Genomic DNA, 55,817 nt, shown 5'->3' with positions numbered 1-55,817 from the left:
GCTGTTTGCCGAGGCACAGGGCGCCCGCATCGTCTTTTACGGCCACACCCACGTGCCGGGGTGGACCGTCGACGGCGGCGTGCTCCTCTTGAACCCCGGCAGCCTCGCCCGGCCGCGGGGATACCCGCACCCGACGTACGCCGTCGTCCGCCTGCACCGGTCCGAAGCCGGCGTCGAGGTGGAGATCTCGTACTATGATCTGGCCGGCCGAAAGCAGGAAGGGCTGTCCGGCCGGACGGTCCTCTCCGGGACGCGCCCGACCGGCGGCGCTTCGCCTTGATTTTCATCAAATCTTTACACCGTCTTTACCGTCCGTCAACCGTCATCCGATACAATGGCGTCGGAGAGCTGCGTGCGGATGCCGGCAGAGACGGGCGCCGAACCGGCGCCGCGGGCGGAGGAGGGACGGGGATGCGCATCGCCATTTTGGGCGACCTTCATTACAGCGCCCGGCTATTGACCCGTTATCCGGCGCACCGGGCGGCGCGGGATCGGGCGTTTGACGCCCTGGTCCGGCGCTTTTTTGCGGTGGAGGCGGACTGGTACGTTTCGATCGGCGACCTCGTCAACGAAGGGCGATCCGCCGATTACGACGGCATCTACCGGCTGATCCGCCGGTACGCCCCGGCGTCGTCGCCGGAGAAGGGGGCGCTTCAGGTCGGCCCGTCGTCCATCGCTCGGCCGAAGCTCGAGCGCCGTTTTATCCACGTCCTCGGCAATCACGACGTCCTCCTCCTGCGGAAGGAGGACGTGGAGGCGCGCATCGATCAGCCGCGCAACTTTTCAATCGATGTGCCGGAAGCGCGGCTTATCTTTTTGGACACGACGAAGGCGCGAAAATGGTACGACTGGGGCGGAACGCTCGATCGCGAGACGCTGGCGTGGCTTTCCGCGGAGCTCCGAGCGGCGGGCGATCGCCCCGCTCTTGTCTTCGCCCACCATCCGGTTCACAACACGACGGCCCGTTCGGCCGGCGACCGCCGTTCGATCGATGCGGCGGTGCCGATCGAACCGGTGCTCGCGGAAAAGCGAGGGCTGAACCTGTTTTTCTCCGGGCACAATCACGTCGATTCCATCGCCCGCCGGCCCCACTGGCTGCACGTGCAGACGGCCGCGGTTTTGGACACGTTGACGATCCGGCTCGTGGAACTGTCCGGCGGGCGGATCCGGCTCCGGCTCGTTCCGATCGGCACGCCGGAGATGATGTGGGACGTCGGCCGCTTCGCCCGGCACATGCGGGGATTTCGGCCGGGGGAAGGCAGGGCGTTCGGGCCCCTCGACGAGGCGTACGTCAGCGTCGAACGGCCGATGGTCGTGCCGGCGCCGGAGCCGGCTTGGGCGCCGGTACGGGCAGCCGAGGCGTAACGCTGAGGCGCAAAGTCAAAGTCGATCGATATCAATCCGCCCGAAATCAAGGGCCGTCCTCCGAAGAACGAAAAGCCGCCCGTCCGGGCGGCTTTTCGCTTCCGGTGGCTTTCGTCGTTTTCAGCATCCGGTCGAGGGCGGTCGGATCGGGAGGGGTCGGGCGAGGGGGGACGATCGGGTGACGGGACGATCGAATCGTGGACGGGTGCGTCGAGAGGAATGATTTCGGGCGACGGCGATCAATTTTTTTCCGTCTGCTGGCTGCTTTTCGGCCGGCGGGGAAAGTCCCGGCTTTTCAGGACCCGGAACTGGCTCCGGCGGTGGTGCGGGCCGAAGAGTTCCGCCTCCCGGGCCTTTGGGAAGAGGACTTCAAAGTGGACGAAGAAGTACATCGTCCACATGTACGCCATCGCGTGGAGCCGTTCGCTGTAGTCGGTGTACCGAGAGAGGCCTTCTTCGCCGTATTGCTCGACGAAGGCGTCAACCGGCGTTTTGAGGGGCGTCCGGAAGGTGAAGTGCCGGAGAATCGTGTTTTTCGCCCCTTCGTCCATCTTCTCGATCGGCTCGGCGATCACCTGTTCGAGGGCCGCGAGAGCAGCGAGGAAAAATTCATTTTTGGCGTTTTCCCAGAAGCCGTCGTCCTGCGCCGGGTGAATCCGCTCCCACCAGGCGTCTTCGTGGTTGTCGAAGACGGCGTCGAGCAGGTAGTTTTCGATCTGCTCCTGCTCGGTTTTCCCGTATTCTTGTGGCGCCTTTTCGATATCGTCGTAGACGTCCTGCCAGATGCGGTACTGGACGCGGAGGTCGTCCATCATCTGCCAGAACGCCTCGACGATCCAGTCTTCAAAGAATGTCTCCCAGATCATCGCGCCTCACCTCCGGGTCCGGGGATGGCCCGCAGAAATACGAGCGCCTTTGCCGTCCGCACGGTGTAGCGGGGGATGTCCGCCGGGACGAGGATCGTGTCACCGGGCCTTAGGGCGAGAACGGTGACGTCGTCCGTCCGCCCGGGCGGTCCGTCGGCCGTCCCCTCTCGGGGGGGCTCTTCCCGGCCGTCGAGGACGAGCACCCCTTCCCCGTCGGCGACGACGATGACCTCCGGACGGTGGGCGACGACCGGCGCGAAGCGCCGGCGTTCGCCCGCGGCCAGCGCGTGTTTTTCCAGCGTAAAAAACGGCGTCCGGAGGACGGTCGTGCTCTTTTCGGCGACGGAGGCATCGCCGTAGCGGATGACGTCCGCCGCCTTGTCCACGTGAAGCGGCCGGGGCCGGCCGCTCACCGGATCGATGCGATCCCAGTCGTAAATCCGGTAAGTGACGTCGGACGGCTGCTGGATTTCGATCACCGTCGTGCCGCCGAGGAGGGCGTGCACGCGGCCGGCCGGAATATAGACGAGCTCGCCGGCGGCGATCGGCTGTTCGAGGAGGTACTCCCGGATCCGGCCTTCGGCAACCGCCCGCCGGTACGTGTCCGGGGAATCGAACCGGTGCCCGGCGATGATCCGGCCGCCTTCAGGCGCTTTCAGGATGTACCACGCTTCGCTCTTGCCCCAGTCGTTTTCGTGCCGGCGGGCGTAGGCGTCGTCGGGATGAACCTGAACCGAGAGGTCCTGGGCGGCATCGATGAACTTGACGAGGAGCGGAAAGCGGTCGGCCGGCGCCAGCGCCCCGAGCATCCGTTCCGGCGCTTCGGCAATGAGCTCGGTAAGCGTCCGGCCGCGGTGCGGTCCGTTCGCCACCCGGCTGGCGTGGGTCGGGTGCGTCACGAGCGTCCACACTTCGCCGATCGGATGCCGGCCGTCGCCGGAGCGTTCGGCGTCGGGAAAGAGCGGCTCGAGCGCCGTTCCACCCCACAGCCGCTCGACGGCCAGCGGGATGAAGCGAAGCGGATAGAGCGTGACGAGCGATGCGTCCATCGACCACATCGCCTCCTTATCCACCCCAATCATACGCGATTTTGTCAGAGGCCGCAATGGTCGCGGGCCGGGGAACGGGCCGGCTCCCTCGGCGGAAATGGACGGCGTACCGCCGCTTCCGCCGGGTCGAGCGAGGGGGCGACGGGCGTCGGCAGTCCGGAGGTTGCCGCAAACATATGTGCACAATATACATCTTGACTGGTCGGCAGGGGCGGCGTATAGTATATCTTGTCGCCGTTCAAAACGGCACAACGACGGGGGCGTAGCTCAGTGGGAGAGCGCTTGAATCGCACTCAAGAGGTCGTGGGTTCGACTCCCATCGCCTCCACCAGTACATAACGCCGGAAGCCTTTGAAAATCAAGGGCTTCCGGTTTTTTTCTCCCCTTCAAAAAGGCCTCCGGGGAAAGCACGGAATCGAAATCCAACATGATGGGCTCCAGATCGGCGGCGGGCGTCCGGTGCGTGCAGATGAGCGGTGCGACCCGCTCATGGACGGCGGAGCAGTCTAAGACGCGATCGATCGTTCTGGCGCGGCTTCGGGCTCGGCGAGCGGACCTGCGGCGCCGTCGCCGAAAGGCGGCGGATCGATGGCGGCGGATCGAACGCGTCGGTCCGGGCAGGGAAGACGCATGCCGCATTGCGACGATACCGCATTCCGGCCATGAAAGCGAACAACTTCACGACAGGAGCTCTTCAGGTGGATGCGCCACGATTCCCGTGAAACCGAATTCCGAGGGATTTCATCTGGGCAACGAGCCAAGCGTCAAAAACCTCTCCGCCGTGACTGTTTGGACGTTCTGAGATCATCCTCGCAAACCATTCCAGCGCATCCTCCTGCGCTTCTAGGACCGGAAGGGAAAGCCTGAACGCTTTGATCTGCTCCAGCGCCGTTTCAGGGGAGAGAGGGGTCAAAACACGTTTGCCGGTGACCACCGCATAAAATTCAAACAAGACTTGGGGGACAAGGACCGCCTTTGATATGGCCTTGACGAGCGTTTTCGATCAACTTGCGGCTTGGTGCGTGTTGAGGAGCCAGCTCGTCGATGGCGTAGACGAGCACATTGGTATCAATCAGAATCATGTCCTGTCTACCCTTTCGGCGTAAAGGTCGGCGCGCCGAAGGGACGGGTGGGCCCCGATCTTAAAACGCCCCAACGGCAGTTGATCTGCACTCAAAAGGTATTTTTCCAGAGCCTCGATCACGATTTCGGATTTGCTCTTTTTGGATTTCAGAGCGGCTTCTTCCAACATTTCAAAGATCCACTTTTTGGAATCGGGAACATAAATGTTGAGCTGCATCGTTCAAAGCACCTCCTCAGATCTATATATTAGTAGGGTCATAAAGACGGCAAAAGTCAATCCGTGCGGTGCACGTCCGTATGCCCGCCGCATCGTTGCTCATCTTGACTAAGAAGGGCGAAGCGATGCCGGCCGACCGGTGAGACGAAATGGGGAGGCCGGCGCGAAGGCCCCGGAATGCTTTTTGGGAAGAAGCGATGGTCCTCGTGGCGGGAGGCCTCTTCCGGTGCCGGAAGATCCGTCAGCCGGAAAACCCTGGGTGAAGTTCGCATTGCGCGAGCCGGCGGAGGCTTTCTGGCCCTGAGCTGACCTTAGATTTTCATTCGGTGGGATCTAAGCCTGCCGAACCTTGATGCGGCCCGAGAGCCGAGCTTTTTTCGCTGTCCGAATCCCTTTTATTCGGCGCATGTTCACCTTCACAAAAATTTCAATCCCCCACCGCAAGGTGGGGGAAAACGCTTTCTAATCCGTTTGGGGTCATGTCGAAAAAGTTGTCTAACCATACTTACCCCACAAAGGAAGAACTCAAAATTTCGTCATAAAAAAGCTGGTTGCCCCCTTTTGGTAAACTCAAAAGGAGGAGAACCTGCCCAAAGGAGAAGATCCGTATGGCCATTCTACCACAAGGCTCCCTGTTTTCGTGGAACGAAATTGCCGGACTCGGTGATCTCGAACGCCTGAAGCGGGATTTGGAGTGGTTGGGCGGCCGCGTGGCTTTTGTGCCTCCGGAATAAACGAACCAGACATGTCCCATGTGCGGTTGGGTGGAAAAGGAGAACCGCCAGGGACGTGATTTCTGCTGCCGGCGTTGCGGTTTTACCGCAGACGCTGACGTGGTGGGAGCGGTAAACATCGGGGAACGTTTCTTCGATGTGGAGCTCTTAGCACTGGCGGAAAAGTACTGGTACAGTCGGAATCTGCGCCGTGAAAAGATACGTGAAAAGATAAAAGAACTCCTCCTTGTACGTGCCGCAAGTGCGGTGTAGGTATCTTTCCATGAAGCCATAAGGTCGCCTCCAGCCGGGATGAAGGAAACGGACCGTAGCGAAGGCGCCTCGCCCTGAAGGAACGGGAAGCCCCGTCCTTCAGGACGGGGAGGCTTCACGCAGGAGATCCAGCTTTTCGTCAAAAAGGGGGTCGTAGTCGTTCAGATCGTAGCCGAACAGGGGAAAGGACTCGATGAACGAACCGCGGCCGACCATGATTTCCGCGCGGCCTTCCTGGAGGAGATCCAAGGTGGCAAACTGCTGGAAGACGCGCACCGGATCGTCGGAACCGAGCACGGTCACCGCACTCGTCAGCCGGATGCGTCTCGTCCGCGCCGCCGCGGCGGAGAGGACGACGGCCGGGGCGGAGACGGTGAAATCCGGGCGATGGTGTTCGCCGACGCCGAAAACGTCCGGCCCCCCTTGATCGGCGAGTTCGATCTCTTCCATCAGGCGACGCAACCGCTCGGCGGGGTGGATCAGCCGACCGGTCTCCGGGTCCGCGGTGCGCTCACCAAAGGTATAAATCCCGATTTCCATGGGGGCTGAAGTCTCCTCGGGATGGATTCCCGGTTCACTTGGTGTTCCCGTTTTATTCACAACGGCCCGTTTCAAAGTCACAGACCGGACCGGCCTCCTCGTCGGAAAGCTCCACCATGAGGCCGCCGGCAGCCGGATGTTCCGCGTCCCCCGCCATCGCGCCTGCGTCCCAAAGCGACGGCAGATGGGCGATGCGCGCCCAGCCTTCGCCTTTCTTCACCGGCTGGACCGTCAGGCCGGTAAAATAATGATCCAGGACGGCTTCCCGCTCCTGGGCGAGGGGAGGCACGCAGTAATCTTCTTCTTCCCACACCGCTTCGCCCGTCGCATGATCGAAGCGGGCCCGCTCCAGGGAGGCGCTGAGTGCCATGCCGAAGGGCCTCCAGCCTTCAAAGGCGCCGGCGACGAGTTTTTCGCGGAGCTCGGCAAGTCGCTTGGGGTCGGGACGACCGCGCACCAGGTAAAAGGCCATGGTTTTTCCCCTTTCTTTAACGTCAGTCGATGCGAGAGGTCCCATGCTGCGCCAGGAGGCGCTCGATCCAGCTTTTCAGCCGTTCATAACTTTGCGCCCCGCTTAGGGCGTACTTGCGCTCCGCCACGAGGGTGGGCACGCCCCGGATCCCGTACAGGCGGGCCCGCGCCAGGTCCCGCTCGACGGCCTCCCGGGTCTCCGGCGAGCGAACGTCGGCTTCCCATCGGGCCACGTCGAGGCCGACGTCTTCGGCGCACCGACGGAGCACCGCGAAATCGGCGATGTTGAGGCATTCTGTGAGATGGGCGCGCTGGATCCGGTCGTACAGGGCCCAGTGCGCTTCCTGCCCGCCCTGGCGCTCGGCCGCCTTACAGGCCAAAAGCCCCGGCATGGAGTACGGGTAGTCAAAAGGGCGCGTGGCCATAAGCGCGGCGTCGATGCGGTGGTCATCGTCGTTCTGGTTGGCCGCTCGCCAGTGGGAAAGGATCTCCCGCTTGGCCTGCTCCTTTGAACCGAACATGGCCTCCAGGGATTCCGGCGTCGGCGCCAGGGCAAACGCGCGGTGGACGATCCGGATTTCGGGGTACTCGGCGGCAAGCCGCCGCACCCGCGGAGAAAATGCGTAGCACCACGCGCACAGGACGTCGTGGAAAAACTCCAGCTCGATCCCCGGACGGGCGGTCTTGGCAAGACCTTGCATCGGCGGGACGCCTCCGTTTCGGCTGAGGATGGCGCTTGCTCGGGCTCAACGGGCGATGAAACCGGTCAGGTGGCTTACTCAGGTAGAGTTACTTATTATTTTAACACAGGTTGACCCGGCGGCGTCAACGCCGGGCGATATGCCTTCGGGCCGCGTTCTTTCCCGACCCGCTCGGTCGAGAGTCGGTTTTCGCGGGAGCGGGAAGGGGCGGCGGGTAGCCAGTCGGGACCGTGCGGGGCGCGAACGGCAGCTCCGGACCGCCGGCGTCGCCCATGGTTCGGAGGACGGTTCCTGATGCGAAGCTTCTCGGCGGGAGGAAGCGAATGAAATAGGCGGGAAACCGGCGGGCGGCGCCGATCGTCTTTGATGACGAGGCGCTTCTCGGGCGGTACGGCGTCTAGGGGTTGCGTTCCAGAGATCGTTCCGAAGCCTGGGATCGTACCTGGAGGGGGACGAAAGCGGGGAGATCCGGTTCAAAAACAAGCGGAAATGACTTGAGCACAAGATCAAAGAGGAAGTCCTGCCCCATCGGTGCTCTTGCAGCGGCGGCAGGGCACGGCTTTCCAAGCTCGCTGGCGGCGTCAGGATGGGAAACGGGGCATGGCTCCGTGCCGCATGGCCCTCATCGCTGAAACAGGCGAGAGAAAAAGGCCCAGATCCGCTCCAGGAAGGGACGCTGTTTTTCTTGCGGTTGAGCGGCGGGCGTCGATGGTGGCGCTTGGGCATCCTGAGCGGGTTTCTCTTTCGGATGTTGAATCGCTTCGCTCTTCAGGATGAAGCGCACGTCGCCTTTGGCTCCGACGGGTTTGCCGATGAAGGTGTCATAGGCGGCGGCTAAGGATTTGAGGGCCTCCATCCTGGCCTGGGCTTCGTTCCATTGTCCCAAGCCCGCCCGAAGTTCGCGGCCCATCGTCGCCGTCTCGGCGGAGAGCGTATGGACGGCCGCCGCGAGTTGATCCGCACCGCTTGCCGCTTGATCGGCGGCCCCTGTCAGTTGGGTTACGCCTTCCCGAGAGGCGCGGAGGCCATCCTGAAGCGCTTTGAGGCTCGGAAACGGCCGCCCTTGCCACGTTCCTCCCTGCTTCAGAAGCGTCAGGGCCTCTTTTTCTCCTTGCAATCCCTGAAGGAGCGCGTCCAAAGACGCCTGGAGCTCGGGATTTTCCAACGACGCCGTTTTGGCTTTAAGCCCCTGCGCCAGCGCGATGAGCTGCTCGTGGGAGGAGAGAAGCTGACCGAGCACGGCGGCGTGCGCGTCGCTCACTTGCTCCAGCTGTTTCAATCCTTCCGCGAGCTCAGTCAAACCGGATTTCATTTGCCGGATGCCGGCGGGAAGCTGCGCGGCTCCCCGATCCAGTTCGGCGAGGGCCGAGGCGAGATCTTCGATCCCTTCCGCGAGTTTTTCCATCTGCGCCGGGTCCACCGGCATCGTCGGCATCGGCGGGATCCCGGGGATTAAGGTGATGGTGATCGGATCGAGTTCGATGTTGTTCCCGGTCATCTCCACGGTGACGGTCGCCTCGGGGTCGGGCACGACCATCCAGGTGGCGCTCATCGTTTTCCCCGTCACGACCGTCATCGCCTCTCCGGCTTGCACGTCCCGAAAACGATCCACCGGGATATTGACATTCACCAAGGCGAGAAACGGCGTATACCGTTCTTTTTCCGCGGTGCGCGTCCCGCCTTTTTCATCGACGGAGGGGTTGGACCGGGCCTGTTTGAGCTTGTTTTGAAGATGCACTTCGATTTTGACCCGGCCGTCTTTTCCGGCGAGTTCCTTTGCCTCGACCGGTTGGCCGTTCAAGGTATAGACGATGGCTACCTCGACCGGCAACGCTTTGGACGTCTCCCCGGAATAAAAGAGGTCATGTTCGCCGTCCACGTCGAGCGTCCAGACGATCGCGTCGCCCTGGACGGTCGGCATCTCCCGGCCGCTTAAGTTCGTAATGTTCTCGAGCGGACCGGCGTCTCGGACGGTGATCCGGCCGTGACCCTTGACGTGCAGCCAATCGACGACGATCGTCTTTTGGACGCCGCCGGCGGCGTCGAGGAGCGCATAGACCGTTTCGTGATCGGTGACCGTCGTTTGACCTTCTTGTCCTTCGGCAAAGACGCCGGAGCCGGAAAGCATCCCCAGGGAGGTGGCGAGCAGGATCGATACCCCGCGGGTCCACGCGCTGCGGAGTACTTTTTTCATCGTGTTTCGCTCCTTTCTTTCTTGGGTCGGTGCATTCGGACGTCGGGGCCTGTGCTTCAGGACGGTTGCTTTGGCCAACCGATGGTCGTCCGGGCGATGAAACCGCTCAGGGTGAGCAGCACGGCCGGGAGCAAGAAAACGATCACGGTGAGCGAGATGAGGGCGCCGCGGGCGATCATGAAGGTGAGATCGCCGAGGAGCGAAATGTCGGTCACCATCCAGATGCCGATGACCGCGGCGAACAGGGCCAGCGCGCTGCTCAGGATGGCGCCGCCGCTGGCCGATACGGCGCGCGCCATCGCCGCTTTCGGGTCTTTCGTCTCCTGGCGGGCCAGTTCTTCCTTAAAGCGGGTGACGAGTAAGATGGCGTAGTTGATCGTGCTCCCCAGCTGGATGGCGCCGATGGCAAACGTGCCGATGAAGGGCATGGAACGGCCGAGGTAAAAGTCGAGGCCCAGGTTGAACAAAATGGCCAGCTCGATGCTTCCGACCAGGACGATGGGCAAAGCGAGGGAACGAAAGGCGATGAGGATGATCCAAAAGATCGCGGCGATGGAGATCAGGTCGACCCGCCGGCTGTCGTCTTGGACCGTCGTCACGAGATCGTTTTGGAGCACCGCTTGGCCCGTCAAGTAGGCGTGCCCCGCATAAGGGCGGATGATGGCTTCCGCCGCTTCGATCATCCGGGTCGTGCGCTCGTCGTACGCCCCGTACGTCAGTTGGATCATGGACAGGTTGTAACGGTCTTGGGCGAACATCGCTTTGACGTTTTCCGGTACGAACGCTTCCGGCACGGTGGGGTCGATCAGCGTGTCGAGGCCGATCACGCGCCTCACGCCGTCCAAGGTTTCGATCTGTTTCACGATGTGCGTGCGCTCCGAAGCGGAGAGCGTATCGTCCGTGATCAGAAAAGCCGATTCGGTCGAGGGAAAGACCCGGCGGATCGCCTCCAGATTTTGGATGGCCGGAAGATTCTTCGGCATGAGCCGATCGATGTCGTAGACGACGTCCACCGAGGCATAACCGATCCAGGCGGGGATGAACAGAAGTAAAAAGAGTCCAAAGATCGGCTTGTGGTGGCGGACGATCCGCCGGGCGAGGGCGTCGAAATCGGGGACGAAGGTGCGGTGCTGAAAGCGTTCGATCCACGGTTCGAAGATCAGGATCAACGACGGCAGCAAGGTCAAAATCATCAGCACGCTGATGAACACGCCGCGGGCCATCGTCATTCCGAGATCGCCGCCGATCCCGAGCGCCATCGCCGTCATGGCCAAAAAACCGGCGATCGCCGTCGCCGCGCTGGTCAAGATCGCCTGCGCCGTGTGGCGGATGGCGTCGGCCATGGCGCTTTCTTTGTCTTTGGTGCGCCGCTCTTCGGCGTAGCGGTGGACGAGAAAGATGGAAAAATCCATGGTTACGCCCAGTTGCAGCGCGCCGGCGACGGCGGCGGTGATGTAGGACATCGAGCCGCCCAGGTAGTACGAGAGGCCGAGATTGTACACGATGGCGACGCCGATGGACAGGAGAATCAAAACGGGAAGGAGAAACGACGGCAGGGTGAGTCCGAGAAGCACGAGCGTGAGAACGACGGCCGCCAGCGAATAGAGGGGCATTTCGCTTTCCAGCTGCGCCCTCAGCTCGGCAAGCATCGGCGGCGTACCGGCAAAGTAGGCGTCGGGCCCTAAGACGGCTTTGATTTCCCGAACCGCCCGATCGGTTTTGAGGGAGGCGGCTTCTTCTTGAAACTGGATTTGCATCAAGGTGCCGTCATCGGCATAGAACTGGTCGATGAGTTCCGCCGGCAAGAATTCCCGGGGGACGGCCAAATCGGCCAGGTCGCTGATCCAGGTGACGGCTTCGACGCCGTCGATCTGTTCGAGGCGCTCCTTGAGCGCTTCCGCTTCGACGTCGCTTTTGTTTTTGAGCATGAGGATGCCTGTGGCGCCGTAACCGAAGGCCTGGTTCAGGATGTTCTGCCCTTGGACCGAAGGGAGGCGCTCCGGAAGATAGGCCAAGATGTCGTAGTTGATGCGCGTATGGTTCATCCCGTACCCGGCCGGGAAGAGAAGGAGCAAGGAGAGCATGACGATGAGGACTCTTTTTTTGACGACCCATCGGGCCATCGCGTCCAGCATGTTCGACACCTGCCCGTTTGGTTCCTGGTTGTTCTCTCAAGCACCCAAAAAACCCAAAAATACGGCGGAGAAACGTCCGCCTCCATGTTTCCCTTTAGAGGCATGCTTCCCGCAGAAAGTCGTCCAGTAAGCGGACCTCCTGCTCGGTCAGTTCGACCATCGACTGCACATACCGGCCGATGAGTTCGGCCATGGTGAGGTCCAGATCGCGTCCTTCCGCTTGCGCGACGAGGCCGAAAACCGTGCCGATGAAAAGCGCAAGGCGCGTTCTTCCGGCCGGCACATGGGAGAGGAGGTTTTGGATCAGCGCTTCGGTTTTCCGGTCGAGCTGGCGCAGATAGGCGAGCAGGAGCCCGAAGAACCGCGCTCCGAAAGCGGCCCGCGATCCGGCGTGCACGAGCTCGTGCAGAAACGGTTGGACGATTTCGCGAAGGCCTGGCTTTTGACCCGATTCAGCGTCTCGAGGATTTTGGCCTTGACCTCGGGCCACTCGTTCTCCCAGGCCTTTTCTTTTTCGACCCTGTTCGAAAAGCCGGATCGCCTTCAGGCTTGGGATAAAGACGACCTGGGAGCGGCCGGCGGTTCCGGGAGTCAGAACGTAGTCGCGGATCAGGTAGCCGAGTTTTTCCAGTTCCTTCACCATGTCGTACGCCGTCCACTTGCTCACGCCGATCGCCTTGGCCAGGGTTTCGTCGTGGACGGGGAGCTGCGTTTTGTGATAAAGTTCAATCAAGTGGCGCAGGAATTCTTTGCGGCATTCGGTTAAGAGCATCCCTTCCGCCTCCCGCTCCGTTTATGCTCATCATGCCCAAAAAACCCAAAAAGCCAGCGCAAAGAGGACGGGATGAGGCGCAAAGCGGCCTCCGCTGCGGCCCGTGCGGCCTTTTTGGGGCGGTGCGGCTTGGCCCGGGCGAGCCACGCCTCATGAAACGCGGGATCGGCGAGCTTTTCCGCCCAGCGGACGAGCGCTTTCTCGTCGCCCGTTTCGGCCGGGCCGAGGGAGACAAAGAGGCGGGCATTTTTTTTCCGGTCCCGGGAGCGCGTGAACCAGAAACATCGGCACGCCGACCGCCAGGGCCTCGGCGAGGGTGTCGCCGCCCGGCTTCAAGTCTTTCAGGGCTTGGGCGAGCGCCAAGGCGGCCTGTCGATGCCCGGCGCCGAAATCGCTGGTTCAGAGGAGGAAAGCGCGGTTGGGGAGCGATGGCACATTCTGATCCTCCTGCGGGGGATGAGAGTTTGGAGGCTGCCTGAAGTTCGGTTATCCTATTAAGCGGCATATCACAAAAACGGCTGCCGGGAATTCTTGAGCCCAAGAGGAGCTGGAAGTCTGTTTTCGCGGAGGGAGGCACACGTGCGACCTCGAATCGGTCTGGCCCTGGGCGCAGGCGGCGTTCGCGGGCTGGCTCACCTCGGCGTGATCGAAACGTTGGAAAAGGCTGACATTCCGATCGACGCGATTGCCGGAAGCAGTGTCGGGGCGCTTATCGGCGTGCTGTATGCGAGCGGTCTACCGGTCGGGCGGCTGCAGGAACTGTCCCAGACGCTGGAGTGGCGCCGCTTTGTCGACGTGTCGGCACCGCGCTACGGACTGCTTAAGGGCGAACGGTTCAAAGCGCTCGTTCGGGATTTAACGCGGGGCAAGAGACTTGAAGACCTCGCCATTCCGACCGCCGTCGTCGCCACCGATCTTAAAAGCGGTGAAATGGTCGTTTTCACGGAAGGGCCGGCCGATGTGGCCGTTCGGGCCAGCATCGCGATTCCGGGAATCTTTACGCCGGTGTTTGTCGAGGACAAGGTCCTCGTCGACGGGGGGCTCGTCGCGCGCGTCCCGGCCGGCGTGCTCAGGCAAATGGGAGTGGACGTGGTGATCGGTGTGGATGTTTCCCCGGCGCCCCGCGTCGCCGAAATTCGTCACATTTACGATGTGCTCATGCGCAGCCTGGAAATCGCCGGACATCACCTCATTCAATGCCGAAACCGGGAGGCGGACATTCTCATGACGCCGGATATGGACGGCTATCGGGCGACGGTGTGGGTCGACGATCCTGAAGGGCTCATTGAAACGGGGCGCCGGGCGGCTTTGGCGCACGTGGAGGTCATCCGGGGCAAGATCAGGCGGCTTGAATCCGTGACGTCGGATGCGAAGGCATGATCGGCCCTCGACGCACGCTCCGCTGCCGGGGGAGTCTAACGCTCGAGCAGGCCGGAGGAAAACGGGACGGCGCTTCCGGCGCCGTGCGCCGGCGCCGTTTGTAGCCGGTGGTCGGGCGACGACGACACGGGATGTTGATGGGCTTTCAATCCCGCTTGGTGAGGAGGTTCGTAGCAGTTATAAATAACCAGCCTGTTCTCGACTGAAACTTCCTGTCTTGATACTATAGAGACATGGAACTTCTATCCATCCGCGAAGCGGCGAAAAAGCTCGGCGTGCACCCCAACCGTCTCCGGGAGTGGGAGAAAAAAGGACTCATCCGACCGATTCGGCTTCCGAGCGGCCACCGAAGATACCCAATAGGAGAAATCGACCGCATCCTGAAGGCAGGAGGGATGAACGAAACAGAAGCCGATGCGGTTGCTCTCTATGCCCGGGTATCGACGAAAAAACAGGCCGACGCGGGAAACCTCGAACGGCAGCTGGAAAGGCTTCGGGCTTACGCCGGGGAGAAAGGATACCGGGTGGCCGCCGAGTACACGGACGTGGCCTCCGGCCTGAATCAGAAGCGCCGCGGATTGGACCGAATGCTTAAGGCGGCCGAACAGGGCGAGTTCAAAAGGCTTCTCATCGAATATCCCGACCGCCTGACGCGGTTTGGTTTTGATTACCTCAAACGGCACCTGAAGTTCTGCGGCGTAGAAATCGAAGTGATCTCACAGAAAGAACCGGAAGAGGCTCACGCGGAGCTCGTTCAGGATCTTCTGGCCATCGTCACGTCTTTTTCCGCCCGGATTGACGGCGCCCGAGGGGGAAGGAAAATCCGCCGGGGCTTTCAGGAGCTGATGCGGCGTGTCCGTGAAGAATCGTTTTACGATCGTCGGGGAATTTTTCCCCGAGGTTTATCCGGCCTTTCGATCGCGGAAGTGGGCCCGGGGCGAAGAAGATCCCCTGACCACCGAGATGCGGCTTTTCTCCGCTTGCCTGCGGTGGTCTTACAGGCGGATTTTGAAGGGAGTTTCCCGCACGGAAATCAAAAAGCAAGGCCAGGATCTTTTTGGCCTCAACTCCCGCTACGTCGACGATGCCCGCCTGAAGGCGCAAGGCATGATCGATGCGCAGAAAGAACTTCTGGAGCTTGAGATCGACACGACCGAAGCGAAGCTTCGAAGGGCGAGAAAGAAACTCGGCCGGGCCATGGAGAAACGGAGCCGGGCCGAAAAGAACGGCCTTCCGAAAGACGAACTCCGGACGCTCGATCGGACCGTCCAAGGAAAGCAGGCCCGCGTCTCGGCGCTGGAAAAGAAGTTAAGGGAGTTAAAAGAACACAAAGAAAACGGAACCGTCCCCACGGCGATCTTTGGAGGAAGAAAGCTCTGGCGGAGCGTCTGCAAGGGAAAGGCCACCCGGGACGAGTGGCGGGCGGCCCGGAAGAACCGGCTCTACGCCCGCGGGGACCGCACCAAAGGCGGCAACCCCAACCTGAAGATCACCTTCGACGGGCATGCATTCCGCATGGCCGTCACGATTTCCCATCTGTCGGAGGCGACCGGCGTGGATGCTCTGGGTCGACCGATCATGCGCCGGGCCCCCCGCGTCCTTGGCCGGCTCTGGATTCCCGAGAAGCACCGGGCGCGCCTTCTCGGGTGGCTTGCCGAAAAGCGGCCGTACACCGTGGAACTGATCCGGGGCCCGGACGGACGCTTTCGCGTTCACATCGCGCTGGAACTGGACGAACGTCCCGAGCCGGATCTTTCCCGCGGCGTTCTTTCCGTCGACACCAATCCCGACGGCCTCGGAATTGCCAACGTCTCTTCCTGCGGCCTCCCCGAACCGTGGCCGAAAGGATTCCGGATTCCCCATCCGAAGAACCTGGGCAAATACGACGGGGAGTTTCAAATCATCCTGTATCCGTCGGGCTTTCTGTATCTCCGGGTCCCCGAACTCGCGTACGCTTCCGGGTTCCGGCGCCGGTATCTCATCGGCGTCCTGGCCAGGGTGGTCGTGGACGTCGCCAAAGCGTTGGGGAAGCCTCTGGCGATGGAAACGCTGAGTTTCGATCAGGGGAGGCTGGACTGGGGAAAAACGTTCAACCGGATGGCCGCCCAGTTTCCCTATGCGATGGTCCTTCAGGCGTTGATGCGGCGGGCGAGCAAAGAAAATGTCGGGTACAAACCCGCCTCGCCGCAGCACACCTCCACCATTGGACGGCTCAAGTACGAAAAGAAATACGGCGTTCCCGTTCACGGTGCCGCGGCCCTGGTCATCGGCAGGCGGGCCATGGGTTTCCGGGAGCGTATCACGCGCGAGGTTCGGGACTTCGTGCTTCGGGTGAAAGAACGGCGGAAACCGACGGGGAATCTCTTGCCGAGGGAAGGAATCGGGATGACCCGGAAGGTCGAAGCCGCGCTTCAGGCGTTGGAGACGAAGCTTCTTCTGCACAACGGGCTTGCCCGCCGGCAGCAGGAAAGCTTCTTCTCCTGCTGGCGCGAACTCAAGATCCTCGCTTTGGCTTTCCGGTAACCCCGTTTGGCCGGGAGTTCGGACAAACCCGGTAGGGCGAATCTGACAGATCGGTGCTTGCGGTGGCGGCTTTCGCCACCTCTCCCCCGGCGCCCTCCGTTCTGCGGGTGCAGCGCGCACCCTGTAAGTCCGTGCAGACGAGACCGGGGGACGGGGAAGGATGACCTTCCCGTGAGCACACCGGGTGGGACGCCCGGGCCCAGACCCCGATTTCCGAAAGGAGGTGAACGCCTGGTTCGGCGGGGTCCCTGCCTGAAATTCAATTCAGGTAGGTTTTCCGAACCAGGCAGCGATGAGCAAAGCGTTTTTGAAAGACGACCTTCCGAACGAGCTGTTTATCGTGCCGCCCCTTGCCGACCTCCCGCCGGGCACGCCGAACCGGGTGACGCCGCGGGGACTCAAACTTCTGGAGGAAAAACGCGCCGCGCTCGAAGCGGAGATCGAGCGATGGCGCGCCGAACACGCCGAAAGCGATCCGGCGGTGCCGGTCCCGGCCGTGCTCTATGAACGCCTGAACGAAGTGCAAAAGCGAATCGCCGAGGCGGAAGTCGCCCCGCCTCCGGCGGCCCCGACGGACGTCGTCCAGTTCGGAGCGACGGTCGTTGTCGAGGGGATCGGCGGTGAATTTGCCGGCGAGCGGTGGCGCTTTACGATCGTCGGCGTCGACGAGGCGGCGGAGTTTTGGGAGGACGACCTCGTCGCTTTTACCGCGCCGATCGCGCAGGCCGTGCTCGGGCGAAAGCGGGGCGACGAGGTGTGGTTTTCGATCGAGGGGCGGAAGCAGCACCTCCGGATCGTCGGCGTCGCTTACGGCTCGGATGACGGTTCATGATGAAAAGCTTGCTCGGGTCTGAAAGGGGGACGGCATGATGCGACCATCGATGCGACCCGTGAACAAAAGTGAGGCCGGGCGGCGTTTTGTCGGCAAAGTGGCCGTCGTCACCGGCGCGGCCCGGGGCATCGGCCGGGAAGTCGCCGTGCGGCTGGCGGCGGAAGGCGCGCGGGCGGTGTTTTTGCTCGACGTCCGCGAAGCGGAAGGGCGGGAGGCCGAGCGGGCGGTGGGCGAAGCCGGACGGGCGTTCGGCACCGTGGCGCGGTGGCTTCGCGTCGACGTCGCCGAACCGGGCGAGGTCGAACAGGCGGCGGCCGCCGTTCGGGCGGCGTTTCCTTCGATCGATGTGCTCATCAACAACGCGGGCACAAGCGGCCGGCCGCTCGGCGACGGACCGGTCCATCGGGTGGCGGTCGAGACGTGGGCGAGGGTGCTCGCGGTGAACCTGACCGGCGTTTTTCTCGTCTCCCGGGCGTTCATCCCCCTCATGCTGGAGCGGGGCGGAAGCATCGTGAACGTCGCCTCCGACGATGCCCTCGTCGGCCAGGCGGCGCCGAACGACACCCACGCCTACACCGCGAGCAAAGGCGGCGTGCTCGCCCTGACGCGGGCGATGGCCGTAAGCTACGCCCCTGGGATTCGCGTCAACGCCGTGGCCCCCGGCTGGGTGCGGAGCCCGATGACGGAAGACCTCTTTGCCCGGCCTGACGTCGGCGAGCGGCTGGCGGCGGCCTCGCCCCTCGGCCGGGCGGCCGAACCGGGGGAGATCGCCGAAGCGATCCTTTTTCTCGCCTCCGACGCGGCGTCGTTCATCACCGGGACGACGCTCGTCGTCGACGGCGGCGCGACGATCTGGTGACCGGCGGCGCCGGTCGGGAGGCGGTCGATGCAGCCGGAGCGCTTCGGCGCGCCGATCGGGGGGACGGTCAGTGCGGCCGGGCCTCCTGGGGACGCAGGCGCCGGACGGTGACGCCAACGGCCGAAAGCGCCCCGGGAAAGGGCGGGTCGAGCTTCCGCACGGTGCACTCCGCCGCCGCGACCCGCGGATCGAAACGGAAGCACGCCTCGACGATGTCCCGGGCGACCGCCTCGAGGAGGTTTTTGGGCGGTCCCTCGACGATGTCCCGGACGAGGGTGTATATTTTTTCATAATCGATCGTTTCGGCGAGGGCGTCCGTCTCCCCGGCTCGGGCGAGGTCGACCGTCAGGCGAAGGTCGACGGTAAAGCGCCCGCCTTTTTCTTTTTCCGCCGGAAAGACGCCGTGCCGGCCGAAAAAGAGCATCCCTTCGAGAAACACCGTATCCACCGGTCCGTGTCCGTCCATGGGCGGCGAACCTCCTTGGTCCTCGACGGTGATAAAAAGGCGGCCGTCAAATGCGGCGATGAACGGCGGCCATAAAAATGCCGCCCGGCGAAACCGGCCTCCGTGCGCCGGGCGGATGGATCGGCCCTCCTCGAACGATCCCGACGGCGTCGCCATGCGCTCCGTCGGCCGGGCGGACGGATCGGGTCCTCGGCCGCTTGACCTCAGACGTGCGGCAAAAAGAGAAGCTGCACCAGAAACAACGCGGCAAACAGCCAGAGAAGCGGATGGACCGTCCGCCCTCGACCGGAAAAGAGCATCAAGAGCGGGTGGGCGATGAAGCCGAGGGCGATGCCGGTGGCGATGCTCGACGTAAGCGGCATCGTGAGGGCGATGAGAAAGGCCGGGAACGCCTCTTCGAACCGGTCCCAGCGGATGTGCCGCAGACTTTGCAGCATGAGGCTCCCGACGACGATGAGCGCCGGCGCCGTGATCGCCGCCAGGCCGGCAACGGCGGAGACCGCCGGGGCGAAAAAGGCGCTCAGGATGAAGAGCGCCGCCACGACGACGGCCGTAAGTCCCGTCCGGCCGCCGGCGGCGACGCCGGTGGACGACTCGATGTAGGCGCTCGTCGGGCTTGTGCCGAGCATCGCGCCGACGGTCGTGGCGACGGAATCGGCGAGGAGGGCGTGCTGGACGCGGGGCATCGTGCCGTTTTTGAGGAGCCCCGCCTGTTCGGCCACGGCGATCATCGTCCCCGTCGTGTCAAACAGCGTCACGAGCAAAAACGAAAAGACGACGGCATACAGGCCGTGTTGCACGACGTCAAAGACGGCCTGCCACGGGCTTTCGAACACGAGCCACTCCGGCATGCTCGGCACCGAGACGAAACCGTCGTCGAAGCGGAGCATGCCGAGACCGTAGGCAACGGCGCCGGTGAAGACCATGCCGAAAAAGAGCGCTCCCGGCACGCGAAGGACGAAGAGGACGGCCGTGACGAGGAGCCCGCCGAGGGCGAGGGCCGTCGCCGGCGCCCGGAGGTCGCCGAGGGTGACGAGGTTTTCCGGGTGTTTGGTCACGATGCCGCTCAGCCTCAGGCCGATGAAGGCGATGAAAAGCCCGATGCCGGCGGTGATGCCGTGCTTCAGATTGTCCGGGATCGCCCGGATGAGGGCTTCCCGGAAGCGCGTCAGCGAAAGCAGCAAAAAGAGCACACCGGCGACGAACACCGCTCCGAAGGCGACGTCGTACGGCACGCCGGCGCTGCCGGCGACGGCGAAAGCGAAGTAGGCGTTCATCCCCATCCCGGGGGCGATGGCGATCGGATAGTTCGCGAAAAGTCCCATCCAGAGCGTTCCGATCACCGTCGCGAGGATCGTCGCCATGAACACCTGCTGAAACGGCACGCCGGCCTGGCTCAAGATGATCGGGTTGACGACGACGATGTAGACCATCGTGAGAAACGTCGTCACACCGGCCAGGACCTCTCGCGGAACGTTCGTGCCGCGGGCGCGCAGTTCAAAGCGCTTTTCCAGTCCGTTCACCCTGACCCCTCCATGGAAAATGTTCCGTTCCGGCCCGTACGGTCGCGGCCATAATACCGAACGTTGACCAGGCCAGGAAGAATAATATTCGTCATCTAGGAGGGGGAACAAGCCTCATTTTTTGCCTTCCGTTCCGGTCTGCCGGTCGTCAGGGGCGGGAAACTTTTTCCTCGATCGGAGGGGTTTCGGCGAGCCGCGCGTAATAGTTCGCCTGAAAGGCGGTGGCCAGCGTCGCCGCCGGCAAGATGCCGATCAGAAGGGCGATGAATCCAGCGACCAGGACGAGAAACTGGACGAAGAACAGGCCGAGGATGCCCCAAAACTGCCCTTTCGTAAGCTGCCAGCTTTTGGAGAGCGCTTCCAGCGGTCCGAGGCCGTCGGCGATGGCGTACGGGAAAAACGACAGCCGAACGAGGAGGTAGAGGCCCGGAAGGATGAGCAGGAGAAAGCCGACGGCCACGACGGCGCCGTACAGCAGGCCGGCGGCGAGGTACTTCCAGAAATCGAGGGGATAGGCGAGCACCTCGCCGACCTGCGGCCGCTCTCCCCGCACCGCTCGGAGAAAGGTGAGATAATACCCCCGGGAGAGGATGGCGGTGAGGAGGACGCTCACGACGTTCGACCAGAGGCCGGGGGCGTCGGCCCCGTACAGGTTCCGTTCGTACACCAGGATGATCTCCGCCGGGATCAGGACGAGGGCGGTAAAGAGGAGAAACGCGCCGAGGAGCGGCCAGAAGCGGTTCGCCCACGCTTCGAAGCCGCCGGAGAGGACCCGACCGAGCACGGTCGTCGCTCCTTTCGCAAGGCAGTATGAAAATTTATCCATTGCCAGCATAACGAAAAACGTTCCGGCGATCAAGCGTAAGACGGGCCCTTTGTGTTATAATCCGATGAGATGATTTCACGAAAGGAGCGAGCAAAAATGGAACGGGACGGCCGAACGGACTTAAAATCCGCGCCGGTCTCCCCCGCCATGGCCCGGCTGCCGCTCGACGTCCGGCTGGAGGCGGACGGCAAGGCCGTCGTCCGGGTGAAGGGCATGACCCGCCGGGCGATCATTCGCTCCGCGCCGGTCATCGACCTGAGCCGGAAGCGGAGCCGCGGCGAGGCCCCGGTCGTCTACTTCGACGGGGCGCTTTCGCCGGAGCTCCGCCGCCTCGGCGAGGGAAAGACGTACCTCATCTACACGTGGGGCTGTCAGATGAACATGCACGATGCGGAGACGATGGCCGGCATCCTCGAGCTCATGGGCTTTCGGCCGACGGAGGTGGAGGAAGAGGCGGACGTCATCCTCCTCAACACGTGCGCCATCCGGGAAAACGCCGAAGACAAGGTGTTCGGGGAGCTCGGCCGCCTGAAGACGTTGAAGGCGGAAAAGCCCGGCCTCATCCTCGGCCTCGCCGGCTGCATGGCCCAGGAGGAAGGCGTCGTCGCCCGCATCCTCGCCGAGCACCCCCACGTCGACCTCGTCTTCGGCACCCACAACATCCACCGGCTGCCGGTCCTCCTTCGGGACGCCCTCCTCGGAAAAGAAATGGTCGTCGAAGTGTGGAACATGGAGGGCGAGATCGTCGAGCGGCTGCCGAAGCGGCGCCAGGGCGGCCTCAAGGCGTGGGTGAACATCTCCTACGGCTGCGATGAGTTTTGCACTTACTGCATTGTTCCCTATACCCGGGGCAAGGAGCGGAGCCGGCCGCCGGAAGAGATCCTGGCGGAGATCCGCGACCTCGCCCGGCAGGGGTACAAAGAAGTGACGCTCCTCGGTCAGAACGTCAACGCCTACGGCAAAGACTTCCAGACCCGCCGGTACACCTTTGCCGACCTCCTGCGGGACGTCCGCCGCATCGACATCCCGTGGGTCCGCTTCACGACGAGCCATCCGCGGGACTTCGACGCGGACACGATCGAAGCCCTCGCCCTCGGCGGGAACCTCGTCGAGCACGTTCATCTCCCGGTGCAATCCGGGAGCGACCGCATCTTGAAGCGGATGAACCGGAAGTACACCCGGGCAGGGTATCTCGAACTCGTCCGGGCCCTCCGGGACCGCATTCCGGGCGTCTCGCTCACGACGGACCTCATCGTCGGTTTTCCCGGCGAGACGGAGGCCGACTTTGAGGCGACCCTCTCCCTGGTCGAAGAAGTCGGTTACGACGCGGCGTTTACCTTTATTTATTCCCCGCGGGAAGGGACGCCGGCGGCGAAGATGCCGGACGACACGCCCCTTTCGGTGAAAAAGGCCCGCCTCGCGGCGCTGAACGAGCGGATCGCCCGCATCGCCTACGAAAAGCAAAAGACCCTCGTCGGGAAGACGCTCGAGGTGCTGGTCGAAGGGCCCAGCAAAAAAGATCCCGGCGTCCTCACCGCCCGCACCCGGACGAACAAGATCGTCCACCTCGCCGGAGGGCAGGAGCTCGTCGGCCGGTTCGTCCGAGCGCGCATCACGCAGGCCAGGACGTGGACGCTCTACGGCGAAGTCGTCGACCAGAAGGCGCCGGCGCTCGTCTGAGCGCCGGCGAAGGATCACCGGCGACCCGCGACCTTCCGGCGCTCCGGATCGCCCGCGGCAGCTCTGGTCCGACCGTCGGGCCGGATCTGAGCGCCGAAGAAAGCGGTCGCCGCGGGGATGCGATCGCGGCCGGGACCGCGCCGCCGGCATGGGTTTTCGGCCGGGGCCGCCGCCGACGAATGAGCTCGCCGAACGCCAAGCTTTCGGGAGGGGAAGGCCGATGTCCCAGGTGCCGGCGCCGGAGGGCGCTCGACGTTTTCCGCTTCGTTCCCGGGAAGAGATCCTGGCCAAAGCCCGGGAGCTTGCCGATTTTATCGCTCAGTCGGAGGAAGTCCGCTTTTATCAGCTCGCCGAACAGAAGATCAAGGCGAACGGCCGCGTCTCTTCCCTCATCGCCGAGATCAAGCGAAAGCAAAAAGAGGCGGTCAACGCGGAGCACCTCGGCAAGAAGGCCTATCTCGAGCAGGTCGAGGCGGAAATCCGGGCGCTCGAAGCGGAGCTCGATGCGATTCCGATCGTCCAGGAGTTTAAGGCGGCCCAAACGGAGGTGAACGACCTCCTCCAGCTCATCACGACGACGATCGCCAACGCCGTGACCGACCGCATCATCGTGGACACCGGCGGTGACGTCCTGAGCGGCCGGTCGGGCCGCCTGCCCCCGGACGACGTGGCGGCGCTTGAGGCGGCGCTCCGGGAGCGGGATCGGATCGGCTGACCGGTGAATCGACTGCCCCGCGCTCGGTCGCGGGCGCAAGCCGGCCCATCGGGCCGGCTTTTTTCGTCTTCACCCCCGACAAGCGCCCTGCATAGAGATGTATCGACCGCTCCGGAGGGGGGAAGCGAAGACGATGGCGACGAATGAAACGGAGATGGCATCCCGGGAGATCATCACCAAAGCGGTGGTGGCCCGGGGAAGCCGCCTGAGCCAGACCACCCACCAGATCGCCACGCCGCACGCGCCGTCAAGCATCCTCGGCTGCTGGGTGATCAACCACACGTTTGTTTCGCATAAAGCCGGCGATGAAGTGGAGGTCAAAGGCGCGTACGACATCGACGTCTGGTACTCGTACGACGACAACACGAAGACGGAAGTGGCCAAGGAGACGGTCCAGTACGTCGAGCGCATCCCGCTTTCGTTTCTCGACAGCGAAATCATCGGCGACGCGTTTGAGGTGCGGACGCGGGTGACGGAAGCGCCGAACGCCGTCGAGGCGAAGGTCCACGGCGCGGGTGCGCAGGTGGTCGTCGAAAAGGCCTTTTCGACTGAGGTGATCGGCGAGACGAAGCTGTGCGTCTACGTCGCCCCTTCGTGCGGTGAGGTGGATGACGAAGAGGAAAAGGACGACGGCTTCGACGACGGGGAAATCATCATCGAAGATCTCCGCTGACGATGACGCAGAACGACGGAGCGTTCCGCCCGGCGGAGCGGGCGGCGCTCGCCGCCGCCGGCATCGAGGTCGGCGCCGCCGGGCCGGCGGCCGCCGGGACCGCCCGCCTGCTTCGCATCGTTCTGGACGGCCGAACCGTCGCCTGTGCCGAGCCGCCGGATTTTTACCGCCGTCTGCTCGAAGCGTTCACCCGGGACGCGCCGGGGGAGGGGTCCCGGGCGGCCGACGTTGACCGGCTGCGGAGGGGCGGCGACCGCCGGGCGGCCCGGCTTGCGCTCACCGCCTGGCGGGCGATGTATCTTCTCGGCCGGGACGCCGGCGAGGTCATCCTCCTCGACGCCGGCCGAAGCGGCCGCATTGTCGCCGTCCGGCCGACCGCGAGGGTCGGCCCGACCGGCGGGACCGCCCCGCCTTCGGCCGGCGGGACCGTTCCGGCTCCGGCGGGGGCAGGCGAAGGCGGGCTTCGGTTCGGCGCCGATCTGGAATGGCTGATCGTTGACGCCGGCGGCAGGATCGTCCCGGCGTCGCTTTTGTTTCCGGAGGCGGGTCCGATCGGGACGGACCGGCAGGTCGTCCGGGGGCGGTCGGGGCGCGCGCATCGCCCGATTGCCGAACTCCGGCCGGCGCCCCAAGATCGGGCGGAAGCGGTCGTCCGGGAGGCGGCGTCCCTGTTCGGACAGGCGATCGCCGCCGTCCGTCGGCGGCTCCGGCGGCCGTTTGCCGTCCGGGCCGGGGCCCGCCCGACGGGGAGTCTGTCCCTGGGGACCCACCTGCACGTAAGCGGCATCTTGCCGGAGCACCGGCTTCTTCGGGCGCTTGATCGGTACGTGGCGCTGCCGTTTTTTTGTCTGGAAGACCCGGCGGGCCGCCGTCGGCGCCCCCGTTACGGCGGCCTCGGCGATGTGCGCCTGAAGGCCCACGGCGGGTTTGAATATCGGACGCTGCCGAGTCTCTTCGTCGATCCGGCGCTCCTCTGGGCGGCCTTCGCGCTGGCGGAGGCGGTCGTCCGATCGCAGGCGGCACTTCCGGCGGATCCGCTTCCCCCTGCGGTCGTCCGGGGGTACTATGCCGGCGAGGACGCCGTCGTCTGCCCGGAGGCCACGGCGGCGCTTCGGCGGCTTCAGGCGGTCCTCCGCCGGCGGGACGGAGGCATTCCGGAGGCGCCGGCCGAGGCGGGGCTTCGGGCGATTGCGGTGCTTCAGGCGCGGATGGACGCCGGGTGGCGCTGGCGGGAGGCGGACGACGTCCTCGCCATGTGGGGCGGCGATCCGGCCGGGCCGTGGACGGGCTTTGCGGGTGTGGTATAATGGCCTCGGTGACGGCCATGGCGGACGGACTGACGCCGATGTTTCAGCAGTATCTGGAGCTCCGCCGGCAGGTGCCGGATGCGCTCCTTTTTTTTCGCCTCGGCGATTTTTACGAGCTGTTTTTCGACGACGCGCACGTGGTGCACAAGGTGCTGGGGCTCACGCTCACCGGTCGGGACGGCGGCCGGGAGCGGGTGCCGATGTGCGGCGTGCCGGTGCACGCCGCCGAAGGGTATATCCGGACGCTCCTCGAGCACGGTTATAAGGTCGCCATCTGCGAGCAGGTGGAAGACCCGAAGACCGCCCGAGGCCTTGTCCGGCGGGAGATCGTCCGGATCATCACCCCGGGGACGGCCGTCGAGGAGGGGCTCGTCGACGACGGGCCGGGTCATCTGGCGGCGGTGTACGGCCGGGAAGGCGCGTACGGCGTGGCGTTCGTCGATGCCACGACCGGCGACGGGGCGGTGCTCGCAGAGCGTTTGCCGACGCTTCAGGCGGTTGCCGAAGAACTGATCGCCTTTCGGACGCGGGAGGTGCTCGTGCCGGCGGCGGCGCCGGAGGGGATGCAGGCGTTTTTTGCCCGGTTGGGCGTTCCGGTGACGCCGTTTGATCCGCCCGGGGCGCCGGAGGCACGGGAGGGGTCGGACCCGGCGGCGTTCTGTCCGCCGGAGGCGCCGCCGCCGGCCCGAACGGCGGCGGAAGCCCTCTACGCCTATGTGCGGCGGGTTTACCCGGCGCTCGTTCGGGCGCTCCGGCCGCTTCAGGCGTACCGCCGGGATCGGACCCTCGTCCTCGACCCGTACACACGGGCGAACCTGGAACTTTTCCGCCGGAAGCGGTCCGGGGAGGCGGCGGGGAGCCTCTTTCAGGTGATCGACTGGACGGAGACGCCGATGGGGCGGCGGCGACTCGCCCGGCGGCTCGAACGGCCCCTCGTCGACGGGGCGGCGATCGCCGAGCGGCTTAAGGCGGTGGCGTTTTTCGTTCGGGAGGGGCTCCTCCGGCACCGGGTGCGGGAAGCGCTGCAGGCGATGTACGACCTGGAGCGGCTTACGGCGCGGCTTGCCCTCGGCACGCCGTCCGGCGGTGACCTGGCCCGGCTCCGGGAGACGCTTCGGGCGGCGCTTCGCCTTCGCGCGGTGCTTTCGTCGGCGGAAGGGGCACCGATGGTCGTCCGGGCCTTTCTCGCCGCGGAGGCGGCGCCGATCGAGGCGGCGCTCGAGCTCCTCGAGCGGGCGCTTCCGGATGAGCCGCCGGCCGCCCCCGGCGAAGGCCGCTTTTTCCGGCCGGAGTACGATGCGGAGCTCGACCGCCTTCGCGCGGTGCTCGAAGAAGGGTCGGCGTGGCTTCGACGCTACGAAGCCGAAGAGCGGGAGCGGACCGGGATTCGGTCGCTCAAGGTCGGCTACAACAAGGTGTTCGGCTACTACATCGAGGTGACGAAGGCGAATCTCGACCGGGTGCCGCCGGAGTACGTCCGCAAGCAGACGATCGCCGGCGGCGAGCGGTATGTGACGGAAGCGCTCCGGGCGTGGGAGGAGGCCGAACGGGAGGGGGTTGAGCGGCTCGAAGCCCGGGAGCGGGCGCTGTATGCGGAGCTGATCGGACGGCTGCAGGCAAGCGGCGAGGCGTTCCGGGCCCTCGCCGACGGACTGGCGGAGCTCGACGTCGCGGCGGCGCTGGCGGAGCTTGCCGTCCGGCGACGGTACGTCGAACCGGTGATCCGGGACGACGGCCGGATCGTCCTTCGCGGAAGCCGGCATCCGGTCGTGGAGGCGGTCCTGCCGGAAGGCCGGTTCGTCAAAAACGACGTCGTGCTCGACGATCGGCGCCGGATCCTCCTCATCACCGGGCCGAACATGGCCGGAAAGAGCACGCTCATGCGACAGGTCGCTTTGGCGCAGATTTTATTTCAAATCGGCAGTTTCGTGCCGGCGGATGCGGCGGAGCTCACGCCGGTGGACCGGATCTTTACCCGGATCGGCGCCGCCGACGACCTCGTCCAGGGGGAAAGCACGTTCCTCGTGGAGATGAAAGAGGTCCGGCTTGCGGTGACGGAGGCGACGCCCCGAAGCCTCATCCTCATCGACGAGCTCGGCCGGGGGACGTCCACGGAAGACGGCATCGCCATCGCTCACGCGGTGATCGAGTACATCCACGACGTCGTCGGCGCCAAGGCGCTCGTGTCGACCCATTTTCACGAACTGGCGGCGCTTGAAGGCCGGCTTTCGGGCCTGGTGAACGTCCACATGGGCGTCGAGGTCGAGGCGGAGCGGATCATCTTTACGTATCGTCTCCGCCCCGGGGCGACCTCCCGCTCGTACGGCATCGCCGTCGCCGCTCGGGCCGGGCTCCCGGAGCGGATCATCCGCCGGGCGGAAGCGCTCGTCCGGCGCTACGGCGGCCGGACGCCGGAAGAGCAGCCGACGCTTTTTGACGGCGGCGGCTCGACCACGGTCGAGACGGCCAAGCGGATGATCCCGGACGAGACGACCGACCGAACGTCTCCGGCCGAGCCGGTCGACCGGACGCCCGCGGCCGCCGGTGCGAAACAGGAAGGCGAAAGCCCGGCGGTGGCGGCGGCCCTCCGGGTGGCGGAAGCGATCCGGCGGCTTCCCCTCGAGCGGATGACGCCCCTGGAGGCGTTCGACCGGCTCCGTGAGTGGCAGGCGGAGCTCGGTGCCGCCAACAAAGCTCCCGTCGCCGATGCGGCCGCCGAAAGCGACGGGCCGAAGCGCTCGACGGGGCCGGAGAAAACACCGAAAAACGCCCGGCCGCCGGCCGGGCGGTGAACCCGTCGGGAGGGCCGCCTGCCCGACGAGCGTCCGTCGGGCAGGCGATCATCGCGGGCGGCCGGGGCTCGACCGGGTCTTGGGCGGCTCGGTGAAGGAGGGAGACGATGGGGCGGATCGTTCGGCTCGGTCCGGAAATTGCCAACCAGATCGCCGCCGGCGAGGTGGTGGAGCGGCCGGCGTCGGTCGTCAAGGAGCTCGTCGAAAACGCCCTCGACGCCGGCGCCCGGTCGGTGGGCGTCGAGATCGAGGGCGCGGGGCTTCGGCGGATCGCGGTCGTCGACGACGGCGAGGGGATGACGCCGGACGATCTCGTGGCGGCGTTCGATCGGCACGCCACGAGCAAGATCCGCGATCTTCGCGATCTTGAACGCCTGACGAGCCTCGGCTTCCGCGGGGAGGCGCTCCCGAGCATCGCCGCCGTCGCCCGGGTCCGCCTCACGAGCCGGCCGCCGGAGGCGCCGACGGCGTGGACGATCGAGGCCGCCGGGGGCGTCATCGGCCGTCCGGCGCCGGCGGAAGGGGCGTTCGGCACGGCGGTGGAGGTGCGGGATCTCTTTTTCAATACCCCGGCCCGGCTCAAATTTTTAAAGTCGGGCAAGACCGAGGTCGGCCACATGGAGGACGTCGTCGTCCGGGAAGCGCTGGCGCGGCCGGACATCGCCTTCCGGCTGGCCGTCGACGGCCGGGAGCGGCTGAAGACGGCCGGTGACGGCCGGACGGAACACGTCGTCTTGCAGCTCTTCGGACCGGACGTCGCCGCCGGGCTGATCCCGGTGGAAGAGACCGCCGGCGACGTGAAGGTGGCCGGGTTCGTCGGCCGGCCGGAGCTCGCCCGGCGGTCGAAGCCGCTCTACATGTTCGTCAATCGCCGGCCGGTGCGGGCGCCGCTTTTGGTCAAAGGAGTGTTGGACGCGTACGAGACGCGCCTTTTGCGGGGGCTTTATCCGTACGCGATTCTCTATCTTGATCTCAACCCGACGCTGATCGACGTCAACGTCCACCCGGCCAAGTGGGAGGTGCGGTTTGCCGACGAAGGGCACGTGCTCGGCCTCGTTCGCCGGGCCGTCGGACGGGCCCTCGATCGGGCGCGGCTCATCCCGTCGGCGGGATGGCCGACGGGCGACCGGCGGCCGCCCGGGCGACCTTCCGGCGACGATCCGGCCCCTTCGGCTGGCGTCGGGGAACACGGCCGCACCGGGGTTCCGTTCGGGCCGATCTTTCGCGAGACGGGCGATCCCCCCCGGTCGGACCGACCGGCGCCGAAGCAGAGCGGCCGTTTTCCCCTTCCGGATGCCTTTTCTCCGGGCGTCGTGCGGGAGGCGTCGGCCGCCTACGGCGCCGCCGGGGCGAACACCGGGCGGCGACCGTCTTCCGGCGCCGCTTCGGGGGATCCGGGCGGGATGCGGCCGGCGGTCCGGGCGCTTCTTGCGGCGATGCGAGACGGCCGGGGGGATCGGGCGGCTTTTCCGCTTCCGACGGCCGATGAGGGGCGCTTGGCGCCGGAGACGCCGGAGCCGGTCGGGACGCCGGAGCCGGCCGGGGCGGGCGGGGAAAAACAGCCGTTTCCGACGCTTCGGCCGCTCCTTCAGTTGTACGACGCCTACATCCTCGCCGAAGGGGAGGACGGGCTGTACATCGTCGACCAGCACGCGGCCGAGGAACGGGTGCGATATGAGGCGCTCAAGCGCCTGGCCCGAGCGGGGGGAGGGGGGACCGTCCGGCCGCTCGTGCCGATCGAGCTTGCGCTTACGCCGGCGGAGGCGCGAGCGCTGGCGTCGGCCCGGTCGGCGCTTCAGGCGCTCGGGTTTGAGCTGGACGCGGTGGACGGCCGCATCGCGCTGACCGGATATCCCGCCTGGGTGGAGGAGGAGGCGGCCCGGGCGCTCCTCATCGCCGTCTCCGACGGCGAGGCAGCAACGGTGGAGACGCTCCTTCACGTCATGGATGAGGCGCTGAAGACGAAGGCGTGCAAGGGCGCCCTCCGGGCCAACCGGCGGCTCGGCGACGCTTCGATGGCGGCTCTTCTCCGGGCGCTGGCCGAAGCGGAGGAACCGTACACCTGCCCGCACGGCCGTCCGGTCCTCGTCCGGCTTGGTCCGGAGACGCTGGAGCGCTGGTTTCGTCGGCGTTAAAGGGGGTGCGCGCGGAACGAGGATGAGCGTGACGGAGCGCTACTTTTTCACCACGGCCCTCGAGGCCGATCGGGAGACGCTTCGGGCGGCCCGGGCTCTGGCCGAGCGGTACGGCCTTCCGTTCGTTCCTCGAAAAAAACGATCCCTCCGGTCGCTCGTCGAAGAGCGGCAGGCGGACGGGGCGTTCGTCTACGGCGCCGACGGCCTCCGGCTCGTCGATTCGGACGGCGGCGAAACCCGTTTCCATCCGGGGACGGCGGCCGTCCGTATAAAGCGCCTACGGGCCGGAGAGACTGACCCTATGGTGGAATTTGCCAGACTCGCCGCCGGTGACCGGGTGCTCGACGCCACCGCCGGGCTCCTTCACGACGCCCTCGTCGCGGCCTACGCCGTCGGTCCGGAGGGGGAGGTCGTGGCGGTGGAAAAAAGCCTCCCCCTCTACATCCTCTCCGACGCGGCCGTCCGCCGTCCGCCGGACCATCCCCCGGCGGTGCGGGAGGCGCTGCGGCGGATCCGCCTTGTCCACGGCGATCACCGGGCGGTGCTGGAGGCGATGCCGGCCCGGTCGGTGGACGTCGTACTGTTCGATCCGATGTTTCGGCGGCCGGTCGCCCGTTCTCTGACGTCGAACCGCCCGCTCTATCGATTTGGCGCGCCGGATTCGCTTTCCCCGGAGGCGTATCGGGCGGCGCTTAGGGTCGCCCGGAAGGCGGTCGTCGTCAAGGAGCGGCCGGAGGCCGAAGTGTTCCGCCGCTTCGGCCTTGAAGTGCTGCCGCGAAAGGCGTCGTTTACCTTCGGCCGCCGGCTCGTCGGCGCCGCGGCGGTACCCGAAGGAGAAAGGCGATGACGGGTTCGGAGGCAGGCGGGCGGCCGGACGGGGTGCTCATCGCCCTCGTCGGTCCGACGGCGGTCGGAAAGACGGCGCTTTCCCTCGAGCTGGCGGAGCGGTTTGACGGCGAGATCGTCTCCGCCGATTCGATGCAGGTCTATCGCGGAATGGACATCGGGACGGCCAAGGCGACGCCGGAGGAGCGGGCGCGGATCCGGCACCACCTGATCGACGTCGCCGATCCCCGGGAGCGGTATTCCGTCGCCCGGTATCAGCGGGAGGCGCTCGCCGCGATCCGGGACATCCAGGCCCGGGGAAAGGTGCCGTTTCTCGTCGGCGGCACCGGCCTTTACGTCAATGCGGTCGTGTACTATCCGCAATATCGGTTTGCGCCTGGGAGCCCCGGGGCGCTCCGGAGACGGCTGGTGGAACGGGCCCGGCGGGAGGGCGCCCACGCCCTCTGGCAGGAGCTTTCGAGCCGGGCGCCGGAGGTGGCCCGGCGCATCCCCGCGGGCGACGTCCGGCGGATCGTCCGGGCGCTCGAGATGCTGGCGGGGGAGGGGGCGGGGCTTTTGCCCAATGCGCCGCCGCCCGAGCGAAAAAGCCCGTTTCATCTGCTTATGATCGGACTTACGATGCGCCGGGAGGCGCTTTACCGGGCGATCGAGGCCCGGGTCGAGGCGCAGATCGCCGCCGGGCTTCTGGATGAAGTCCGGCGCCTCCTCGCCGCCGGCGTCCCTCCGGAGGCGACGGCCCTTCAGGCGCTCGGCTACAAGGAGCTCCTCGGCGTCGTCCGGGGCGAGGAGTCGCTGGAGGCGGCCGTCGCGCGGATTAAACGGCGGACGCGGCAGTATGCCAAACGGCAGCTCACGTGGTTTCGCCGACTTCCGGACATCGAGTGGGTGCCGTGGGATGAGGACGTGCGGCCGGATTCCCGCCAAAAAATTTTTGCCCGCGTAGCAGGACATCTCGCCGCCGACGGCGAAAGCATATAGAGAAAAGAAAGATAGACTCAGAGGAGGATCGGCCACCATGAGCCGCTCGGTCAACATTCAGGATGCCTTTTTGAACACCCTGCGGAAGGAGAACATCCCCGTCACCGTCTATCTGGTGAACGGCTTTCAGCTGCGGGGCCTCGTCCGCGGTTTCGATAACTTTACCGTCATCATCGAGACCGAAGGACGGCAGCAGCTCGTCTTCAAACACGCCATCTCCACTTTTGCGCCGGCGAGAAACGTCAACCTTCAGCAGGCCCAGGCGAAGGCGGAGGCGGACGGAGACGCGAACGCGTAGGCGCCCCCTTCTTTTTGCCGTTTACGGATTGCCAGACCCCTGATATAATAAAATCGGTCCCGTCTAGGCGTGCCGCCTCCGCGATGGGAGGCGGATCGATCCGGCGCCCGGCCGGGGGAAGAGGGGGCCGGTCGGTGGCCGCGAGGCGGCGCCGCCGGCAAAAAGGAGGGGACGCGGATGCGCATCGAACGGATCGCTCCGGACAAGGTGCGCTTTTTCCTCACGCTCGACGACCTCTCGGAACGGAACATCGACAAGGACGATCTCTGGAAGGATCTGCCGAAAGTCCACGAATTGTTCAATGATATGATGGAACAGGCTTACTATGAGGTCGGCTTTGAAGTGAGCGGCCCGGTGGCCGTCGAGGTGTTTGCGCTGCCGTCGCAGGGGATGGTGGTCGTCGTCTCCAAGGCGTCGGAGGAATCCGACGGGGAACCGTTCGACGGCGAGACGATCGAAATGGAGGTCACCCTTGAGACGCGGGACGACATCGCCTGCGCGTTTCGGGACTTTGAGCATCTCCTGGCCGCCGTCCGGCGCGTGCGGTCCGTCGTCGGGCCGGCAGGGCGGCTCTACCACTACAAGGGGCATTACGTGCTCTACTTTGAGCCGCTGGCGCTCGACGAGGCGGATTATGAAAAGCTCGTCGCCAACCTGGCTGAGTACGGGGATATCGTGCCGGTGACGATACACGTCCTGGAAGAATACGGGAAGCCGATCATCCCGGAGCGGGCGGTGGAGGTCCTCGGGCGGTACTTCGGGGAGGGCGGCCCGTTCGCCGACCCGGCCGGTCGCTGACCGGCCGGGTCCCCGGGTCGGCGGTGTTTCGTTCGGTCGCCTTGGGCGGAGGGCGGAGCGTCGATGCGCTCCGCTTTTTTTGTCCGTGGGCTTGCCGGGGGCTCGCTTGCGCCGCTTCGCCGTTGGTGTATACTTGTGGACGGAACGAACGCGATCCGAGGTGACCGGTATGGACAAGGGGGGGCGTCCGGCGGCGGCGCCGGAGTCGGCCTCGATCCGATCTCCGGCCGAAAGCCCTTCGGCGGAGACGAATCTCCTCGCCGAGACGCAGGCGATCATCAAAGAGGCGCTGCAAAAGCTCGGCTATCCCGATGCGATGTATGAGCTTTTAAAAGAGCCGCTCCGCTTTATCACCGTCCGCATCCCGGTGCGGATGGACGACGGCAGCGTGCGGGTCTTCACGGGCTACCGCGCCCAGCACAACGATGCCGTCGGGCCGACGAAGGGCGGCGTCCGCTTTCATCCGGACGTGACGCCGGATGAGGTGAAAGCGCTTTCCATCTGGATGAGCCTCAAGGCCGGCATCGTCGATCTGCCGTACGGCGGCGCGAAAGGGGGCATCGTCGTCAACCCGGCGGAGCTGTCCTTCCGGGAGCTTGAGCGCCTAAGCCGCGGCTATGTCCGGGCGATCAGCCAGATCGTCGGGCCGACGAAGGACATTCCGGCGCCGGACATCGCGACCAACGCCCAGATCATGGCCTGGATGCTCGACGAGTACAGCCGCATCCGGGAGCACGATTCGCCGGGGTTCATCACCGGCAAACCGATCGTCCTGGGCGGAAGCCAGGTGCGGGAGACGGCGACGGCCCGCGGCGTGACGATCATGATCCGGGAGGCGGCGAAGAAGGTCGGCATTCCCCTCGAGGGGGCGCGGGTCGTCATCCAGGGGTTCGGGAACGCCGGCAGCTACCTCGCGAAGTTCATGCACGACGCCGGCGCGAAGGTGATCGGGATCTCCGACGTCTACGGCGGCCTCTACGACCCGGCCGGGCTCGACATCGACCGGCTGTTGGAGATGCGGGATTCGTTCGGCACGGTGACGCGGCATTTTAAGGATACGATCACGAACAAAGCGCTCCTCGAGCTCCCGTGCGACATCCTCGTCCCGGCGGCGGTGGAAAACCAGATCACGTCGGAGAACGCGCCGAACATCAAGGCGAAGATCATCGTCGAAGCGGCCAACGGGCCGACGACGAGGGAGGCGACGCGGATCCTCACGGAGCGGGGCGTCTTCATCGTGCCGGACATCCTCGCGAGCGCCGGCGGCGTGACGGTGTCGTACTTTGAATGGGTCCAGAATAACATGGGATACTACTGGACGGAAGAAGAAGTGCTGGCGAAGCTGGAAGAAAAGCTCGTTCGGGCTTTTCGGAACGTCGTCGCCATGGCGGAAAGCCGCGGCGTCGACATGCGGCTGGCGGCGTACATGGTCGGCGTCCGGCGGATGGCCGAGGCGTCCCGCTTCCGGGGCTGGGTCTAGGCGAAACCGCGGGGAGGGCGCCGGCGGCGGTTTCGGCGGCGGGCGGAACAACGCGCTTCAGGGGCTTTCGGCCGTCCGGGCGAAAGCCTCTTTTTTACATCGCGCCCTTCATCCCGGCCGCGCCGATCGCCGCCGTCGCGGCGCTCAGGGGCGTCCGCTCGGCGCCGGCACCGCCGGCGGCCGGGCGACACATCATACAAAGAAACGGATCGGCGTCAAAGGAGGGCGGGGAGATGACGGAGGCGCAAGAACCGAAGCGCGAGGAGGGGAGTCGCGTGCGCCGCGAAAAAGTCCGCATCCAGTGCAACCGGTGCGGCGAGGTCTACATCCTCCGCGGGCGACGGAACAAATCCGGCGAGATCGAGACGGGCTTCGTCCAGTGCATATGCGGCAACACCGACGACTTTACGATCACGCCGCTGGAGCCGGCGGTGCGGTGAGACCGGCCTGCATAAGCTCCCTTTTCCCGGCCCATCTTACCGGGAGAAGGGGGTTTTTTCATGCGGCGTTCGACGTGGTGGACGGCGGCGGCGCTCGTCGCCTCCCTCATCGTGAGCCTGTACTGGGGCTACCGGGAGTCTCGGGAAAAAACCGCCCTCCTCATTCGGGCGGAAAACGCCTATCAGCATCATTTTGCCGATCTCGTCTCCGCCGTCGACGATCTCCACGACGCCCTCGGCCGGGCGGCGGCGACGAACGGGGCCGGACCCCAGTCGGCGACGCTGGCGGCCGTCTGGCGGCTGGCCAACGCGGCGCAAAACGCCGCCGGCGGCCTCCCCTTATCCCTCGTGCCCCTCGGCGAGACGGAGCGGTTTTTGAGCCGGATCGGCGAATTCGCCTATCAGCTCCTCCGGCGGGACGTCCACGCCCATCCGCTCACGCCCGAAGAGCGCCGCACGCTCCTCGAGCTTTATCGGGCGAGCGGCCGCGTGCGGGCGGAGCTGGAGAAACTTCAGGAGGCCGTCTACACCCGGAAGCTCCGCTGGATGGACGTCGAGCAGGCCCTCGCCCAGGCTGAACTCAAGGAAGATCACGGGCTGATCGACGGCCTCCGCTCCCTCGGCAGCGAATCGGAAACGTTTCTCAACATGGACCTGGGGCCGCTTCCGGCGTCCGGCGCCGAACGACGGGAGGCGGCCCTCCGGCGCCTCGGGCAGGGGATAAAGCCGATCCCGCCGGCGGAGGCGGTGGAACGGGCACGGTCGCTCCTCGGGCTTCCGGACGGCATCCGGGGGGAGGCGGTCGCGGTCCACGATGCGGCGCTCCTCTACGACGTGACCTTTTCCCCGGACAAAGACGTGACCGTCACGGCGGAACTTTTGGGCGACGGGCGGCTCCTCTGGTGGATGAAAAGCCGCCCTTTCGGCCCGGCGCGTTATTCGCCGGAGCAGGGGCGGGTTCGGGCCGAGCGGGCTCTCAGGGCGACCGGCCATCCGGCGATGGTCCTCGTCCGAAGCGAGGTGGAAGACGGGATCGGCACGTACACGTTCGTGCCGACCGCCGGCGCGGTGCGCCTCTATCCGGAGGCCGTCGTCGTCGTCGTCGCGCTGGACGACGGGGAGGTGGTCGGCCTCAACCGGTCGGATTACGTCCTCTTTCACCGGGAGAAGCGGCCCCCGCTTCGCCCGATCCTCTCCCGGGAAGCGGCGCAGGAGAAACTGGCGCCGGACTTCCGGGTGGAGGCGTCCGAGCTGGCGCTCATCGTCGGCGAGACGGGGAAAGAAGTTCTCACGTACGCCTTCACCGGCTCCCTCGGCGGAAGCCGCTACCGAATCTTCGTGAACGCCGACACCGGGCTCGAAGAAAGCGTGGAAATCCTTTCGGGATCCGGTGAAGGGGAGGAAAGGTAAGCGGGAAAGCGGAAGGCCCACCCGAGCAAGCGGAACGGGGAAAAGCGAAACGAGCGGACGAGGGAAATGGAACGAGCGAAAGGATGGAAAACGGAGAAAGCGGAAGGCGTGGACGGGACAGAACCGTTCGGCTACAATGAAATCGACCGGTCGGACAACGGGGCATGCCAAAACGGCGGCCGGTCGGAAGGCGACGGAGATGGAACCGGATATCGGCCAGGTGGTGACCCTCGAGCCGATCGACGAGCCGACGCGCCGCTACCGAAGCCGGGTGGCCGACCGGGACGCTTCCGCCCTCTATCTCGACATCCCGCTCGATGAAGCGGAAGGCCGCCTCGTCCATCACTGGCCGCGGGGCCTTCGGCTGGCGGTGACATGGGTCGACGCGTCAGGCGGGGTGTTCCGCTTTCCCACGACGGTCCTCGGCTTTGCCCGGAGCGGGGTCCCGCTTCTTAAGGTGGCGCTGCCCGAAGCCGGCACCGTCCAGCGGACCCAGCGGCGGCAGCACCTTCGCGTGCCGGCGCTCATGCCCCTCGCCCTGGAGCTCGGCGACGGGCGGCGGTTCGTCTTGCGAACCCATGACGTGAGCGCCGGCGGCCTGTCGTTTCCTCTCCCGCCGGGGCTGATGCTTGCCCGCGGAGACCGGCTTCAGGTTTACGTCGCCCTTCAGTTCCGAAACGGCGCGGTGGAGCCTCTGAGCGCCGAAGCCGAGGTCGTCCGGCTGTGGGAAGAAGGGGGCGATCCCGTCCGGCGGTTTGCGTCGGTGAAGCTTCTCGGCTTAAGGCCACGAGACGAGGCGCGACTCGTGCGCTTTGCGTACGATCGGCAGATCTTTTTAAGGGAAAAGGGCCTGCTCGACGAGCCGCGGCCGTAAAAGGGGCCGAAGCCGGAAAGGCGGCCTTCGATGCCGCCGCCCGGCGGACGGCCGGAGTCGGCGGGGCGGACAACCCCCGTTGAGTTCGGCCTCCGGACGTGGTATAATGCGGTTGGAGCAATTGAGAATTGGATAGGGGCAAGGGCGAGTGCGCGGTGCGGCGGGCGTTGGGGAACGTACATAGGCTCCTCGAACAAAGCAGGACCTGCCCTGCTTTTTCTTATTTTTGTTCTGGCACGGAGTGATGAGCGGTGCGGGCTATCGCCATCGACGGTCCGGCTGGCGCAGGGAAGAGTACGGTCGCCCGGCGCGTCGCCGAACGCCTCGGCGCCAAATACATCGACACCGGCGCTTTTTACCGGGCCCTCGCCTTGAAGGCTCGAGAGGCGGGCGTCTCGGCGGACGACGAGGAAGCGCTGGCCCGGCTCTGGGCCGAAAGCGAGATCGCCCTGGAAGGCGCCGGCGGCGCCGTGCGCATTCGACTGGACGGGAGGGATGTGACGGAAGCGATCCGCCGGCCGGAGATCGGCGCCGCCGCGTCCCGGGTGGCGCGACACCCGGCGGTGCGGGCGGCGGTCGTCGCCCGGCTCCGGCATCTGGCCGAGCGGGAGGCGGTCGTGATGGACGGGCGGGACATCGGGACGGTCGTCCTGCCCGAGGCGAGGATCAAGATTTTTCTCACCGCTTCGCCGGAAGCGCGGGCCCGGCGGCGGCACGCGGAGCTTGCCGCGGCGGGGTATGCGGTCCGGTATGAGGACGTTCTGGCGGAGCTCGTGGCGCGCGATCGGCAGGATATGACGCGGGAGACGGCGCCCCTTCGGAAGGCCCCCGATGCGATCGAAATCGATACGACGGACAAGTCGATCGAAGAGGTCGTCGGCGCCATCGTCGCCCTGGCCGAAGCGCGGCAGAAGGCATTTTTGTCCGTGGAAGGACGCTAAGGAGGAACGCAGGCATGATGGAAGAGCACGAAGCGATGCACGGGGGCGAGCTGGCGATTCCGCAGGTCGGGGACCGGCTCACCGGGAAGGTCGTCAAGATCGAGGACAAACAGGCGCTCGTCGACGTCGGATACAAGTACGAGGCGATCCTCCCGATCAGCGAGGTGTCGGCGCTTCACATCGACCGGATCGACGACGTCCTGTCCGTCGGCGACGAGATCCGGGTGCAGGTGAAAAAGGTCAATGACGAAAAGGAAGAGCTCGTCGTCTCCAAGCGCATGGTCGACGCCGAGGAGGCGTGGGCGCGCCTCGCGGGATACCGGGACCGGGGCGAGGCCTTTGAGGTGAAGGTGCACGACATCGTCAAGGGGGGCCTCGTCGCCGACGTCGGCCTGCGCGGCTTTATCCCGGCGTCGCAGGTTTCGACGTCGTTCGTGGAAGATTTCAGCGACTACAAAGGCAAAACGCTCAAGGTCAAGGTGCTGGAGCTCGACCGGGAGCAAAACCGCGTCATCCTCTCGCACCGGGCGGTGCTGGAAGAGGAGGCGGAGGCGAAGAAGGCGGAAGTGCTTTCGCGGCTTCGCCCCGGGGACGTCGTCGAAGGGCGGGTGGCCCGCTTTGCCGATTTCGGCGCCTTCATCGACCTGGGCGGCGTCGACGGGCTCGTCCACATTTCGGAGGTGTCCTGGGAGCACGTCGAGCACCCGAGCGAAAAGCTGAAGATCGGCGACGTCGTCAAGGTGAAGGTGCTCAAGGTCGATCCGGAGAGCGAGCGGGTGAGCCTGAGCATTAAGCAGGCCGAAGCGAGTCCGTGGGAGCGGGCGAAGGACGAGATCCGGGTCGGCGAGATCCGGGAGGGCATCGTCCGGCGGCTCGCCTCTTTCGGAGCGTTCGTCGAGCTCATGCCGGGGGTGGAAGGCCTCGTCCACATTTCGCAGCTCGCCCGCCGGCGGGTGGCGACGCCGAGCGAGGTCGTCTCGCCGGGGCAGAAGGTGCGGGTGAAGGTGCTGGCCTTCTCGCCGGAGGAAAAGCGGGTGAGCCTGAGCATCCGGGAAGCGGAAGAGGCCGAACCGGCGCCGCGCCCGGAGCCGGCGGCGAAGGAGGAGGACAAATCCGGCTTCGGCGTGACGATCGGCGATCTTTTGGGCGATCGCCTGCCGGATGCGTGGAAGTGAAGGTCTCATAAAGTCGAACCGGCGCCCGAAGGCGCCGGTTTTTCGTTGGCCCTGCCCGCGGCGGCCGGGGGTTCCCGGGCAACCGCGGCGATTTCCGGCGGCGGATCCGGCTTCCCGGCGGCGGTTTTCGCGCTTTCCTGCGGGTTAAAGTTTTCCAGCAGCGGCTAAAATGGTAAAATCAGCCTTTCAGGACGGAGCCGCAGGAGGAGACGGTCGTGCCGGACGGATACGCCTGGCTTTCGCTTGCCGTCTGGTGGGGGCTCTGGCGAAGCGGCGTCGTCGACGGTCGGGCCGGGGGGTGGTTTCTCGCCGCCGCGTTTCCCCTCGTCCTCGATCTCACCGGCCTTTCAGGCCTGAACGGCGCCGCTTCGGCCCTTTTGGTGCTCGGCGCGCTCCGTCTGGCGCCGGACGTTTGGCGGGCGCCGTTTGCGGCCGTCGGCCGGACGCTTTTGGTCGCCGGCCTTGGGATGGCGCTTCTTGTGGCGCTCGTGGAAAACCCGGCCCTTCGGATCGTGCCGGAGCCCGCCCTGCCGTGGGCGGCCCTCGCCCTCGTCGTCGCCGCGCTCAGCGATTCGGAGACCGAAGCGTGGGCGCTCGCCACCCTCGCATGGGCGGCGCTCGCCCTCGCCGTGTCCGCCCTGCGCGCCGCCTTCCCGCAGACGGTCGATTTGCCGGCGCTTCCGCCCGGCGATCGGGGGATCGGGGCGCTTTTCGCCGTCGTCTGGGCGGCGGTCGCCTGGCGGGCGGCCTTTTCGGCGGCCCGTTCCGCCGTCCGCCGCTTCGGCGGCCTCCGGCGGCGGACGGCGCGTGACGCCGGCGGGCGGCGGGCGGACGGCGTGTTCGGCGCGGCGGAGGACGGGGTGGGCGCATCGGACGGTTTTTCGGGCGCCTCCGAGGGCTTGTCCGGCGCGGCTCCGCGCCTTCGCCGATGAGCGGGAGGAGCCGGATCGGATGGAGGGCCGCTTTTTAAGGCCAGTCCGGCGGGCGGCTTTTGACCGTCTCCGGCGCCGATGGTACAATACCGCCGGATGCGAGGTGAGGGGGATGCTACCCGTCGTCGCCATCGTCGGGCGGCCGAACGTCGGCAAGTCGACGCTGTTCAACCGCCTCGTCGGCGAGCGGTGGGCGATCGTCGACGACCGACCGGGGATCACCCGCGACCGGCTTTACCGGGAGATCGAATGGCTGAACCGCCGGCTCGTCGTCGTCGACACCGGCGGCATCGAGCCGTACCCGGCGGACGAGATCGGGAAAAACGTCCGGGCGCAGGCGGAGCTCGCCATCGACGAGGCCGACGTCGTCCTGTTCGTCGTGGACGGCCAGACGGGGCCGCTCGCGGACGACGTCGACGTCGCCGAGAAGCTCCGGCGTTCCGGCAAACCGATCGTCCTCGCCGTCAATAAGATCGACCACCCGAAGCATCTGGAGCGACGGTACGATTTTTACGCGCTCGGCCTGGGCGAGCCCTACGGCGTTTCGGCCGCCCACGGGACGGGGATCGGCGAGCTGATGGACGCCGTGCTCGCGGCCCTTCCGCCGGCGCCGGAGGAGGCTCCTCGGGAGGAGGAGGGGCTTCGGATCGCCATCGTCGGGCGGCCGAACGTCGGCAAATCGTCGCTTTTAAACGCCCTCGCCGGGGAAGAGCGGGCGATCGTGAGCCCCGTCCCCGGGACGACCCGGGACGCCGTCGATACGGTGGTGGAACGGGCGGGGGAGCGATTTGTCCTCGTCGATACGGCCGGAATCCGCCGACGGGGGCGCATTTACGAGCGGGCGGAAAAGTACAGCGTCCTTCGGGCGGAGCTGGCGATGCGGCGGGCGGACGTCGTCTTCGTCGTCCTCGACGCAACGGTTGGGGTCGTCGAGCAGGACAAGCACATCGCCGGCGCGGCGGAGCGGGCCGGGCGGGGGCTTTTGCTCGTCGTCAACAAGTGGGACCTCGTCGACAAAGACGACAAGACGTACGACCGGTTCGTGAAGACGGTGCGGGAGGAACTCGATTTCGTCGCCTATGCGCCGGTGGAGATCGTCTCGGCCCGGACCGGGCAGCGGGTGGAGCGGCTGTTCGATCTGGCGCGGCAGGTGGCGGAAAACCACGCCCTGCGCCTTCCGACGTCCCGCCTGAACGACGTGCTTCAGGAGGCGATCGCCCTCACGCCGCCGCCATCCCGGGGAGGGGCACCGCTTCGGATCAAGTACGCGACGCAGGTGGGCACGAAGCCGCCGACGATCGCCCTCTTCGTCAACGACCCGGAACGGCTTCATTTTTCATATGCCCGCTATCTGGAAAATCGGTTCCGGGAGGCGTTTCCCCTCACCGGAACGCCGCTTCGTTTCGTCATCAAGCCGAGCGATCCGGCGCGGACCCGGTCGGAGCGCTCGTAGCGGAGCCGTCCGGTCGGAAGGTCGGGGAGCGCCGAAAGCCCCCGGAAAGCGAGCGCCGAAGATCGTCGGAGGGTGAACGCTGAAGGCTCCCGGGCGGGAGCGCCGATGATCGCCGCGAAGGCCGCCGCGCCGAAGGCCGCCGGACGGCGGACTGCCGCCGGGCGGTAGGAGCGGCCAAAGATCAAGCCGATGGGAGAGGAGGCCATGGCGGATTTCCGCCGGGTCGCGGTCGTCGGCGCCGGCAGCTTCGGCACGGCGCTGGCGCAACTCATCTTCAACAACGGACACGAGGTCGTCCTCTGGGGTCGGGATCCGGCGCACGTCCGGGCGCTGGCCGAGACGCGGGAAAACCGCCGCTACCTGCCGGGCGTTTTGCTTCCGCCGTTTGCCGTCACCGCCGACCTCGCGGAGGCGGTATCGGGCGCGTCGGCGGTGTTTTTCGTCGTCCCGTCCCAGGCGATGCGGTCGGTGGCGGCGGCGGCGGCGGCCCATCTTTCGCCGGCGGCCCTCGTCGTGAGCGCCGCTAAGGGGCTCGAGCGGAGGAGCTTGAAGCGGATGTCGGAGGTGCTCCGGGATGTCCTCGGCGCCCGCACGGCCCGGATCGTCGCCCTCTCCGGCCCGTCGCACGCGGAAGAGGTCGCCCGGGGGATGCCGACGTCGGTCGTCGTCGCCGGCGCTCGGGAAGACGCCCGGGAGGCCCAGGGGATCTTGTTCCGGCCGACGTTTCGCGTCTACACGAACGACGATCTCGTCGGAGTGGAGCTGGCCGGCGCCCTCAAGAACGTCATCGCCCTGGCCGCCGGCTTGGCGGAAGGATACGGTTACGGGGACAACGCCCGGGCGGCCCTCATCACCCGGGGGCTTCACGAGATCGCCCGGCTGGGCGTTCACCTCGGCGCCGCGCCGATGACGTTTGCCGGCCTGGCCGGCATCGGCGATCTCGTCGTGACGGCGACGAGCGAGCACAGCCGGAATCGCCGCGCCGGCCGGTTGATCGGCCGGGGGATGCCGCCGGATGAGGCCCTCCGGTCAATCGGCATGGTCGTCGAAGGCGTCGTGACGACGGAAGCCGCCTACGCGCTCGCCGCCCGGCACGGCGTGAGCATGCCGATCACCGAGGCGCTTTACCGCGTCCTTTTTCGAGGGGAAGCGCCGGCGCGGGCGATCGAGGCGCTTTTGTCCCGGGAGCCGACGGAAGAGGGGGCGATGCCGCTCCTCGAGACGTGGGTTCGGGCCCGGCGGGAGAGCGGCCGGCCGGCCGCCGGCGGCACCCGTCCGGCCGGGAAAAACGCCTCGGACGCCCCCGGGCCATAAAAAAGCGCCGCGCCGTCCGGGAAGAGGGAGCGAGCGCCCGAACCGCCTCCCGCCGGGGCGCATACGCTGGACCGAGGAGGGGAGAGCATGAACCTCGGTCAGCTGCTCGAACTCATCGGACAGGTGGCCAGCCGGCCGGTGGACGGCCGGGCGCTCATGGACGTCGCCAAGGACGTTCAGGCGGGCGACCAGGACGACGAAGCGAAGATGCGGGCGCTCGTCCGGCGGCTTTCGGCCCTCATCGGCCTGAAACTTTCGCCGGAAAAAGAAGAGCGCATCATGCGCTACCTGCGGGAAAACCGCTTTACCGGGCCCGAGTCGATCCGGATGCTCCTTGAGCAAAGCAAGAACGCGCCGGCCGCGGCGGGTCGGAGCGCGCCCTCCGCGGCCAAAAAGAACGCCGCGCCGAAAAAGAACGCCCCGTGACGGGGCGTTATTTTTTACCGCCTTTTTCGCCCGCCGCGTCGCCATCGGGGGACCCGCCGGCGAGGAGCGCCCGAACCGCCGGGTGGGAGAGCCAGCGGCGGATTTTTTCCGCATCGATGGCGGACAAAACGTCGACGATCCGCTCCAGGCGCTCGAGGGGCGTCTTCGAGTTTTGGCCCCTCATCCAGGCGGCTTTCAGGCGTTCCAGGCCCCCGAGTTCGTTGAGCAGCGTGAGGAGGGCGACGACGCTCTCGAGCGTCTGCTCGAACTTCCGGATCGAACCGCCGAGCTCGCCGACGGTGTCTTGGAGCGGCCGGAGGTGTTCGAGGAGCGCGGCGAGGGCGGCATCGGCTCCGGGCGTCTCCGGCTGAGGCCGATCGGGTTTTGGCGCCTCCGGCATTCGCCTCCCTCCTTTCGGTCCGCCCTCGATCACCGTATGCGGCGACGGTCGCGGCGTTCGGGCGCCGGCGTCCGGAAGCCGGCCGGTCGAAAGGGTTTGACCGCCCCGATGCCGCGCCTTTCGATCGGGGAGAAAAGCCGCTACAATACGGCTAACCGGATGGGCGGCCGCCAAGCGGCCGGCCTCTTTAGTTAAAGTCGGCCGGACGCCGGCGGCCGTCGGGAGGGATCGCGTTGCTGGAAGCCATGATGGTGTTCGCGCTCGTCGCCCTGGCGGGCGTCCTCGTCCCCTGGGGCCGGGAACGCCGGGCCGGCCGGCGGCGCCGGGCGGCTTTCGATCTCCGGGCGCTTGCCCGGGGAGGGGCGTCGGCGGCGGCCCTTTGGGCGCTGGGCGGCTGCCTCTCCCCCGGCGCGCCGGCGGTCGAAGACCTCCCCCGAGACGTGGCCCGGGTTCAGTCGGCGGTCGACGCCTATGTGGCCGCTCGGAATGCCCTCCCGGTCGCGCGGCCTCTGGACGATGCCGATCGGATCACGGGCGTCCCGCTCGACATGAGCGCCCTCTATCCGACGTTTTTGGACCCGATCCCGTCGAGCGCTTTTGAACGGGGAGGCGTCTACCGCTACGTCCTCGTTCCGCTGGGCGAGGGGATGGCGGTTCGGCTGGCCGATCTTCGCATCGCCGATGCGGTCGAACGGGTGCAGCGGGCGGTGGCGGCTTTTCACCGGGCGACGGGGCGGCTCCCGGTGGCGGAGGAAAAGGGACCGGACGAACTCGTCATCGACTACGGGGCGCTTCACCTGGCCAAGCCCGCGCTCATCTCTCCCTACAGCGGCCACGCCCTCGGGCTCATGCTGACGCGGGACGGCCGGGTGTACGCCGACTACCTGCTCGATCTCGCCCTCCTCCTGCGGGCGCAAGGCGCCCCGCCGGCCGGTTCGACCGCACCGGCGATCCCGGACAGAGCAGGCGCGCCGGATCCAAGCCCGAACGGGCCGGCCGCCCCGGCGGACGCCGGCGCCACCGGCACGCCGGCAGAGGCTTCGGGCGGCTCGGGCGATCTCCGGCGGCTGTTCGTCGAGCGGACGCTCTTCGTCCCGGTGGCCTCGGTCCCGTACGGGCTCGAGGGCGGCGAACCGGTGCTCCGGCCCGACGGGGCGCTTCGATAGCCGACGGGCGCTTCGATCGGCGGAGCGCCTCGGCCGCCCCGGTCGGAATCTCCGTTCGCAACGCATAGCCGGCTTCGGCGCGCATATATTGGGGATATCCAAGCCCGTTTCCGGGGATGGGACGAGGAGGGAAGGCCGTGGAGGAGCTGGATGTGTTCAAGGATCTCGCCGAGCAGACGGGAGGAGACGTCTACCTCGGCGTCGTCGGTCCGGTCCGGACGGGGAAGTCGACGTTCATCAAGCGGTTCATGGAGCTCGTCGTCATCCCGCGCATCCTGCATCCGGAAGATCGGGAGCGGGCGATCGACGAGCTGCCGCAGAGCGCCGGCGGCCGCCAGATCATGACCACGGAGCCGAAGTTCATTCCGAATCAGGCGATCGAGATCGAGGTGGCGGAAGGGCTTCGGGTGTCGGTGCGCCTCGTCGATTGCGTCGGCTATCCGATCCCGGACGCCCGGGGCTACGAAGATGAAAACGGCCCCCGGCTCGTGCACACGCCGTGGTTTGAAGATCCGATCCCGTTTGAAGAGGCGGCGGAGATCGGGACGCGGAAGGTGATTCAGGACCATTCGACGATCGGCATCGTCGTGACGACCGACGGAACGATCGGCGAGATTCCCCGCGCGGCCTATGAGGAGGCGGAGGCGCGGGTGATCGAGGAGCTGAAGGCGGTCGGGAAACCCTTCATTGTCATCTTGAACTCGGCCCGGCCGCAGGCGCCGGAGACGGAGGCGCTCCGGACGGCCCTCGTCGATCGGTACGACGTGCCGGTGCTGGCCCTGTCGGCGCTCACGATGGGCGAGTCGGACGTCCTGGGCGTTCTCCGGGAAGCGCTCTACGAATTTCCGGTGCACGAGGTGAAGGTGAACCTGCCGAGCTGGGTGATGGTGCTCGACGCCGATCACTGGCTTCGGAAAGCGTTCGAGCAGGCGGTGGCGGAGACGGTCGAGGCGGTGGAGCGCCTACGGGACGTCGAGCGAATCGTCGGCCGGTTCGAAGACTACCCGTTCATCGCCGGAGCGCGGCTGGCGGAGATGCACCTGGGGCAGGGGATCGCCGAGGTCGACCTCGATGCCGCCGAAGGGCTGTTCGAACAGGTCGTGTACGAGGTCGTAGGGCGGGAGATTCGGGGCAAGGATGAGCTTCTGGAGATGCTGATCGAGTTCGCCCACGCGAAGCGGGAGTACGACCATTTCGCTTCGGCGATCGAAATGGTCCGGGCGACCGGCTACGGCGTGGCGCCGCCCCGGATGGAGGAGATGGAGCTCGCGGAGCCGGAGATCATCCGGCAGGGGGCGCGCTTCGGCGTGAGCCTCAAAGCGAAGGCGCCGTCGATTCATCTGATCAAGGTGGACGTTGAAGCGGAGTTTTCGCCGATCATCGGCACGGAAAAGCAGAGCGAGGAGCTGGCCAAGTTTTTGATGCAGGATTTTGAAAAAGATCCCCGGGCGATCTGGCAGACGGAGCTCTTCGGCCGGTCCCTGTACGCCATCGTCAACGAGGGCATCCAGGCGAAGCTGCATATGATGCCGGAACAGGCGCGGCACAAGCTCCGGGAGACGCTCACCCGGATCATCAACGAAGGCTCCGGCGGGTTGATCGCGATCCTGCTCTAATCCAAATCTCGCTCTGATCCAGTCCCGGCGCGATCCAATCGCCTAAAATGAGAGAAACGCCCGGTCGACCGCCTGCCGGCGGGCCCCCCGAGGCCCGGCGGTGTTTTTTTTTGTCCGAAAGAGCTGTTATACTAGGGGCGAGCGAGAAGGAGGCAGAGGGATGGCGGTCGACCACGAAAAGATTGAACACGCCGTCCGCCTCATTCTCGAGGCGATCGGCGAAGATCCGGACCGGGAGGGGCTTCGGGAGACGCCGGCCCGGGTAGCCCGGATGTATGAGGAAATTTTTTCCGGGATCCACGAAGACCCGGGAAAGCACTTTTCGGCCATTTTCAGCGAAAGCCACGAAGAGATCGTCATCGTCAAGGATATCCCGTTTTATTCGATGTGCGAACACCATCTGGTGCCGTTTTTCGGCAAGGCGCACGTCGGCTACATCCCGCGGGAGGGCCGGGTCGTCGGCCTGAGCAAGCTCGCCCGGGCGGTGGAGACGGTCGCCCGCCGTCCGCAGCTTCAGGAGCGGATGACGGCGGAGATCGCCGATGCAATCATGACGCATCTCGAAGCCCACGGCGCGATCGTCGTCATCGAGGCGGAGCATCTGTGCATGGTGATGCGGGGGGTGAAAAAGCCCGGTTCGAAAACGGTGACGTCGGCCGTCCGGGGGGTGTTCGCCCACGACGCAAAGGCGCGGGCGGAGGCGATGGCCCTCATCACCGGGCGGCTGTCCTAGGCGGCGGTTCGGACCGGCGGCGGGGCGAAGAGGATCGCGCCGGCCGGGACGGCCGCCGGCCGACCCGTCCCGTCGGCGAAGACGGTCGGTCCGGTCTCCCGCCGTGGCGAAGGCCGCCGGTCAGGCCCGTCGCCCTGGCGAAAGCGGCCGGCGGTCGGGTTCGCGTCCCGCGGAGGTCGTCGGCCGCCGGCGCCCCGGAAGAAGGCGCGGGCAGGTGGGATCGGAAGGGGGGGAAGGCGATGGGCGAAGGCGGACGCGCCGCCGACTGGACGTCCCGGGAGTACGTTGTCATCAAGGCGAAGGAAAACGGCGTGCACGTGATCGGTCTCACCCGGGGCGACGTGACGCGGTTTCACCACACGGAAAAGCTCGACAAGAACGAGGTCATGATCGCCCAGTTTACCGAGCACACGTCGGCGATCAAGGTGAGAGGCCGGGCGGTCATCTATACCGCCGTTGGGACGATTCACACCGACCGAGACGATTGAACCGCCGCCGGTCGGCCCCGGCGCCGGTGCGACGCGGACATACCCGGCCTTCGACCCGCATAAAGGTCGGAGAAAGGACGCGCCTTCGGGATCGACCGGCCGGACGGCCGGCCTTCGGTCCGGGGCGATGCGGACGGCCAGGAGGGGAGGCCGGTGCGGCGGCTGATCAGGGGTTTCATCCGATGGAGCGTGCCTTTGGCGCTGTTTTGGGGGGCGATCGGGCTCTGGATCGGCGTGTCGGGGGAGCGCTCGGTACCGACCGGCGGCGCCGCCGGCGTGCCGGAAGAGGTGCGGACCTTGATCGCCCGGCTGGCGTCGGCGCCTCTCGCCGGGCGGCTCATCGATGTCCGACTGGAGGAGGGCCGCGTGTCGGTCGACCTCGGGGTACCGGCCGGCGCTCCGGAAGCCGTGGTGCTTCGGGATGTGCTTGCCGTCTACCGGGCGGCCGGCGGCGGTGGGCGGGAAATCTGGATCCGGGCCCTCGAGCGGCGGCCGGAGGGGGAGGTCGTCCGGGTGGCGGTGGCGGCGCCGGCTCCGCGGCGAACGCCGCCGCTTCCGGATCGTCCGGATCGGGCGACGTTTGAAGCCGCGTTCGATCCGCCGGCGACGATCTCCTGGGGCGGCGCCGATGCCCCCTGATGCCGGGCCGAGGGAGCGGGCCAAAGGGGGCCGGGCCGGGTGCGCTGGGGAAACCGGACGTTTGACGGAAGCCAAGCGTCTCCGCCCTTTTTGTGCTATACTGGGCGAAGTAGCGCTTTTGTCGGAATGAGGGTGAAGCATGCGATTTGAGCCGGAAATCGCCGGGTGGGTGGCCCGCGCCCGGGAGGCCGTGATCGCCGAGTGGCCGGAGGCCGCCTGGCTTCCGGAGGTGCCGGAGTGGCGGATCGCCCTTTTTCATGCGGCGATGCGCGTCGGCGGAATGCGGACCGAGGAGATCGCCGTCGTCGGGCAGGCCGCTCTTTTCGTCGAATGGGGGCTTTGGCTTCACGAGGCGATCGACGACGCGAAGCGCCTTTCCCTCCCGGTGCCGCTCCGGGTACTGTACGGGGACGTTTTGAGCAGTCGCTATGTGCGGCTGCTCGCGGAGGCGAATCAGGGAGCGATGATCGGCCGCATCGCCCGGGCGCTCGAGACGATCCACGCCGGTCGGGCAATGCGCTACGTCCTTTACCGGGAGCCGGAGGCGGATCGGGAGCAGGTGTTTGAGCTCGAGGTGGACATCCAGTCGGCCTTGCCTCTGGCGCTGGCGCATCCGGGGTCGCCGATCCGGCCGCTCATCCCGCGGGTGGTCCGGTACATGCTTCTGTGGGACGCGCGGGTCGGCGGGCGGATCTACGGGGGGGAGGCGCGCTTCATCAAGTTCGGCCAGCAGCTTTGGGAGGACCTCGAGGCGCTCCTTCGGGTGGTGATCGACGAAGGGGCTCGGCGGTCGCTTCGGGCGCTCGTCCGGCGGCTTCCGTCGATCCGGACGCCGGAACTTTCGTTATCGGAGCTTTCGGAGGGGCTGTAACGGCGGTCGGAAGGAAGGGCGAAGAGGACGGGTGGAGCGGACGGACAAGCGGGCGTTTGTGTATCGCGTGTTCGAGTCGATCGCGCCGGCGTACGACCGGATGAATACGCTCCTTTCGTTTGGGGCGCATAAGCGCTGGCGCCGGATCATGCTGGAGATGATGGACGTCCGGCCGGGGAGCCGGGCCCTCGACGTCGCGACGGGGACGGGCGACCTTGCCCTGGCCCTCCGGCGGTCGGTCGGTGCGGCGGGAGAGGTCGTCGGGCTCGATTTTTCGCCGGCGATGCTCGCCCGGGCCCGGGAGAAGGCGGCGCGGGCGGGGCTCGCCGACATCGTCTGGGTGGAAGGGGACGCGCTGGCGCTCCCGTTTCCCGACGGGCGGTTCGACTATGCGACGATCGGGTTTGCGCTCCGGAACGTGCCGGATCTCGACCGGACGCTCGCCGAGATGGCGCGGGTCGTCCGACCGGGGGGGCTGGTCGTGTCGCTGGAGCTGTCGAAGCCGGTCGTTCCGGGGTTTCGGGAGATCTATTATGTTTACTTCGAGCGGATTCTTCCTCTTTTGGGCCGCTGGTTCGCCCGCCGGTACGAAGAGTATCGGTGGTTGCCGGAGTCGCTCCGGGGCTTTCCGGATCACAAGGGGCTGGCCGCCCGTTTCGTGCGGGCGGGGCTTACCGACGTCCGGGTGCGGCTTTTGTTCGGCGGGATCGCGGCGGTCCACGTGGGGCGAAAGCCGGGCGGCGATGCGCCCTTCGGCGCCGTGGGCGGCTCGGCCGAAGGGGGCGCGGCGCTTTTTTGACCGGTGGGGAAGGCGGTCGAGGAGGGCTTTTTGCGGATGGGGAAGTTCCGGGCCTTTTTGGAGATGATCAAGTTTGAGCATACGATCTTTGCGCTGCCGTTTGCCTATCTCGGCCTCATCTTCGGCCGCGTCGAGGAGTACGGCGGCTGGCCGGACCTTTGGCTCTGGTTCTGGACGACGATGGCGATGGTCGGCGCCCGGACGGCGGCGATGGCGCTAAACCGGCTGATCGACCGGGCGATCGACGCCCTGAACCCCCGCACGAAAGACCGGCCCCTCGTGACGGGGAAGGTCACGGTGCGGGAAGCGTGGGGGTATACGCTCCTTTCGCTGGCGCTCCTTTTTGTGAGTGCGGCGATGCTCAACCCGCTGGCGGTCAAGCTCCTGCCGATCGCGGTTTTTTTTCTAGTCTTTTATTCATATACGAAGCGCTTTACGTGGCTTTCGCACCTCGTTCTCGGGGTGACGGACGGCCTCGCGCCGCTCGGCGGCTGGGTCGCGGCGACCGGTCGGCTCGATCACCCGGCGGCGTGGTGGCTGTTTCTTGCGGTCGTCTTCTGGATCGCCGGCTTTGACATCCTGTACGCCACGCAGGACTTCGAGTTCGACCGGCGGCACGGGCTCCATTCGATCCCGGTCCGCTTCGGGCTCCGGCGAGCGCTCGGGATCGCCCGCGGGTTTCACGCCCTGACGGTCGCCTTCCTCGCCGCGACGGGGCTGGCCCTCGGCCTCGGCGGGGTGTTCGGCCTCGGGGTCGTGGTGGCGGCGGGCATCCTGGCGTACGAGCACGCGCTTGTGTCGCCGACGGATTTGAGCCGGCTCAACACGGCTTTCTTTACGATGAACGGGGTGCTCGCCGTCGTCGTGTTCGTCTTTGCGCTCGTCGCCGTCGGGGTGGGGCGATGAGGGGCGGGCGGCGGTTCGTCGTGGCGCTCACCGGGGCGAGCGGCATCCGCTACGGGCTCCGGGCGATGGTGGCGCTGCTTCGTCTCGGTCACGAGGTGCACGCGATGGTGTCGGACGGCGCCCTGCGGGTGGCGGCGGAGGAGGAAGACGTGCATTTCGAGGGGGGCGCCCGGGGGCTTCGGACCCTTTTGGCGGCGGAGGGGGCAGCGGAGCGGCTTTTTGTGTACGACGTCCGGGACATCGGCGCCCGGCCGGCAAGCGGGACCTTCGTCCACGACGGGATGCTCGTCATCCCGTGCTCGATGAATACGCTCGCGGCGATCGCCCACGGCCTCGCCGACAACCTGATCACCCGCTCGGCGGACGCAACGCTCAAGGAGGGCCGTCCTCTCGTCCTCGTGCCGCGGGAGACGCCGCTTTCGGCGGTCCATCTCGAGAATATGCTCAAGCTCGCCCGGCTCGGGGTCCGGATCGTGGCGGCGATGCCGGCCTTTTATCCGCGGCCGAAGACGGTGGACGACATCGTCGACTTTGTCGCTGGCCGGGCGCTGGATGCGGTCGGGGTGACGGACCACGGGCTTTTTCCCCGGTGGAAGGATCTTCCCCGCCAGGAGGAAACGGAGGCGACGGGATGCTGACGGTCGGCCACATCGACTATATGAATACGCTGCCGGTGTTTTATTACTTCGATCCGGCGGCGCTCTCCGGGGTGCGGGTCGTCCGGTCGACGCCGGCGGAGCTGAATCGCCGGATGCGGGAGGGGACGGTCGACATCGGGCCGATGTCGTCGTTTGCCTACGGGCTGGATGCGGACCGGTACGTTCTTCTGCCGCACCTTTCGGTGAGCGCCTACGGGGCGGTCGGGTCGATCTTTTTGTTTTCTCACCGGCCGCTTCACACGCTCGCCCGGCCGCACGTTCTCCTCACGACCCGGTCGGCGACGAGCGTGCAGCTTTTAAAAATTTTGCTTGAACGCCATCTCGGGCTTCGGCCGACGTATGCGTGGGCGGAGCCGGACCTCGAGGCGATGCTCGGCCGGGGCGATGCGGCGCTTCTCATTGGGGACGAGGCGATGCTCGCCTACCGGGAAAATCGCCGCTACTACGTCGCCGACCTCGGGGAGCTGTGGCGACAGTATACGGGGCAATGGATGACGTTTGCCCTCTGGGGGGTGCGGCGGGAGGCGCTGGCCGAAGATCCGGAGGGGGTTGCCCGGGTGTACCGGGCGTTTCTCCGGAGCAAGGCCCGGACGAAAGCCGACCCGACGCCCCTCGTCCGGGCGGCGAAGGCCCGGCTGGGCGGAAGCGACGCCGAGTGGTACCGATATTTCGCCGGGCTTTCCCATGAGCTCGATCGGCCGCAGCTTGAAGGGCTCCGGCGTTTTTTTGCCGAGGCGGCGGCCATGGGGGCGCTTCCTCGGGTGCCGGAGATCGCCTTTGCGACGCTGCCGCCGGTCTACGGCCGGGCGGCGGGGGAGGGCGGATGATGCGGATCGTCGAGGTGTACGACGCCTTTCAGGACGATCTGGGGGCGGTCGAGGACCGGCTGGAGCTTTTGCTCCGGTCGGAAAGCCCGCTTCTTACGGAGGCGGGCCGGCACCTCCTGGACGCCGGAGGCAAACGCCTCCGGCCGCTTCTCGTGCTCATCGCCGGCCGCTTCGGGGACGGCGGGGCAGAGGCGGCGGAGGCCCTCGTCCGGGCGGCGGCGGCGGTGGAGCTCATCCACATGGCGACGCTCGTCCACGACGACATCGTCGACCGGTCGGATCTCCGGCGCGGCCGGGAGACGGTTCGGGCCCGGTGGGATGATCAGGTGGCGGTGTACGCCGGGGATTTTTTGCTCGCCCGGGCGCTTTCGGAGCTGGCTGCGTTTTCCGACCCGGCGGTGGACCGGGCCCTCGCCCGGACGGTGCACGAGATGAGCCGCGGCGAGGTGGAGCAGCAGGGGGACCTCTTCCGGCCGGACGTGACGATGCTCCGGTATTTTCGGCGCATCCGCCGGAAGACGGCGCTCCTCATCGAGTTTTCGGTGTTCCTGGGCGCGCGGATCGCCGGGACGCCGGAGGCGGTCGTCGGTCGACTCCGGCGGTACGCGTTTTATGCGGGCATGGCGTTTCAGGTGACGGACGATCTCCTCGATTTTACCGGGACGCCCGAGGTGCTCGGCAAGCCGTCGGGGAGCGACCTCGCCCAAGGCAACGTGACGCTGCCGGCGATCTTTACCCTCTCCGAAGGCGATCCGGCGGTGCGTTCGGCGCTCCGGGCGGCCCTCGAAGGGCGTAAGACGGAGGCGGAGCGGGCGGCGCTCCTCGAGGGCATCGGCCGGAGCGGGGCGTTTGAGCGGACGCATGCCGTGGCGGAGCGGTTCGTCTGTCGGGCCAAGGCGGTCTTAAAGGGGCTTTCGGCGTACCCGGCGGCCCGCTACCTGGAGGCGCTGGTGGCGTTTATTGAAAAACGGACGTTCTAGTGTTACACTGGTCGTGGTCGAATGCGAAGGAGGGGCGCTTTTGTGGAGCGGACATTCGTGATGGTCAAGCCCGACGGCGTCATGCGGGGCCTCGTCGGGGAGATCCTCGCCCGCTTCGAGCGCCGGGGGCTGAAGCTCGTCGCCGGGAAGCTCATGCAGGTCACCCGGGAGCTGGCCGAGGCGCATTACGCCGAGCACCGGGAAAAGCCGTTTTTCGGCGATCTCGTCGCCTTCATCACGTCGGGCCCGGTGTTTGCCTTCGTCCTGGAAGGGCCGAACGCCATCGGCGTCGTCCGGGAGATGATGGGGAAAACGAATCCGAAGGATGCCGCACCGGGGACGATCCGGGGCGACTTTGCCCTCACGATCGATAAAAACGTCGTGCACGGTTCGGATTCGCCGGAAAGCGCCGCGCGGGAGATCGCCCTCTGGTTCGGCGAAGAGGCGCTTCTTTCCTACGATCGCCCCGTCGACGCCTGGCTGTGACGAAGGCGCCCGCTTCGGCGGGCGCCTTCGTCGTCGGCGCCGGGGCCGGCGACCGGATCGACCGGGGCCGAGCCAGGCGGAAGCGTTCGAGGCGCGACGGGCAGATTCGTCCGGGACGGGGCGAAAAGAAGAAACGGGAAAGACGGGGGACGGATGGAGTGGCGGGTGGAAGAAGCGTACGACCGGTTCGTTGCCCGGGTGCGGGATGTGTTCGGCATCGAGCTTGGGCTGTACAAAAAACCGCAGATGATGCGGCGGCTCACGTCCCTGATGCGGCGGCGGGGTTTTGATGATTTCGATCGTTTTCTGCAGGCTCTGATCGCCGATCCGAAGCTCCGGGCGGAATTTGTCGATCGGGTGACGATCAACGTCTCGGAATTTTTTCGCAATCCGGAGCTCTGGGCGCTGCTTGACCGGGAGGTGCTGGCGTCGCTTTCGGCGCAGCCGAAGCTTCGCCTCTGGAGCGCCGCCTGCTCGACGGGGGAGGAGCCATACACCCTGCTCATGCTCCTCCGGGAGCGGCGGTCGCTTCGGGGCGTCGATCTTCTGGCCACCGACATCGACGAACCGGCGCTCGAAAAGGCCCGGGCGGCCCGTTACGAGGCGCGGAGCCTCATTTCGGTCCCGCCGTCTTTCCGGGAACGTTACTTCGTCCGGGACGGGGATGGCTACCGGGTCGTCGACGAGCTCGTCCAGGCCGTTCGGTTCGAGCGGCACGACCTGCTTCGAGATCCCTATCCGCGGGGGCCGTTCGACGTGATCGTCAACCGGAACGTGGCCATCTATTTTACGGAGGACGGCAAGGCGCATCTGTACCGGTCGCTTGCGGCGGTCCTGCGGCCGGGAGGGTATCTGTTCGTCGGCGGGACGGAGCAGATCTTTTCGCCGGAGCGCTACGGGCTCAGGCAGGTGTATCCGTTCATTTATCAGAAGCAGGAGGTCCGGCCGTAGGCGGGCCTGGGGCGCTTTGGGGGCGGTGTGAGGCGATCCGGGGCGGCCGGAGGGCGCCGGCACATCCGGAACGGGCTCAGGTGCGGCCGGTGGCCGGTCGAGAACTTCCATGGAGGGGTCGGGGTGCGGTATCTGACAGCGGGGGAATCCCACGGCCGGGCGCTCGTCGGCATCCTGGAAGGGGTGCCGAGCGGGCTCGAGCTTCTGCCGGCGGACATCGACCGGGCGCTTGAAAGGCGTAAGAAGGGATACGGCCGCGGCAAGCGAATGAAGATCGAACAGGACCGGGTGGAGATCTTAAGCGGCGTGCGGCACGGCCGGACGACCGGGGCGCCGATCGCTCTTTTCATCGAGAACCGGGATCACATCAGCTGGCAGCACGTGATGAGCGTCCTTCCGGTGGAGGAGCCGGAACGGGGGATGCGGCGGCGGACGCGGCCGCGGCCGGGGCATGCGGACCTCGCCGGCGCGATCAAGTACGGCCTCCGGGACGTCCGGGACGTCCTTGAGCGGTCGAGCGCCCGGGAGACGGCGATGCGGGTCGCCGTCGGGGCGGTGGCGAAAAAGCTCCTTCAGGCGGTCGGCATCGACGTCGTCGGCTACGTCCGGGCCCTGGGCGGGGTGTGGGCGGACGGGGATCCGCTCGCGGAGACATGGCCGGCGTACGAGGCGGCGGAGGAGGACCGGGCGGCGGAAGACGCGCTCCGGGCGGCCCTTCAAGTCCTGGCGGCAAAAACGGAGGCCTCTCCTGTCCGGACGTTCGATCCGGCGGCGGAGGCGGCGATGATCGCGGCGATCGACCGGGCCCGGGAAGCGGGAGATACGCTCGGCGGCGTCGTCG

General features: G+C 66.4%; 54 protein-coding genes, 1 tRNA gene and 2 pseudogenes (2 of these 57 only partly in view). 44 read left to right on the top strand and 13 right to left on the bottom strand.

Translation table 11 applies throughout. The features are described 5' to 3' along the window. Positions 1-280, top strand: the 3' end of a protein-coding gene (locus K2M58_RS08630; RefSeq protein ID WP_220677226.1) for a metallophosphoesterase family protein. 335 nt of this gene lie to the left of the window's left edge; only the last 280 of its 615 coding nucleotides appear in the window; its start codon lies off the left edge, out of view; it ends in the stop codon at positions 278-280. Between the two features lie 131 nt (positions 281-411). Further along, positions 412-1,365: a metallophosphoesterase family protein gene (locus tag K2M58_RS08625; protein ID WP_220677225.1), complete on the top strand. Its 954-nt coding sequence runs from the start codon at positions 412-414 to the stop codon at positions 1,363-1,365. A gap of 239 nt (positions 1,366-1,604) precedes the next feature. Here K2M58_RS08625 and K2M58_RS08620 read toward each other — a convergent pair whose 3' ends face one another. Then, positions 1,605-2,231, bottom strand: coding sequence for a hypothetical protein (locus K2M58_RS08620; protein WP_220677224.1), 627 nt, complete (start codon positions 2,229-2,231; stop codon positions 1,605-1,607). Next, the gene (locus tag K2M58_RS08615; RefSeq protein ID WP_220677223.1) at positions 2,228-3,280 is read right to left on the bottom strand and encodes a type I phosphomannose isomerase catalytic subunit; all 1,053 of its coding nucleotides are present in this window, start codon (positions 3,278-3,280) and stop codon (positions 2,228-2,230) included. Before K2M58_RS08615 ends, K2M58_RS08620 begins: the two co-directional genes overlap by 4 nt. 256 nt (positions 3,281-3,536) lie before the next feature. On the opposite strand from K2M58_RS08615, the gene K2M58_RS08610 reads away from it, so the two are divergent. Further along, positions 3,537-3,611: transfer RNA gene (locus K2M58_RS08610), tRNA-Ala, on the top strand. Between the two features lie 747 nt (positions 3,612-4,358). Here K2M58_RS08610 and K2M58_RS08605 read toward each other — a convergent pair. After that, complete coding sequence (locus K2M58_RS08605) at positions 4,359-4,580, bottom strand: hypothetical protein (RefSeq protein ID WP_220677222.1); 222 nt, start codon at positions 4,578-4,580, stop codon at positions 4,359-4,361. Between the two features lie 608 nt (positions 4,581-5,188). Here K2M58_RS08605 and K2M58_RS12885 point away from each other — a divergent pair. Then, a complete protein-coding gene (locus K2M58_RS12885; RefSeq protein WP_289628240.1) occupies positions 5,189-5,314 on the top strand; it encodes a hypothetical protein in 126 nt (41 codons plus the stop codon). 12 nt (positions 5,315-5,326) lie between these two features. After that, positions 5,327-5,566, top strand: a pseudogene (locus K2M58_RS08600) (zinc ribbon domain-containing protein); the annotation flags it as partial. Positions 5,567-5,686: 120 nt separating this feature from the next. Here the strand turns inward: K2M58_RS08600 and K2M58_RS08595 are convergent. The 6 genes and pseudogenes from K2M58_RS08595 to K2M58_RS08570 form a co-directional block, all read right to left on the bottom strand. Continuing rightward, a pseudogene (locus tag K2M58_RS08595) lies at positions 5,687-6,106 on the bottom strand (LLM class flavin-dependent oxidoreductase); the annotation flags it as partial. A gap of 52 nt (positions 6,107-6,158) precedes the next feature. Beyond that, entirely contained in the window at positions 6,159-6,578 is a 420-nt protein-coding gene (locus tag K2M58_RS08590) for a hypothetical protein (RefSeq protein WP_220677220.1), read from the bottom strand. A gap of 22 nt (positions 6,579-6,600) precedes the next feature. Next, a complete protein-coding gene (locus tag K2M58_RS08585; RefSeq protein ID WP_252393428.1) occupies positions 6,601-7,278 on the bottom strand; it encodes a DsbA family oxidoreductase in 678 nt (225 codons plus the stop codon). Between the two features lie 622 nt (positions 7,279-7,900). After that, the gene (locus K2M58_RS08580) at positions 7,901-9,472 is read right to left on the bottom strand and encodes a hypothetical protein (protein ID WP_220677219.1); all 1,572 of its coding nucleotides are present in this window, start codon (positions 9,470-9,472) and stop codon (positions 7,901-7,903) included. Between the two features lie 56 nt (positions 9,473-9,528). Further along, on the bottom strand, positions 9,529-11,607 hold the full coding sequence (locus tag K2M58_RS08575; protein ID WP_220677218.1) for an efflux RND transporter permease subunit: 2,079 nt from the start codon (positions 11,605-11,607) through the stop codon (positions 9,529-9,531). Between the two features lie 94 nt (positions 11,608-11,701). Beyond that, a complete protein-coding gene (locus K2M58_RS08570; protein WP_252393427.1) occupies positions 11,702-12,379 on the bottom strand; it encodes a LexA family transcriptional regulator in 678 nt (225 codons plus the stop codon). Between the two features lie 579 nt (positions 12,380-12,958). Between K2M58_RS08570 and K2M58_RS08565 the strand changes: the two genes are divergently transcribed. The 5 genes from K2M58_RS08565 (at position 12,959) to K2M58_RS08550 (ending at position 17,973) form a co-directional block, all read left to right on the top strand. Beyond that, complete coding sequence (locus K2M58_RS08565; protein WP_220677217.1) at positions 12,959-13,759, top strand: patatin-like phospholipase family protein; 801 nt, start codon at positions 12,959-12,961, stop codon at positions 13,757-13,759. Between the two features lie 233 nt (positions 13,760-13,992). After that, positions 13,993-14,901, top strand: coding sequence for an IS607 family transposase (locus K2M58_RS12660; protein ID WP_252393426.1), 909 nt, complete (start codon positions 13,993-13,995; stop codon positions 14,899-14,901). Next, positions 14,867-16,282 (top strand): DUF4200 domain-containing protein, encoded by a 1,416-nt coding sequence (locus K2M58_RS08560; protein ID WP_252393425.1) that lies wholly within the window; start codon positions 14,867-14,869, stop codon positions 16,280-16,282. Before K2M58_RS12660 ends, K2M58_RS08560 begins: the two co-directional genes overlap by 35 nt. 292 nt (positions 16,283-16,574) lie before the next feature. Continuing rightward, entirely contained in the window at positions 16,575-17,114 is a 540-nt protein-coding gene (locus K2M58_RS08555) for a GreA/GreB family elongation factor (RefSeq protein WP_220677216.1), read from the top strand. Between the two features lie 37 nt (positions 17,115-17,151). Beyond that, complete coding sequence (locus tag K2M58_RS08550) at positions 17,152-17,973, top strand: SDR family NAD(P)-dependent oxidoreductase (RefSeq protein ID WP_211258094.1); 822 nt, start codon at positions 17,152-17,154, stop codon at positions 17,971-17,973. Between the two features lie 67 nt (positions 17,974-18,040). On the opposite strand, the gene folB is transcribed toward K2M58_RS08550, so the two are convergent. From folB to K2M58_RS08535, 3 genes are all read right to left on the bottom strand, one after another. After that, positions 18,041-18,439, bottom strand: a complete 399-nt coding sequence (gene folB, locus K2M58_RS08545; RefSeq protein WP_252393424.1) for a dihydroneopterin aldolase — start codon at positions 18,437-18,439, stop codon at positions 18,041-18,043. Between the two features lie 203 nt (positions 18,440-18,642). Next, a complete protein-coding gene (locus K2M58_RS08540) occupies positions 18,643-19,953 on the bottom strand; it encodes an NCS2 family permease (RefSeq protein ID WP_066198068.1) in 1,311 nt (436 codons plus the stop codon). A 157-nt stretch (positions 19,954-20,110) separates the two neighbouring features. After that, on the bottom strand, positions 20,111-20,746 hold the full coding sequence (locus tag K2M58_RS08535; RefSeq protein ID WP_169816876.1) for a DUF7847 domain-containing protein: 636 nt from the start codon (positions 20,744-20,746) through the stop codon (positions 20,111-20,113). A 255-nt stretch (positions 20,747-21,001) separates the two neighbouring features. Between K2M58_RS08535 and miaB the strand changes: the two genes are divergently transcribed. The 20 genes from miaB (at position 21,002) to K2M58_RS08435 (ending at position 43,455) form a co-directional block, all read left to right on the top strand. Further along, positions 21,002-22,468, top strand: coding sequence for a tRNA (N6-isopentenyl adenosine(37)-C2)-methylthiotransferase MiaB (miaB, locus tag K2M58_RS08530; protein WP_252393613.1), 1,467 nt, complete (start codon positions 21,002-21,004; stop codon positions 22,466-22,468). A gap of 220 nt (positions 22,469-22,688) precedes the next feature. Continuing rightward, the gene (locus tag K2M58_RS08525) at positions 22,689-23,183 is read left to right on the top strand and encodes a YlbF/YmcA family competence regulator (RefSeq protein ID WP_220677215.1); all 495 of its coding nucleotides are present in this window, start codon (positions 22,689-22,691) and stop codon (positions 23,181-23,183) included. Between the two features lie 133 nt (positions 23,184-23,316). Further along, on the top strand, positions 23,317-23,856 hold the full coding sequence (cotE, locus tag K2M58_RS08520) for an outer spore coat protein CotE (protein WP_066197803.1): 540 nt from the start codon (positions 23,317-23,319) through the stop codon (positions 23,854-23,856). A 2-nt stretch (positions 23,857-23,858) separates the two neighbouring features. Next, on the top strand, positions 23,859-25,163 hold the full coding sequence (locus tag K2M58_RS08515; RefSeq protein ID WP_220677214.1) for a putative amidoligase domain-containing protein: 1,305 nt from the start codon (positions 23,859-23,861) through the stop codon (positions 25,161-25,163). Beyond that, positions 25,163-27,955, top strand: a complete 2,793-nt coding sequence (gene mutS / locus K2M58_RS08510; protein WP_220677213.1) for a DNA mismatch repair protein MutS — start codon at positions 25,163-25,165, stop codon at positions 27,953-27,955. The genes K2M58_RS08515 and mutS overlap by 1 nt, the downstream gene beginning before the upstream one ends. 107 nt (positions 27,956-28,062) lie before the next feature. After that, a complete protein-coding gene (gene mutL / locus K2M58_RS08505; protein WP_066197794.1) occupies positions 28,063-30,090 on the top strand; it encodes a DNA mismatch repair endonuclease MutL in 2,028 nt (675 codons plus the stop codon). 28 nt (positions 30,091-30,118) lie between these two features. Continuing rightward, positions 30,119-30,937 (top strand): class I SAM-dependent methyltransferase, encoded by an 819-nt coding sequence (locus K2M58_RS08500; protein WP_169793292.1) that lies wholly within the window; start codon positions 30,119-30,121, stop codon positions 30,935-30,937. Continuing rightward, positions 30,934-31,914, top strand: coding sequence for a tRNA (adenosine(37)-N6)-dimethylallyltransferase MiaA (gene miaA, locus K2M58_RS08495; RefSeq protein WP_220677212.1), 981 nt, complete (start codon positions 30,934-30,936; stop codon positions 31,912-31,914). The genes K2M58_RS08500 and miaA overlap by 4 nt, the downstream gene beginning before the upstream one ends. 37 nt (positions 31,915-31,951) lie before the next feature. After that, positions 31,952-32,212: an RNA chaperone Hfq gene (gene hfq / locus K2M58_RS08490; RefSeq protein ID WP_220677211.1), complete on the top strand. Its 261-nt coding sequence runs from the start codon at positions 31,952-31,954 to the stop codon at positions 32,210-32,212. A gap of 177 nt (positions 32,213-32,389) precedes the next feature. After that, positions 32,390-33,010: a genetic competence negative regulator gene (locus tag K2M58_RS08485; protein WP_220677210.1), complete on the top strand. Its 621-nt coding sequence runs from the start codon at positions 32,390-32,392 to the stop codon at positions 33,008-33,010. A gap of 169 nt (positions 33,011-33,179) precedes the next feature. Next, complete coding sequence (locus K2M58_RS08480) at positions 33,180-34,490, top strand: Glu/Leu/Phe/Val family dehydrogenase (RefSeq protein WP_220677209.1); 1,311 nt, start codon at positions 33,180-33,182, stop codon at positions 34,488-34,490. 233 nt (positions 34,491-34,723) lie between these two features. Next, the gene (locus K2M58_RS08475; protein ID WP_220677208.1) at positions 34,724-34,930 is read left to right on the top strand and encodes a hypothetical protein; all 207 of its coding nucleotides are present in this window, start codon (positions 34,724-34,726) and stop codon (positions 34,928-34,930) included. A 60-nt stretch (positions 34,931-34,990) separates the two neighbouring features. Further along, positions 34,991-36,340, top strand: coding sequence for a PepSY1/2 domain-containing protein (locus tag K2M58_RS08470; protein WP_220677207.1), 1,350 nt, complete (start codon positions 34,991-34,993; stop codon positions 36,338-36,340). Between the two features lie 199 nt (positions 36,341-36,539). Continuing rightward, a complete protein-coding gene (locus K2M58_RS08465; RefSeq protein ID WP_220677206.1) occupies positions 36,540-37,214 on the top strand; it encodes a flagellar brake protein in 675 nt (224 codons plus the stop codon). Between the two features lie 251 nt (positions 37,215-37,465). Further along, complete coding sequence (gene cmk / locus K2M58_RS08460) at positions 37,466-38,155, top strand: (d)CMP kinase (protein WP_220677205.1); 690 nt, start codon at positions 37,466-37,468, stop codon at positions 38,153-38,155. Between the two features lie 14 nt (positions 38,156-38,169). Continuing rightward, positions 38,170-39,330, top strand: coding sequence for a 30S ribosomal protein S1 (gene rpsA, locus K2M58_RS08455; RefSeq protein WP_066441596.1), 1,161 nt, complete (start codon positions 38,170-38,172; stop codon positions 39,328-39,330). 215 nt (positions 39,331-39,545) lie between these two features. Beyond that, positions 39,546-40,262 (top strand): hypothetical protein, encoded by a 717-nt coding sequence (locus tag K2M58_RS08450; protein WP_220677204.1) that lies wholly within the window; start codon positions 39,546-39,548, stop codon positions 40,260-40,262. Between the two features lie 112 nt (positions 40,263-40,374). Beyond that, a complete protein-coding gene (gene der / locus K2M58_RS08445) occupies positions 40,375-41,715 on the top strand; it encodes a ribosome biogenesis GTPase Der (RefSeq protein WP_220677203.1) in 1,341 nt (446 codons plus the stop codon). A 204-nt stretch (positions 41,716-41,919) separates the two neighbouring features. Then, positions 41,920-43,029: an NAD(P)H-dependent glycerol-3-phosphate dehydrogenase gene (locus K2M58_RS08440; RefSeq protein ID WP_220678859.1), complete on the top strand. Its 1,110-nt coding sequence runs from the start codon at positions 41,920-41,922 to the stop codon at positions 43,027-43,029. A gap of 87 nt (positions 43,030-43,116) precedes the next feature. Next, positions 43,117-43,455 carry a stage VI sporulation protein F gene (locus K2M58_RS08435; RefSeq protein WP_220677202.1) on the top strand — a complete coding sequence of 113 codons (339 nt, stop codon included), beginning with the start codon at positions 43,117-43,119 and terminating at the stop codon, positions 43,453-43,455. Between the two features lie 7 nt (positions 43,456-43,462). On the opposite strand, the gene K2M58_RS08430 is transcribed toward K2M58_RS08435, so the two are convergent. Next, a complete protein-coding gene (locus K2M58_RS08430; protein ID WP_220677201.1) occupies positions 43,463-43,855 on the bottom strand; it encodes a hypothetical protein in 393 nt (130 codons plus the stop codon). A 233-nt stretch (positions 43,856-44,088) separates the two neighbouring features. Between K2M58_RS08430 and K2M58_RS08425 the strand changes: the two genes are divergently transcribed. From K2M58_RS08425 to aroC, 14 genes are all read left to right on the top strand, one after another. Then, complete coding sequence (locus K2M58_RS08425; RefSeq protein WP_220677200.1) at positions 44,089-45,021, top strand: hypothetical protein; 933 nt, start codon at positions 44,089-44,091, stop codon at positions 45,019-45,021. Positions 45,022-45,158: 137 nt separating this feature from the next. Beyond that, positions 45,159-46,637, top strand: a complete 1,479-nt coding sequence (gene spoIVA, locus K2M58_RS08420; RefSeq protein ID WP_220677199.1) for a stage IV sporulation protein A — start codon at positions 45,159-45,161, stop codon at positions 46,635-46,637. 160 nt (positions 46,638-46,797) lie between these two features. Then, entirely contained in the window at positions 46,798-47,370 is a 573-nt protein-coding gene (folE, locus tag K2M58_RS08415; RefSeq protein WP_220677198.1) for a GTP cyclohydrolase I FolE, read from the top strand. Between the two features lie 239 nt (positions 47,371-47,609). After that, positions 47,610-47,858, top strand: coding sequence for a trp RNA-binding attenuation protein MtrB (gene mtrB / locus K2M58_RS08410; RefSeq protein ID WP_220677197.1), 249 nt, complete (start codon positions 47,610-47,612; stop codon positions 47,856-47,858). Between the two features lie 153 nt (positions 47,859-48,011). After that, positions 48,012-48,497 carry a hypothetical protein gene (locus tag K2M58_RS08405; RefSeq protein WP_220677196.1) on the top strand — a complete coding sequence of 162 codons (486 nt, stop codon included), beginning with the start codon at positions 48,012-48,014 and terminating at the stop codon, positions 48,495-48,497. A gap of 139 nt (positions 48,498-48,636) precedes the next feature. After that, a complete protein-coding gene (locus tag K2M58_RS08400; RefSeq protein ID WP_220677195.1) occupies positions 48,637-49,368 on the top strand; it encodes a hypothetical protein in 732 nt (243 codons plus the stop codon). Positions 49,369-49,399: 31 nt separating this feature from the next. Further along, positions 49,400-50,167: a demethylmenaquinone methyltransferase gene (locus K2M58_RS08395; RefSeq protein ID WP_220677194.1), complete on the top strand. Its 768-nt coding sequence runs from the start codon at positions 49,400-49,402 to the stop codon at positions 50,165-50,167. A gap of 36 nt (positions 50,168-50,203) precedes the next feature. Further along, positions 50,204-51,073 carry a UbiA-like polyprenyltransferase gene (locus tag K2M58_RS08390; protein ID WP_220677193.1) on the top strand — a complete coding sequence of 290 codons (870 nt, stop codon included), beginning with the start codon at positions 50,204-50,206 and terminating at the stop codon, positions 51,071-51,073. Then, positions 51,070-51,711, top strand: a complete 642-nt coding sequence (locus K2M58_RS08385; RefSeq protein WP_220677192.1) for a UbiX family flavin prenyltransferase — start codon at positions 51,070-51,072, stop codon at positions 51,709-51,711. The genes K2M58_RS08390 and K2M58_RS08385 overlap by 4 nt, the downstream gene beginning before the upstream one ends. Further along, the gene (locus K2M58_RS08380) at positions 51,705-52,559 is read left to right on the top strand and encodes a menaquinone biosynthetic enzyme MqnA/MqnD family protein (protein ID WP_220677191.1); all 855 of its coding nucleotides are present in this window, start codon (positions 51,705-51,707) and stop codon (positions 52,557-52,559) included. Before K2M58_RS08385 ends, K2M58_RS08380 begins: the two co-directional genes overlap by 7 nt. After that, a complete protein-coding gene (locus K2M58_RS08375) occupies positions 52,559-53,539 on the top strand; it encodes a polyprenyl synthetase family protein (RefSeq protein ID WP_220677190.1) in 981 nt (326 codons plus the stop codon). The genes K2M58_RS08380 and K2M58_RS08375 overlap by 1 nt, the downstream gene beginning before the upstream one ends. A 21-nt stretch (positions 53,540-53,560) precedes the next feature. Then, the gene (gene ndk, locus K2M58_RS08370) at positions 53,561-54,025 is read left to right on the top strand and encodes a nucleoside-diphosphate kinase (RefSeq protein ID WP_220677189.1); all 465 of its coding nucleotides are present in this window, start codon (positions 53,561-53,563) and stop codon (positions 54,023-54,025) included. A 153-nt stretch (positions 54,026-54,178) separates the two neighbouring features. Then, on the top strand, positions 54,179-54,976 hold the full coding sequence (locus K2M58_RS08365) for a CheR family methyltransferase (protein ID WP_220677188.1): 798 nt from the start codon (positions 54,179-54,181) through the stop codon (positions 54,974-54,976). Between the two features lie 123 nt (positions 54,977-55,099). Next, positions 55,100-55,817, top strand: the 5' portion of a protein-coding gene (gene aroC / locus K2M58_RS08360; RefSeq protein ID WP_220677187.1) for a chorismate synthase. Its footprint extends 512 nt past the window's final position; 718 of the gene's 1,230 nt are visible here — the first part of the coding sequence; the start codon lies at positions 55,100-55,102; its stop codon lies off the right edge, out of view.

The sequence above is a fragment of the Hydrogenibacillus sp. N12 genome (assembly GCF_019645935.1).
GTDB lineage: Bacteria > Bacillota > Bacilli > Thermicanales > DSM-22653 > Hydrogenibacillus > Hydrogenibacillus schlegelii.
The sequence above is the reverse complement of the archived record's forward strand: the minus strand, read 5'-3'. Positions and strand labels throughout refer to the sequence as shown.

What these genes read in the sequence shown, in the direction of transcription:
- folB (WP_252393424.1), bottom strand. Translation starts at nt 18,439, where the DNA reads ATGGACGGACACGGACCGGTGGATACGGTGTTTCTCGAAGGGATGCTC.
- mutL (WP_066197794.1), top strand. Translation starts at nt 28,063, where the DNA reads ATGGGGCGGATCGTTCGGCTCGGTCCGGAAATTGCCAACCAGATCGCC.
- hfq (WP_220677211.1), top strand. Translation starts at nt 31,952, where the DNA reads ATGAGCCGCTCGGTCAACATTCAGGATGCCTTTTTGAACACCCTGCGG.
- der (WP_220677203.1), top strand. Translation starts at nt 40,375, where the DNA reads ATGCTACCCGTCGTCGCCATCGTCGGGCGGCCGAACGTCGGCAAGTCG.
- K2M58_RS08550 (WP_211258094.1), top strand. Translation starts at nt 17,152, where the DNA reads ATGCGACCATCGATGCGACCCGTGAACAAAAGTGAGGCCGGGCGGCGT.
- miaA (WP_220677212.1), top strand. Translation starts at nt 30,934, where the DNA reads ATGACGGGTTCGGAGGCAGGCGGGCGGCCGGACGGGGTGCTCATCGCC.
- miaB (WP_252393613.1), top strand. Translation starts at nt 21,002, where the DNA reads ATGACCCGCCGGGCGATCATTCGCTCCGCGCCGGTCATCGACCTGAGC.
- rpsA (WP_066441596.1), top strand. Translation starts at nt 38,170, where the DNA reads ATGATGGAAGAGCACGAAGCGATGCACGGGGGCGAGCTGGCGATTCCG.
- K2M58_RS08475 (WP_220677208.1), top strand. Translation starts at nt 34,724, where the DNA reads ATGACGGAGGCGCAAGAACCGAAGCGCGAGGAGGGGAGTCGCGTGCGC.
- K2M58_RS08465 (WP_220677206.1), top strand. Translation starts at nt 36,540, where the DNA reads ATGGAACCGGATATCGGCCAGGTGGTGACCCTCGAGCCGATCGACGAG.
- K2M58_RS08380 (WP_220677191.1), top strand. Translation starts at nt 51,705, where the DNA reads ATGCTGACGGTCGGCCACATCGACTATATGAATACGCTGCCGGTGTTT.
- K2M58_RS08560 (WP_252393425.1), top strand. Translation starts at nt 14,867, where the DNA reads ATGATCGATGCGCAGAAAGAACTTCTGGAGCTTGAGATCGACACGACC.
- K2M58_RS08570 (WP_252393427.1), bottom strand. Translation starts at nt 12,379, where the DNA reads ATGCTCTTAACCGAATGCCGCAAAGAATTCCTGCGCCACTTGATTGAA.
- K2M58_RS08590 (WP_220677220.1), bottom strand. Translation starts at nt 6,578, where the DNA reads ATGGCCTTTTACCTGGTGCGCGGTCGTCCCGACCCCAAGCGACTTGCC.
- cotE (WP_066197803.1), top strand. Translation starts at nt 23,317, where the DNA reads ATGGCGACGAATGAAACGGAGATGGCATCCCGGGAGATCATCACCAAA.
- K2M58_RS08480 (WP_220677209.1), top strand. Translation starts at nt 33,180, where the DNA reads ATGGACAAGGGGGGGCGTCCGGCGGCGGCGCCGGAGTCGGCCTCGATC.
- K2M58_RS08575 (WP_220677218.1), bottom strand. Translation starts at nt 11,607, where the DNA reads ATGCTGGACGCGATGGCCCGATGGGTCGTCAAAAAAAGAGTCCTCATC.
- K2M58_RS08515 (WP_220677214.1), top strand. Translation starts at nt 23,859, where the DNA reads ATGACGCAGAACGACGGAGCGTTCCGCCCGGCGGAGCGGGCGGCGCTC.
- mutS (WP_220677213.1), top strand. Translation starts at nt 25,163, where the DNA reads ATGGCCTCGGTGACGGCCATGGCGGACGGACTGACGCCGATGTTTCAG.
- K2M58_RS08625 (WP_220677225.1), top strand. Translation starts at nt 412, where the DNA reads ATGCGCATCGCCATTTTGGGCGACCTTCATTACAGCGCCCGGCTATTG.
- K2M58_RS08580 (WP_220677219.1), bottom strand. Translation starts at nt 9,472, where the DNA reads ATGAAAAAAGTACTCCGCAGCGCGTGGACCCGCGGGGTATCGATCCTG.
- K2M58_RS08585 (WP_252393428.1), bottom strand. Translation starts at nt 7,278, where the DNA reads ATGCAAGGTCTTGCCAAGACCGCCCGTCCGGGGATCGAGCTGGAGTTT.
- K2M58_RS08390 (WP_220677193.1), top strand. Translation starts at nt 50,204, where the DNA reads ATGGGGAAGTTCCGGGCCTTTTTGGAGATGATCAAGTTTGAGCATACG.
- K2M58_RS08440 (WP_220678859.1), top strand. Translation starts at nt 41,920, where the DNA reads ATGGCGGATTTCCGCCGGGTCGCGGTCGTCGGCGCCGGCAGCTTCGGC.
- K2M58_RS08555 (WP_220677216.1), top strand. Translation starts at nt 16,575, where the DNA reads ATGAGCAAAGCGTTTTTGAAAGACGACCTTCCGAACGAGCTGTTTATC.
- K2M58_RS08615 (WP_220677223.1), bottom strand. Translation starts at nt 3,280, where the DNA reads ATGGACGCATCGCTCGTCACGCTCTATCCGCTTCGCTTCATCCCGCTG.
- K2M58_RS08485 (WP_220677210.1), top strand. Translation starts at nt 32,390, where the DNA reads ATGCGCATCGAACGGATCGCTCCGGACAAGGTGCGCTTTTTCCTCACG.
- K2M58_RS08385 (WP_220677192.1), top strand. Translation starts at nt 51,070, where the DNA reads ATGAGGGGCGGGCGGCGGTTCGTCGTGGCGCTCACCGGGGCGAGCGGC.
- K2M58_RS12885 (WP_289628240.1), top strand. Translation starts at nt 5,189, where the DNA reads ATGGCCATTCTACCACAAGGCTCCCTGTTTTCGTGGAACGAAATTGCC.
- K2M58_RS08400 (WP_220677195.1), top strand. Translation starts at nt 48,637, where the DNA reads ATGCGATTTGAGCCGGAAATCGCCGGGTGGGTGGCCCGCGCCCGGGAG.
- K2M58_RS08525 (WP_220677215.1), top strand. Translation starts at nt 22,689, where the DNA reads ATGTCCCAGGTGCCGGCGCCGGAGGGCGCTCGACGTTTTCCGCTTCGT.
- K2M58_RS08435 (WP_220677202.1), top strand. Translation starts at nt 43,117, where the DNA reads ATGAACCTCGGTCAGCTGCTCGAACTCATCGGACAGGTGGCCAGCCGG.
- K2M58_RS08605 (WP_220677222.1), bottom strand. Translation starts at nt 4,580, where the DNA reads ATGCAGCTCAACATTTATGTTCCCGATTCCAAAAAGTGGATCTTTGAA.
- ndk (WP_220677189.1), top strand. Translation starts at nt 53,561, where the DNA reads ATGCGAAGGAGGGGCGCTTTTGTGGAGCGGACATTCGTGATGGTCAAG.
- folE (WP_220677198.1), top strand. Translation starts at nt 46,798, where the DNA reads ATGGCGGTCGACCACGAAAAGATTGAACACGCCGTCCGCCTCATTCTC.
- K2M58_RS08430 (WP_220677201.1), bottom strand. Translation starts at nt 43,855, where the DNA reads ATGCCGGAGGCGCCAAAACCCGATCGGCCTCAGCCGGAGACGCCCGGA.
- mtrB (WP_220677197.1), top strand. Translation starts at nt 47,610, where the DNA reads ATGGGCGAAGGCGGACGCGCCGCCGACTGGACGTCCCGGGAGTACGTT.
- K2M58_RS08375 (WP_220677190.1), top strand. Translation starts at nt 52,559, where the DNA reads ATGCGGATCGTCGAGGTGTACGACGCCTTTCAGGACGATCTGGGGGCG.
- K2M58_RS08620 (WP_220677224.1), bottom strand. Translation starts at nt 2,231, where the DNA reads ATGATCTGGGAGACATTCTTTGAAGACTGGATCGTCGAGGCGTTCTGG.
- K2M58_RS08470 (WP_220677207.1), top strand. Translation starts at nt 34,991, where the DNA reads ATGCGGCGTTCGACGTGGTGGACGGCGGCGGCGCTCGTCGCCTCCCTC.
- K2M58_RS12660 (WP_252393426.1), top strand. Translation starts at nt 13,993, where the DNA reads ATGGAACTTCTATCCATCCGCGAAGCGGCGAAAAAGCTCGGCGTGCAC.
- K2M58_RS08365 (WP_220677188.1), top strand. Translation starts at nt 54,179, where the DNA reads ATGGAGTGGCGGGTGGAAGAAGCGTACGACCGGTTCGTTGCCCGGGTG.